The sequence below is a fragment of the Pararhizobium qamdonense genome (assembly GCF_029277445.1).
GTDB lineage: Bacteria > Pseudomonadota > Alphaproteobacteria > Rhizobiales > Rhizobiaceae > Pararhizobium > Pararhizobium qamdonense.
This window is the reverse complement of the sequence record NZ_CP119566.1, coordinates 2,739,045-2,796,715: the sequence shown is the minus strand read 5'-3', so window position 1 is coordinate 2,796,715 and position 57,671 is coordinate 2,739,045. Positions and strand designations below refer to the sequence as shown.

Genomic DNA, 57,671 nt, shown 5'->3' with positions numbered 1-57,671 from the left:
GCGTCCCCATCGCTTTCGTTCTCGAACTGAACGGCGGAACCGTCAATCGCCTTGCCATTGCGCCCGGCGATATCGTCGATAGCGCCCGCATCTCCGGTTTGAAGCCTTAAACCGGCACATATGATTCCTTTCGGCCGCTCTGTGGAATTGTGCAATTTAAGTGTTGCAGGGGCGGGGGTAAGCGTGTATCTCCCGGCCATCGACGGGTCACGGAGTGTAGCGCAGCCTGGTAGCGCATCTGGTTTGGGACCAGAGGGTCGGGAGTTCGAATCTCTCCACTCCGACCATCGATTTTCCCCTTCTTGAAATATCTGCAGCGAACAGCCCTTGGCTGTTTTTGCTGTTGTCCCGTCCCTAGAGCGCCGGCTTTCAGCCGCGAAATGGCGCAGGCTTGAAAATTGGCGGATATATCGCCGCTAGGTCATTCCGTTTTAATCCGTTCTGCGCTATGGCAATGCGCAGTGACCGGCGCAGCCGGCAGCATGAACCATGGTGGAGCCGCTCAAGACATGTCCGCGAAAATCTATCGACCCGCAAAAACCGCCATGCAGTCTGGCAAGGCCAAGACGAATGTGTGGGTTCTTGAGTTCGATCAGGAAACGCCGCGCACCATCGATCCGATCATGGGCTATACGAGCTCTGGCGATACGCGTCAGCAGGTGAAGCTGACCTTCGAGACAGCCGAACAGGCCGTCGCCTATGCCGAGCGCAACGGCATCGATTACCGCGTCATCGCGCCGAAGGAACCAACCCGCAAGAGCGTGTCCTACAGCGATAATTTCCGGTTTAGCCGCACGCAGCCCTGGACGCATTGATCCGGGACTGCCGGTTCTAGGAGGGAAACCTCCAAAAAGCGGCCCCTTAGCTCAGCTGGATAGAGCACCTGCCTTCTAAGCAGGTTGTCGCAGGTTCGAGCCCTGCAGGGGTCGCCAATCTTTTCAAGGGCTTAGCAAGATATCTATCGCTGTTTCACGGGCGTTTGGCTTATCCCTCTCAATGTGCACCTCCTCCTCTTGTAGCGCTGCCGCTTTGCAGATGTGCCCAGTCACAGCACCAAAGCGATGCGCGCGTATTGGCGCATGCAAGGATCAATTGGAAGGTGGATCGCCTCCAAGATGACAGACGGCGGGAACCACCACGAATGAGGGTCTTCCGAGCGCTCCGGCTCTGCAGCTCAACGCATCACAAGGAACTTCTGCCCTTGTGGCTGGTTTCCGCTCCATCACAGGAGAAAGACCATGAGCAAAAACATACCGACAGACGGCGCACCCGGCACAACCGATCAGTCCCCGCGTTGGGAAGGTCCGGAAGAAACCAGGCCAAGGGGCTACCTGCCTGCGACGGATGACCCGGACGTCGATCGGGATGCACTGGGTGAAAACAATCAGGATCCGGAACGTAACAGCCCTTCGGATGCCCTCAAGATCAAGGAGGACGCAGAGGGCCAGTACGCCAAATCGCGTGCGGACGGTGCAAACTCCGGGGTTGCCAGTGCCAAGCCGACAGTGGTCACGGGATCAGAGGACATAACCGGTCATCGCACTCCGCCTGGCAAAAAGGGGCCGGAAAAGGATTGGGATGTCAATTATGACGAAACTGAACCAGACCGTTCCCGCGATTAGCGGATGCCAATGTTGCGCTGGCGTCATATCTTAGCGGCCTACCCCCTAAGTGCACAGGGTTTAGGTGGTTAGGAGCTTGCGGGAGGGTTCGGCAGCGTTGCGTGCAGCGCGGCGTCACGGCGAATGGCGTTATCGCCTCTTGGTCGAGACGAGGCTTATCGATGCCAGCGTAACGTCAACGGCCGGTTTTGATCGATTTTAAAGGACGAAAAAACCAATGACGGCGGCGATGGGGACGGGCACCCCTATGACCCAAATCAGCAATTCCCGCATCATAAAATGCCGATAGTCCGACGTCTCGCGCTGAACCGGTAAGGATGGGTGGACCGTTGGAGCTGCCATCACGGCCTCCGCGATAAAAACGAGATTTTGATATTGGGATTGTGATGAGGACAATCCTCATGAATCAGGAGATCGCAGCGCTGCATTGAAATTTCCTCTATTGAACCGCTCTCGTAACGCGTGGTTGCGCGGTTTCGTTCCTTTCACTGCTGCGATGTACCGGAAGGCATTTTTGCTGCATGATGAGACACATTTCTGCGTGCCCGGAAAACCGCCACGGTGGCAGCGGATGAATGCCCGGCCGCCAATACAAGGCCAAAAAAAACGGGCCGAAGGCATCTCTGCCATTCGACCCGTCCGGTAAAGGTCGGTAGGGGGAATTTCCAGACATCTGCAGGCAAAAGCACCGCGGATGGGAGGTCTTACAGCGGCATCATGCCTGAATGGCTCCATTTCATTTGACAAAAGGCGCAGGAAATTTGACATTTCTCCCATGTCGCCACGTCCTGTTTCCGATCACTTACCTTTGAATTCCGATGGAAATGTGGAGGTCGTGATTGTCGTGCTGCCCGAATCCTCGATCATGTCGCTGGCCTCGGTGCTGGACCCGATGCGCGCCGCCAACCGGGTGGCTGGAAAAACCCTGTTCTCATGGAAAATTCTGTCTCCGGATGGAGAGCCGGTGCTTCTCACCTGTGGCGTCATGATTGCGGTGGATGGGACGTTTTCGGCGAAGGTCCAGGGCGACTGCCTGTTGATCATCGGCGGTTTCAACCTTGATCGCCATGCGCAAAAACCGTTCATCGCCAGCCTACAGGCGGCTGCGCGGCATTTTTCCGTGGTTGCGGGCATCGAATCGGGCTGTTGGCTCCTGGCGCGCTGCGGACTCGTCAACGGCCGCACAGCGACGGCGCATTGGGAGGAACTGGAGGATTTCGCGCTGGCTTTTCCGGATGTGTCCGTCCGGGCCGACCGGTTCGTGACCGACGGCAAATTCTGGACATCCGGTGGCGCATCGCCGACCTTCGACATGATGCTGCATCTGATCCGGCAGCGCTTCGGCTCATCCGTCGCGCTCGATGTCGCCAGCATCTTCGTCTATGACGAAACCCATGCGGCAACGGATGCCCAGCCGCTGGTGTCTCTCGGCCGCATGGAGGCTCTTGATCCCGGCCTTGCCAAGGCGATCCGCCTGATGGAGCGCACGCTTGACCGGCCCTTGTCGATTGCGGCGCTGGCACGCCGCGCCGGGCAGTCGCAGCGCCAGCTGGAAATCCGGTTTGCAAGAGCGCTCAGGATCAGCCCCGGAAGCTACTATCTGCGGCTGCGGCTGCAGGCAGCACAGCGCCTGGTCGGCGACACCCAACTCAGCATCCGCGAAGTCGCCCTTCGCTGCGGCTTCGATAGCCTGTCCTCCTTCTCGCGCGCGTTCAAACGTCAATATGGCGAAAGCCCGCTGAAGCTGCGCCTGGGCCGCCATCCTGGCAAGTGAAGCAGGCATTTGCCGTAGTCGCCCTTCTTTTGCCGTCCTCGATGCCGGCCAATTTGGGGCGATTGTACGAAGAGGCGGGCCGCCATCATCATTGCCCCTTGCCGCAACCCTGCGGCAGCCATATCTCTCTTCGAAATGGAGAGAGAACGACAATGAAAACCCTTATTCTGGCCAGCGCAATCGGCCTTTCGACCCTGATGCTCGCCGGCTGCGTCAGCGAAGGACCGTCCTATCAGGGCGACGGCTACACGATGCGTCCGCGTGATACCTTCGACCGCGACGATCGTTATGATCGCGCACGCGACCGGACCGATTATTCCCGTTATTCCCGCGATCGCGACCCGGGCCGCCGCGACCGCAACGACGACGACCGCCGTACCGATCGGCGCGACGACCGGCGCGGCGACGACCGCCTCTGCAGCAACGATCCCCGCTGCGAAGTCCCCGAATACAACCCGGACCGCCCAGGCTACTACCGCCGCGGCTGACGCGGCAATGGCACGCCGGACCCGTCCCTCCGGAATGTTGAAACCAAAACAGCGTCGCCTTCACGGGCGACGTTGTTTTAGTTTGACAATGGGCGATTCTGCAAAGGCTAGACAAATTCCGTAGGCGTGTGGGTGCGGGCGTCGTCAGGACGGTCAAAACTTCGCACGTTCCGAGGATGTTTCGCGCGATACCTGAAGACGGAGCCGCAAAAACTGCTGGAGCGAAACCGCAAGCCACTGTGATATAATATTTATCTGATTTTTTGGTGAGAGCGCAGGGATTCGAACCCTGGACCTACTGATTAAAAGTCAGTTGCTCTACCGACTGAGCTACGCTCTCCCATGGCGGTCTGGTGTGACCGGCGGAAGTGGGCGGACATATGCACAGCGCGCTTGTTTTGGTCAACCCAAAAAAACGGGCAAAAGTGCAAAAACGATGTTTTCCAAGGAGATCGCCAAAAGGTGATTGGTTTGGGACAGGCTTCGGGGCTAAGACGGCCGGGCTTGTTGCAGGCTGGAGTTTTGACCGAGTGTCCATCGCTGATATTTCCATCTGGACCGCCGTCCTGGCGGGCGCATTGTCTTTCCTGTCCCCGTGCGTCCTGCCGCTCGTGCCGCCCTATCTTTGTTATATGGCTGGCATCTCGGTGGATCAGTTTCGCGGCGGTGAAACGCAGGTTGCCTCGACCGGCACACGGCGCGCGGTGTTCGGGGCAGCTTTCCTGTTCACGCTCGGTTTTGCCACGGTTTTCGTGGCGCTCGGGGCAGGGGCATCCAGCATCGGTCTTGTGCTGCGCCAGCATATCGAAATTCTTTCGCGCATCGGCGGCATTGTCATTATCATCATGGGCCTGCATTTCCTTGGTGTGTTCCGCATCGGCATTCTCGGCCGCGAGGCGCGGTTCCAGGGCGGCGGCAAGCCGGCGACGCTGTCGGGCGCCTATATTATGGGGCTGGCCTTTGCGTTCGGCTGGACGCCCTGTATCGGCCCGGTTCTCGGCACGATCCTGGGCGTTGCCGCAGCCCGCGACACGGTCACCGATGGCGCCCTGCTTCTCGCGGTCTATTCGCTGGGGCTTGCCATTCCGTTTTGGATTGCGGCTGGGTTCTCCGGCGCCTTCATGAAATTCCTGTCCCGCTTCCGCCGTCATCTCGGCCTGGTGGAAAAACTGATGGGCGTGTTCCTGATCCTTGCCGGCCTTGCCTTCGTCTTTGGTTTTATCAGTTCCATGGCCATCTGGTTCCAGGAAACCTTTCCAGTCCTGATGCAAATCGGCTAAGCACGAACCTCAAACAGAGGTCTCGCACGCAATGGCCGAAATTGCCGGTTTGGTACTGCCGTTTTTCGGCCTGATCTTCGTTGGCTACCTGACGGCGAAATTTGCCCGCAATCCGGCAGGCGAGGGTGCCGGCGATGCCATGGGCTGGCTCAATGTCTTCATCATCTACATTGCTCTGCCGGCTTTGTTCTTCAAGCTGGTATCAAAGACGCCGATCGAGCAGCTCACCCGCTTTGATTTCGTTTTTGCCTCGATCGGCGCAACCTACACCGTCTTTGCGCTGGTGTTTAGCGCCGGCTATCTGATCCGCCGCAATTCGCTCGCCGAATCGACGGTGCAGGGATTGGCCGGGGCCTATGGCAATATCGGCTATATGGGGCCGGGTCTGGCGCTTTTGGCGTTGGGCGAACGGGCAGCGGTGCCCGTGGCGCTGATCTTCTGCTTCGAGAATGTCCTGCATTTCATGGTCGCGCCGGCGATGATGGCGCTGGCGGGCGGAGAGAAAAGTTCGCCGGCGCGCCTGGTGTTGGGGATTGCCCGGAAAATCCTGCTGCATCCCTTTATCCTGTCCACGATCGCTGGCGTTATCGCCGCGTCCATGTCGTTCCAGCCGCCGCTGCCGGTTCAGCGGTTGATCGACTATCTGGCGCAGGCAGCGGCCCCCTGTGCGCTGTTTGCCATGGGCGTGACCTTGGCGCTGCGGCCGCTGAAGCGCATCCCCGCCGAGATCGCCTATATCGTTCCGGCCAAGCTGATCCTGCATCCGGTGCTGATGTATCTGGTTCTGAGCTTCGTTGGCAATTTCGATCCGGTCTGGGTGCAGACGGCCGTGCTCCTGGCCGCATTGCCGACGGCCACCAATGTCTTTGTCATCGGCCAGCAATATGGCGTCTGGCAGGAGCGGGCGTCGGCCACGATCCTGATCACCACCGTTCTCTCGGTGGCGACAGTGACGATGCTGCTTTACCTCATCAGTTCAGGCGCTCTTCCGGCTGATCTTTTCCCGTAACGTCGTGCGCAGGGATTGCAGGGCGCTGCCGGGATTGATGCCTTCGCGCATCATCAGATTACGAAATGGGGCGACGCTTGCCAGGGCCTGCAGGCCGGCCGCGCGCAGCATCTGCACCGGCAGGAAGTCCGACAGCAGCGAGCGATTGAGCAGATCGACGCTGACGGTGCGGCTGAGAATATCCGCGCGCCGCTTGCGGTCGTAGCGTGCACCAAAATCCTCTGGAACCGGCGAGGAACCCAGCAGTGAAACCGCCGCCATGATGTCGCGTAGACTGAGATTGAGCCCCTGCGCGCCGATCGGTGGAAAAGCATGGGCGGCTTCGCCGATCAGGATCGCGCGGCCCTTGCCAAAGGATTTCGCAGCCATGCCGGAAAGGGGAAAGGACTGCGGCGTGCCATCGATCGTGACTTTCCCGAGCATCGATTGCATGCGCTGCTCCACCGCCAAGCCCAGGGCATCGGCCGAAAGCGCCAGCGTCTCTCCGTTATCCTCCGGCTTCTGGACCCAGACGAGGCTCGATCGCAATCCACCCGGCAGCGGCACCTGCGTGAACGGTCCATGCGGCGTGTGGAATTCCGTTGAGATCGTCTGATGGGGCACCTGATGGGAGAAATTGAGCACCAGCGCGCTTTGCGGATAGGACCAGTTCCTGACCTCGATCCCGGCGGCGTCGCGCACGCCTGATCTGCGGCCATCGGCACCGATAACGAGGCTGGCGGTGAGGCTGCTGCCATCGTCGAGCGCCAGGATCGCCCGGTCCGTCTCGAATTCGACAGCGGTCAGGCTGGCGGTCATCCGGGTGAGGGATTGCCGTTTTTCTGCTTCCTGCTCAAGCAGGGCAAGGAAGGGGGCATTGGGAATATTGTATCCGAACGCTTCGAGCCCGACTTCGGCGGCATGAAAGGTGACCGTGGGCGCACGCAGCAACCGGTTCGTCCCGTCGATGATTCGCATGCTGGACAGCGGTGCGGCAAGCGGCGCGACTGCCTCCCAGAGGCCAAGCTGGTGGACAAGCGTTAGCGACTGATCCATCAGCGCCGTGGTACGGCCATCGGCTTTGCCAGTGGCCGGCGCAATCAGCGCAACGCTGCGGCCGGTGTCTGCGAATGCCAGCGCAGCCAGCGATCCGGCCAATCCGGCACCGATAACGGCAATTTCAAAATGCTCCATGGCCTGCGCTTCCCGTCCACTCTTCGGTTGAGGCTGCGATCTTAACTGCCGCAGGCTGCGAATGAAATGGGGTGAAATGGCGCAGATGAATGTCGCATCCACAGTTGATTGTTACGGTTTTGCGGCACCTGGTGATTTTTACTGGCAGCCAAACTCAAACGGTGCATATTACCGCCAATACCCGTGCGACAGTACGGGGACGGGAGTGTGGGCCGCTGAAACGGCCGGTTCAGCATGCTTCCAAGGAAAGCGCAGAGTAAGGACAGGGTGCGTCTGCCGATGAAGTTTTTTAACTACAAGCGCGTGCCCTACGCGGAAATTCGCGCATTTTCCGTTCATATTCTCACTGCATCCGGCTCGTTTCTTGCCTTTTTGGGTGTGGTCGCCGCCGCCGAGCACCGCTTCGTCGATATGTTCTGGTGGCTCGGCCTGGCGCTCGCCGTTGATGGGATCGACGGTCCGATCGCGCGCAAGGTCCGGGTCAAGGAAGTGCTGCCCAACTGGTCCGGCGATACGCTCGACAATGTCATCGATTACGTCACCTATGTGCTGCTTCCGGCCTTTGCCCTTTATCAGAGCGGCATGATCGGCGAGCCCTGGTCGTTCTTCGCCGCCGGCGCCATCGTGATGTCGAGCGCGATCTACTATGCCGATATGGGCATGAAGACGGACGAATATTTCTTCTCCGGTTTTCCGGTCGTCTGGAACATGGTGGTGTTCACGCTGTTCGTCATCGATGCCAGCGAACTGGCGGCTTCGATCGTCGTTTTCGTCTCGGTCGTATTGACCTTCATGCCCATCAGCTTCCTGCATCCGGTGCGCGTCAAGCGTCTGCGGCCGCTCAACCTGGCAGTCTTTACCATCTGGTCGGTGCTGAGCGGCTATGCGCTGCTCTTGCATTTCGACACGCCCGCCTGGGTCGTGGCCGGCGTCGTCGGTACCGGGATCTATCTCTATGTCATCGGTTTCGTCTTGCAGATATTTCCCCGGCTTGGACGGGGTTGAGGAGGTTTCATGGCGCAGGCCATCATGGTGCGGACGCTCGGCGGTCCGGATGTTCTCAAGATCGAAGGCATCACGCTTTCCGCGCCCGGTCCCGGCGAAGTGCAGATCCGCCAGGTCGCGGTCGGCGTGAACTTCATCGACGTCTATTTCCGCACCGGTCTCTATAAATCGGCCGAGGGGCTGCCGTTCGTTCCGGGCAAGGAAGGCGCCGGGATCGTGACTGCGGTCGGCGATAATGTCAGCACCTTTGCTGTTGGCGATCGCGTCGCCTATGCATCCTCCGACGGCGCCTATGCGAGCGAGCGCAATATCGAGATTTCGCAGCTGGTGAAGGTTCCAGACGATATCACCCTGGAAACCGCAGCGGCGATGATGCTGAAGGGCATGACGGCGCAGTATCTTTTGAACCAAACCTTCAAGGTCGGGCCGGGAACCACGCTTCTGTTTCACGCAGCTGCCGGCGGCGTGGGCCTGATCGCAGGCCAATGGGCCAAGGCGCTCGGCGCAACCGTGATTGGAACAGCGGGTTCGCAGGACAAGATCGATCTGGCGCTGGCGCATGGCTACGATCATGTCATCAACTACCGCACTGATAATTTTGTGAGCGCCGTCAAGGAGATCACCAACGGCAAGGGCGTCGATGTGGTCTATGATTCGGTTGGCAAGGACACCTATCCGGCCTCGCTCGACTGCATCAAGCCGCGCGGCCTCTGGGTCAGTTTCGGCAATTCGTCGGGTCCGGTCGAAGGCGTCAATATCGGAATTCTGGCGCAGAAGGGCTCGCTGTTTGCCACGCGCCCGACGTTGTTCAGCTATGTTTCGACACGGCCCGCCCTGGAGGCATGTGCAAACTCCCTGTTTGATGTTGTGCAAAGCAGCAAAGTGCGTATCAATATCAACCAGACCTATGCGCTTGCCGATGCAAGCCAGGCGCATGCGGATCTGGAAGCAAGAAAAACGAGCGGAACAACATTGCTGATTCCCTGAGACAAGCCGGAGAGGCAGCCAGGGCAGCGAACCATGAGAAAAGAGGGGCGGCGTGTCGGCTGAGGGACAACCCGCCAACAGTCTATTGCTGGCTGTTGGCCAACTGACAAAACTGTTCGGCACATTCGCTGCCTGCGACGGAATCAATCTCGATATCAGGCCGGGCGAAATTCATGCGCTTCTCGGCGAAAACGGCGCCGGGAAATCGACGCTCGTCAAGATGCTGTTCGGCGTGCTCGCCCCCACCAGCGGCCAGATCGTCTGGCAGGGTCAGCCGGTGCGCATTGCAAGCCCGAGTGCTGCCCGCAAGCTCGGCATCGGCATGGTGTTCCAGCATTTCTCGCTGTTTGAGGCGCTGACGGTGGCCGAAAATATCGCGCTGTCGATGGATCCTGGCGTTTCGCTGGCGCGGATTGCCAAGGAAGCGTCCGATCTGTCGCATGCGTATGGCCTGCCGCTGGATCCGCATGCGCATGTGGCCGACCTGTCTGTCGGCGAGCGCCAGCGGATCGAAATCGTCCGCGCACTTCTGCAAAACCCAAAACTGATCATTCTCGACGAGCCGACCTCGGTGCTGACGCCGCAGGAGGCCGACCGGCTGTTTGAAACGCTGAACAAGCTGAAAGCCGAGGGACGCTCGGTCCTTTACATTAGTCACCGGCTGGAAGAGGTGCAGCGCATCTGCGACCGCGCCACCGTTCTGCGCCACGGCAAGGTGACGGGCGCGTGTGATCCCCGCCGCGAGACCCCGGCTTCGCTGGCGCGCATGATGGTCGGCAGCGATATCGCGCATGTGAGTGCCGAAGGCACGAGCGCGAAAGGCGCGGTGAAACTTGAGGCCCGACATCTGACTGCGGCGGCCAGAACGCCGTTTGCTGTGTCTTTAAAGAATATCTGTCTGAAAGTGCATGCCGGCGAAGTCTTGGCAATCGCCGGCGTTGCGGGCAATGGGCAGGGCGAACTGTTCGATGCGCTGTCTGGAGAATATCCTGTTGCCACCGACGATGTCATTTTGATCTCGGATCGGCCGGTTGGGACGCGCGGCATCAATGCCCGAAGGTTGATGGGCGCGGGTTTCGTGCCCGAGGAGCGCCATGGCCATGCGGCCGTTTCGGCGCTGTCGCTGTCTGACAATCTCATCCTTGCCCGCAGCCAATCCGACCGGCGCGCCTTTCTTGGCGGCGGCGTTTTGGGTCTGATCCGCCAGGATGCGGTGAAAATGGCGGCAAAGCGAATTTCGGCTGCGATGGATGTGCGCAAGAGCGGCGAGAACCCGCCGGCCGGGTCCCTGTCGGGCGGCAATCTGCAGAAATTCATCGTTGGCCGTGAACTCGACCGTCAACCGGCGGTCCTGATCGTCAACCAGCCCACCTGGGGCGTCGATGCCGGGGCGGCGAGCCGCATCCGGCAGGCTTTGGTCGATCTCGCCAAATCCGGTTCGGCCGTTCTGGTCATCAGCCAGGACCTCGACGAGATTTTCGAGGTTGCCACCGAGATCGCCGTGATCAGCGAAGGCAAGCTGTCCGACATCTATCCGGCCTCCGACCTCTCGCGTGAAAAGATCGGCCTGTTGATGGGCGGCATGTATGGCAAGACCGAGACTGCGGAGACGGCGCATGCGCATTGAACTGGAACGGCGTCCCGACGTCTCCAAGCTGTTTTCCATCCTGTCGCCGTTCATCGCGCTCGGCCTGACGCTGTTCTTCGGCGGCATCATGTTCATGATGCTGGGCAAGGACCCGTTCGCAGCGCTCTACAGCTTCTTCATCGAACCCTTGACGGAAGTCTGGTCGCTGCATGAACTGGCGATCAAGGCAGCCCCGCTCATTCTCATCGCGGTTGGCCTGTCGGTCTGCTACCGTTCGAACAACTGGAATATCGGCGCCGAGGGCCAGTTCATCATGGGAGCGATCGCCGGATCGATCTTGCCCGTGGTGTTCTATGAATGGCAATCGCCGCTGGTTCTGCCCCTGATGATGCTGTTCGGCATGCTGGGCGGCGCGCTGTTTGCCGGTATTCCCGCCTTCCTCAAGGCGCATTTGAATACCAATGAAATCCTCACCAGCCTGATGCTGGTCTATGTCGCACAGCTGTTTCTCGACTGGCTGGTGCGCGGACCCTGGCGCAATCCGGGTGGCATGAATTTTCCGGAAACCCGCACCTTCGACGCAACCGCCATCCTGCCGGAAATGATCGCGTCGGGGCGCGCGCATTGGGGCTTCGGCTTTGCGATCATCGCCGCGATCCTGATCTGGTTCATGATGCGCTACACGCTGAAAGGCTTCGAGATCACCGTGCTTGGCCAATCCCAGCGGGCAGGGCGGTTCGCCGGTTTCTCGTCGCGCAAGATGATCTGGTTTTCCATGCTGCTCTCGGGCGCTCTCGCCGGTCTTGCCGGCATTGCCGAAGTCAGCGGCGCAATCCAGCAGCTGCGCCCGGTCATTTCTCCCGGCTACGGTTTCACTGCCATCATCGTCGCCTTTCTCGGCCGGCTCAATCCGCTGGGGATCGTCGTTGCCGGGCTTGTGCTTGCGCTCACCTATCTCGGCGGCGAGGCGGTGCAGGTATCCTTGCAGATTTCCGACAAGCCGATCCGGGTGTTCCAGGGGCTGCTTCTGTTCTTCGTCCTCTCCTGCGATACGCTCATCCATTATAAGATCCGGATGATGTGGTACGATCTGTCCAAAACGACCGGCGAGGGGGTGCGCTGATGGGTATCTTCGAAGCCATGCTGTTGACGGTGATTACCGCAGCCACGCCGCTTGTGCTGGCGGCCATCGGCGAACTGGTCACCGAGCGCTCCGGCGTTCTCAATCTCGGTGTCGAGGGCATGATGGTGATGGGGGCAGCCTGCGCCTTCATCGCCACGCAGGTCACCGGCTCTCCCTATATCGGTATTCTCGCCGGCATTGCGGCCGGAGCGCTGTTTTCGCTGCTGTTCGGCTTTCTGACCCTGACGCTGGTTGCCAATCAGGTGGCGACGGGCCTCGCTTTGACCATTCTTGGGCTTGGCGTATCCAGCATGATCGCCGAACCCTATCTGGGGCAATCCGGCATCAAGCTCCCGCAGATCGTCTTTCCGGTCCTGTCGGATATCCCGTTCCTAGGGCCTCTTCTGTTCAGGCAGGATCTGATTTTCTATCTCTCGATCGCGCTGGTCGCCGGTGTCAACTGGTTCCTGTTCAAGAGCCGTGCCGGGCTGAAACTGCGCTCCGTTGGCGACAGCCATGCTTCGGCGCATGCGCTTGGGATCAACGTCATCCGCACCCGCTATCTGGCCGTGATGTTCGGTGGCGCCTGCGCCGGGCTGGCGGGGGCACAGCTGTCGCTGGTCTACACGCCGCAATGGGCTGAGAACATGTCGGCCGGGCGTGGCTGGATCGCGCTGGCGCTGGTGGTCTTTGCATCCTGGCGGCCCTGGCGGATCATCGCGGGTGGGTACCTCTTTGGCGCCGTGTCGATCAGCCAGCTTTATGTGCAGGCTCGCGGCATCGACATTCCCTCGCAGTTCCTTTCTGCTCTTCCCTACCTGGCGACAATTATCGTACTCATTCTCATCTCGCACAACCGGCGCACGACGTTGATCAATACGCCGGCTTCGCTCGGCAAGTCCTTTGTGCCAGACCGGTGAACAAGAACAACAACGCAAACCAAACCTACAGGGGTCAAAAATGAAAAAACTTCTTTTCGCACTCGCCACGACGGCGGCCGTCATCGGGTTTTCCGCTGGCGCCTATGCCGCCGACAAGGCAAAAGTCTGCTTCGTCTATGTTGGATCGAAGACCGACGGTGGCTGGACACAGGCCCATGATATCGGCCGTTTGGAGCTTGAAAAGGCGCTGGGCGACAAGATCGAAACGCAGTTTCTCGAAAACGTTCCGGAAGGTCCCGATGCCGAGCGCGCCATCGAGCGCCTGGCGCGTTCCGGTTGCGGCCTGATCTACACCACGTCGTTCGGCTTCATGGATGCAACCGTCAAGATTGCCGCGAAATTCCCCGACGTGAAGTTCGAGCACGCCACCGGCTACAAGACCGCCCCGAACCTTGCCACCTATAACAGCCGCTTCTATGAGGGCCGTTATATCCAGGGGCAGATCGCTGCCAAGATTTCGCAAAAGGGTGTGGCCGGCTACATCGCCTCCTTCCCGATCCCGGAAGTGGTGATGGGCATCAATGCCTTCGTCACCGGCGCCCGCTCCGTCAACCCTGATTTCAAGATCAAGGTCGTATGGGCAAACACCTGGTTCGACCCCGGCAAGGAAGCCGATGCCGCCAAGGCATTGATCGACCAGGGCGTTGATGTGTTGACGCAGCATACCGACACGACCGCGCCGATGCAGGTCGCTGCCGAGCGCGGCATCAAGGCCTTCGGCCAGGCGTCCGACATGATCAAGGCAGGTCCCGAAACCCAGCTGACGGCGATCGTCGATACCTGGGGTGCCTATTACATCAAGCGCACCCAGCTGTTTCTGGACGGCAAGTGGGAGACATCGTCGAGCTGGGACGGCCTGAAGGACGGCATCCTGACCATGGCGCCCTATACCAACATGCCCGACGACGTGAAGGCTCTGGCGGAAGAGACCCAGAAGAAGATCGAATCGGGCGAACTGAAGCCCTTCACCGGCCCGCTGAAAAAGCAGGACGGCTCGGAATGGCTGGCCGCTGGCGCGTCTTCGGATGACGGCACGCTTCTGGGCATGAACTTCTACGTCGAAGGCGTTGACGACAAGCTGCCGCAATAATTCCGGCATCACGATTTCGCAATCTGGGGCGGCCGCGAGGCCGCCCCTTTTGATTCCGGCTGTGAAAATTCGAACGGACGGATGCGAAACACTGTTTACATAAATCATATAGTATGATTTTTTGACTGCGCTGCTGAGGAGCAGCTTTTTGGGAGAAAAATCATGAAAATCAAGACTGCACTGAGCTGTGCCACGGTTCTGGCTGCCTGCATGTTTGGCCCGGCTTCGGCCGCCGATCTGACGATCGGCTTTTCGCAGATCGGTTCTGAATCCGGCTGGCGCGCGGCTGAAACGACGCTGACCAAGCAGGAAGCGGAAAAGCGCGGCATCGACCTCAAATTCGCCGACGCTCAGCAAAAACAGGAAAACCAGATCAAGGCCCTGCGATCCTTCATCGCCCAGGGCGTCAATGCGATTCTCATCGCACCGGTCGTCGCAACCGGCTGGGATGAAGTTCTGACGGAAGCCAAGGACGCCGAAATCCCGGTGATCCTTCTCGACCGTACGGTCGATTCGTCCGATGATCTCTACTTGACGGCCGTCACCTCCGACCTCGTTCACGAAGGCAATGTCGCCGGCAAATTCCTGGTCGATACTGTCGGCACCAAGCAGTGCAACGTTGTCGAGCTGCAGGGCACAACAGGTTCTTCGCCGGCTATCGATCGCAAGAAGGGTTTCGAAGAAGCGCTGAAGGGTCATGACAACCTGAAGATCATCCGCAGCCAGACAGGCGATTTCACCCGTACCAAGGGCAAGGAAGTCATGGAAAGCTTCCTGAAGGCGGAAGATGGCGGCAAGAACATCTGCGCGCTCTACGCCCATAATGACGACATGGCCGTCGGCGCCATTCAGGCAATCAAGGAAGCCGGCCTGAAGCCGGGCAAGGATATCCTCGTCGTTTCCATCGACGCCGTTCCGGACATCTTCCAGGCGATGGCAGCCGGTGAGGCCAATGCAACTGTCGAACTGACGCCGAACATGGCAGGTCCTGCATTGGACGCACTCGACGCGTTCCTCAAGGACGGCACCAAGCCTGCCAAGTGGATCCAGACGGAATCGAAGCTCTACACCCAGGCTGACGATCCGCAGAAGGTCTATGAGGAAAAGAAGGGCCTCGGCTACTGATCAACTGCCGGCATCGCGCTCACGTCGCATCCACGGTCTTTCGACCGGAATGTCGATGGGAATACGATGCCGGCAAATCGTCTTGTGCCGTCTCAGTCGCCAAGCCTGCGGATTGCCACGGGATTCACCGCCCGCCACCGACGCGTCCCCGGCAGGCGACTTTCCCGCGCAGCCCGGCCTCGTATCTTTGAAGAATCCGGTTTCATGCCAAGCAGCTCAAACGATATTCTAGTCGCCGCCGGGATGGTAAAAACCTTTCCAGGTGCCATAGCCCTCAACAAGGTGGATTTCTCGCTGCGGCGCGGCGAAGTGCATGCGCTGCTGGGTGAAAACGGTGCTGGAAAATCAACGCTGATCAAATGCATGACCGGCGCGTACCGCCGCGACGCAGGGCAACTGACGCTCGATGGCGAGGAGATCGATCCGCGCGACACGCTCGATGCGCAAAAGCTCGGGATCGGCACCGTCTATCAGGAAGTCAATCTGCTCGGAAATCTGAGCGTAGCCGAAAATCTCTTCCTCGGCCGCCAGCCCCGCCGCTTCGGGCTCATTCAGGCCGGCGAGATGAACCGGCGGGCCAAAGGCCTGCTGGCGCAATATGGCATCGACATCAACGTCTCGGCTGCGCTCGAAAGCTATTCCGTCGCGATCCAGCAGGTGGTGGCGATCGCGCGTGCCGTTGATCTCTCCGGCAAGGTCCTGATCCTCGATGAGCCGACCGCCAGTCTTGATGCCCAGGAAGTGGAAATGCTGTTTGGCATCGTCCGTGATCTCAAGGCGAGGGGGCTCGGCATCGTCTTCATCACCCATTTTCTGGAACAGGTCTACGATCTCTCCGACCGTATCACCGTGCTGCGCAATGGCCAGCTGGTCGGCACGCGCGATACTGCATCGCTGCCGCGCCGCGAACTCGTCACGATGATGCTGGGCCACGAACTCCAGTCGGTCGAAAAGGCGGTTGCCGAAACGGATGCGGCAAGCGGCCCCGTGCATGTCCGGTTTTCGAAATTTGGCAAGGCCGGCAAGATCAAGCCGTTCGATCTCGACGTCCGCAAAGGGGAAGTCGTCGGCATCGCCGGCCTTCTCGGCTCCGGCCGCACCGAGACCGCGGAGCTGATGTTCGGTGTGCACAGGGCCGATAGCGGCAGCGTCGATATCGGCGGAAAGACGGTCAATCTGTCATCGCCGCGCGCTGCCATTGCCGAAGGTTTCGGCTTCTGTCCCGAGGACCGCAAGCTGGACGGTATTATCGGCGAATTGTCCGTGCGCGAAAACATCGCTCTTGCGCTGCAGGCCCGGCGTGGCTGGGCACGGCCATTGTCCGCATCAGAACAAAATGCGCTGGCCGATCGCTATATCAAGGCATTGGACATCCGGACCAGCGACCGGGAAAAGCCGATCCGGCTGCTCTCCGGCGGCAATCAGCAGAAGGCTATCCTGGCGCGTTGGCTTGCGACCAATCCGCAATTTCTCATCCTCGACGAGCCGACGCGCGGCATCGATGTCGGCGCCCACGCGGAAATCATCCGCCTGATCGGGGAACTCTGCGCTGAGGGCATGTCCCTGATCGTCATCTCGTCTGAATTGGAGGAACTCGTGGCGTACAGCTCGCGCATCATCGTGCTGCGGGATCGTGCCCATGTCGCCGAACTCACCGGCAGCGAGATCACCACCGAACATATCGTCAATTCCATTGCGGCGGCAACGGATCAAGGAGGCGCACGATGATCGACACCGCAAAACGCCTTGGCTGGCGCCTTCTGCCGCAATTCGTCGCGCTGGCACTGATCCTGATTCTGATCCGGCTGGTCTTTCCCGATTTCTTTTCCATCCAGATACAGAACGGCCGGCTTTATGGCAGCCTGATCGACATTCTCAATCGCGGTGCCCCGGTCGCACTTCTGGCCGTCGGCATGACGGTGGTGATCGCCACCAAAGGCATCGATCTCTCCGTCGGCGCCGTCATGGCCATCTGTGGCGCTGTTGCCGCCGCATCCAGCGTGCGTGGCGATCCGCTCGCCGTCACGCTGTTGCTGGCGGTGGGAACGGGCCTGATCTGCGGCGTCTGGAACGGCTTTCTGGTGTCTGTCCTGAATATCCAGCCGATCATTGCGACGCTCGTGCTGATGGTGGCCGGGCGCGGCATTGCGCAGCTGGTAACCGAAGGCGCGATCCTCACCTTCAACGATCCCGGCCTGATCTTCATCGGCAGCGGCTCTTTCCTGGGGCTCCCCATGCCCGTGGTCATCTGGCTGATATTTGGCATCGCTGTTGCCGCTCTGGTGCGGCGCACGGCGCTCGGCATGCTGATCGAGGCCGTCGGCATCAACCGCCGCGCCAGCACGCTGTCGGGCATTCAGACGCCGCTGCTGTTGATGGCGGCCTATATGCTGTCTGGCCTGTGTGCTGCTGTTGCCGGGTTGATCGTCACGGCTGATATCAGGGGCGCCGACGCCAACAATGCCGGCCTCTGGCTCGAGCTTGATGCCATTCTCGCCGTCGTCGTCGGCGGAACGTCGCTGCTCGGCGGACGGTTCAGCATCGTTGCCTCGCTGATCGGCGCGATGATCATTCAGGCCGTGAATACCGGCATCCTGTCCTCGGGCTTTCCGCCGGAATTCAACCTGATCATCAAGGCGGCGATCATCGTCATCATCCTCGTCATCCAGTCGCCGCGCGTGCAGTCGGGCTTGACCTTCCTTGGCCGCAAATCGGTCCGTAGAGACAGAGCGGAGCAGTCCGTCAGATGAACCAGAAATATCTCCCGCTGATCGCCACCATCGTCATCTTCGTCGTGTCCTATGCGGCCTGCGCTGCCCAGTATCCGAATCTCCTGTCAACGCGTGTCATCGGCAACCTGTTGACCGACAATGCCTTTTTGGGCATTGCCGCCGTTGGCATGACCTTCGTCATCCTGTCCGGCGGCATTGACCTGTCCATCGGCTCGGTCATCGCTTTCACCGGTATTTTCCTCGCCGTTCTCCTGCAGAATACCAGCATCCATCCGCTAGCCGCCTTCGCGCTTGTGCTTGTGATCACCACGCTGTTCGGCGCGGTCATGGGGGCAATCATCCACTATCTGGAAATGCCCGCCTTCATCGTCACCTTGGCCGGCATGTTTCTCGCCCGCGGCATGGCCTTTGTCCTGTCGGTCGATTCGATCCCGATCAAGCATCCGTTTTATGCCGCGATGAAGACCTTCTACTACAAGCTGCCCGGTGGTGGCCGCATCACGCTGATTGGTGGACTGATGCTCTTGGTTTTCGCCGCCGGTATCCTCATTGCCCAGCGCACTCGCTTCGGCACCAACGTCTATGCGCTGGGCGGCGGCACCCAGACATCCGCTCTGATGGGCGTTCCGGTTGGCCGCACGACGATGATGATCTACGGTCTGTCCGGCTTTCTCGCCGGGCTTTCGGGAATCGTTTATTCCCTCTACACATCGGCAGGCTATTCGCTGGCCACGGTGGGTGTCGAGCTGGATGCGATTGCTGCGGTTGTGATCGGGGGAACGCTTCTGACGGGCGGTGCAGGCTTTGTCGGCGGAACGCTTATCGGCGTCTTGATCCAGGGGCTGATCCAGACCTACATCACCTTTGATGGTTCGCTGTCGAGTTGGTGGACGAAAATTCTGATCGGTGCTTTGCTGTTCGCATTCATCTTGATGCAAAAGGCCATCCTGCTGTTGTCACGCCGGAACAAAACATATTCCTGAGGGGGGAGTTGCTTGCGAAAGGGTCTGCTCGAAACCGTCTTGACCGGTGCGCGAACGCGCACAAGCCACGCGCAGGTGGTGGACGAACTGGGCAAGGCCATCGTGTCGGGCGAATTTCCCGTGGGCTCCATCCTGCCCGGCGATCCGGAACTGGCAATGCGTTTCAAGGTGTCGCGCACGGTGCTGCGCGAGGCGATGAAGACGCTGGCCGCCAAGGGCTTGATCGTGCCGCGTGCCCGCATCGGCACACGGGTGACGGCGAAAAACCAGTGGAACCTGTTCGACAGCGATGTACTGACCTGGCATTTCCATCGTGGCGTCGATGAGGAATTCCTCTATCATCTGAGCGAGATACGCCTGGCCTTCGAACCGCATGCCGCAGCCCTTGCGGCTGTCAATGCGACGGAAGCCGAGATCAGTGGCATGATGCGGCTGGCGGTCGCCATGGGCGATCCGGGACACACGGCCGAAACCCTGGCAATGGCCGATCTGCGCTTTCATCTCGCCGTCGTCGAAGCCTCCGGCAACCCCTTCATGCGCACCGTCGGCAGCCTGATCGAGGCGGCGCTGGTCGGTATCTTCAAGCTGAGCTCACCGGCATCGGGCCGCGAAGGCATTGATGAAGTCTCGCGCTCGCACATCAAGATCGTCGAGCAGATCAGCCGGCGTGATGAGGCGCAGGCGCGCGCGGCAATGGAAAATGTCATCCGCGTCGGGCGCGAACGCGTCCGGGCGGCCCTCAAGGGGCTCGATGAAGTCGAGGCGCTGACCCGGTGATTGCCACCTTTGGTTTTGGGACTTCAGCCAGCTGACTGTTGCCTTTGCCCGCCGATAAATCAGGACGAGACCCAAAAGTACCGGAAATCTTCAGTTGCCGCCTTGCTGCAACTGCGTCTTCCGCCTATTTGATAGGGCTGAACTGACATGCGCCGCCTCCGGCGCGTGTATCTCCATCAACGGTGTCCGAGGGTTATGTCCGAACTGATTGTTATTTTCGTACTTCTTTTGATCAATGCGTTTTTCGCACTTTCGGAAATGGCAATTGTATCGGCAAGCCGGCCACTGCTGCGGCAGATGGCAAAACAGGGCAACAGCCGCGCCGAACTGGCGCTCCGGCTGGCCGAAGATCCCGGAAAATTCCTCTCCACGGTCCAGGTCGGCATTACCCTCGTCGGAACGCTGGCCGGTGCCTATGGTGGCGCCACCATCGCCGACAAGCTGGCGCCGACCCTGAACGAGATCAGCTGGATCAATCCCTATGGCAGCACGGTTGCCGTTGCGTTGGTCGTCACGCTCATCACCTATCTTTCCGTCGTGATCGGCGAGCTTATCCCCAAGCAGCTGGCACTGAAGAATTCCGAAGGCGTGGCGATGTTCGTCGCGACCCCGATGTCGTTCCTGTCGCGTCTCGCCGCTCCCGTCGTCTACCTGTTCGAGATGTCGGCATCGCTGTTCATGCGGATTTTCGGCGTGTCCAGCGATAGCGATCATGTCACGGAAGAAGAGGTCCAGGCGATCATGGCCGAGGGCGTCGAAAGCGGCGCCATCGAGAAGTCGGAACATGAAATGCTGAGACGCATCATCCGTCTGGGCGACCGCAACGTCAAATCGATCATGACGCATCGCACCGAAGTCAGCTTCATCGACGTCAACGATACGCTCGAGACCATCCGTGCCAAGGTCGAGCAGACGGCACATTCCCGCTATCCGGTCATGGATGCGACCGGCGAAGTGCTGGGCGCCGTCCAGGTCAAGGAAATCTTGAATGCTCCGGCCAAATCCGGCTTCCAGATCCGCAATTTCGTCAAGGATATCCACACCTTGCCGGAGACGGCCTCCTGCCTGAAAGCACTCGAGGCCTTCAAGGCATCGCATATCAACATGGCGATGATCGTCGATGAATATGGCAGTATCGAAGGCATCATTACGATCGCCGACATCCTGGAAGCCATCGTCGGCGTCCTGCCGTCAAACTATGACGATATCGAACACGCCCTGATCCGTCAGCGCGACGATGGTTCCTATCTTGTCGATGGCCGCACGCCGATCGACGAAATCCATCTGACCATCGGCATCGACGAAATCGATTCGGACGGCAGCTACGAGACCATTTCCGGCTTTCTGGTGCAGCAGCTGCGCAAGAACCCGGAGGAGGGTGACGTTACGGAAGCCTATGGCTATCGTTTCGAAGTCATCGACATGGATGGCCGCCGTATCGACAAGATCCTCGTCTCGCGCGCGACGCTTTAGCAATCACTTGAAAAACAAAAAGGCCGGGAAACCCCGACCTTTTGTCAATTCGTCTGATGTTTGGCCTGCTAGTACATCCGTAGTCAGGTCAACTGCGGTCTATATTCCGCTGCTTTGGTTAATAAAAGGTTAACGCGCATGACGCTGTACTGCTGGGCGCCGTCATGCGCAATGTTCCGTCAGTTTTCCTCGATCGAGATGCCGCCTTCGCCGATTTTCACTTCGACGCCGTCGGGCTTGGATTCCTTGTCATAGACGTAAATACCCAATCCGACGACAACGACGACGAGGGCTCCGATAAGCATGTAGAGTGCATTGCGGTTCAATGTCATGTCCTTCCGATAACTGCAATTTTGCCGGGGAATAGATAGGCGCGTCTGCGTGTTTGGGAAGGGTGGCTACGGGGCGTCTGCACCGATTCTGCAATCAGCGCAGCACCATGATATCGCACAGCTTTCCCGCATCGAGAGCTGATGCATGCGGCGGCCGGATGATCAGGCAATCGGACTGGGCAAAGACCTGCATCATCGAGGAATCCTGCCGCGAAAATGTCTCGGTCTGCAGCGAGCCGTCGCTGCTGCGCGACAGGCGTGCGCGAACATAGTCCTGCCGCTTGTCATTTTCCGGCAGTGGCGTCAGCGTATACGCCTTGGCGCTGCGGTCACGCGGGGGCAGGGAGCCCAGATGCCGCAGCAACGGTTCCAGAAACAGCAGCGAGCAGACAAGGCTGGAGACCGGGTTGCCGGGCAGGCCGAGCACGATCATGCCGTCGAGCGACCCGACCATCAGGGGCTTGCCGGGCCGCATGGCGATTTGCCAGAAGTCGAGCACCATGCCGTTTTCCACCAGGGTGGATTGAACCAGATCATGATCGCCGACAGAGGCGCCGCCAAGCGTCACCAGAATATCCGCACCGGCCGCCTTGGCTTTCGCAACGGCATTTGAAATCGCCGTCTTGTCATCGCGCGCGATGCCGAGATCAACGATCCCAGCGCCGTTGTCGCGGGCGATGGCGGCCACGCCGTAGGTGTTCGAGGCGATGATCTGGTCGGGACCGGGAATGCTGCCCGGCGGCAGCAGTTCATCGCCGGTCGCCAGGATCGCGACCTTCGGACGGGCGAGCACCGGAAGCTGCGGATGGTTCATTCCGGCCGCAACCGTCAAACGCCCGGCATCAAGCACGTCACCGGCGCGCAGCACGACGTCGCCGGCGGTAAAATCCTGTCCCTTGGGGCGGATATGACGGCCTTTTTCCAGCGCAAACGTGGTGCGGATCCGGTTGTCCGGCAGTTTTTCTGCGTCTTCCTGGATCAGCACGGTGTCCGCACCGGCCGGAACCGGCGCGCCGGTGAAGATGCGCACCACTTCGCCCCGGCCGACGGGGCCGGAAAAGCCGCGTCCTGCCGCCGATTCGCCGATGACGGAAAGCTCCGTGCCGATTTCGGCAAAATCCTCGTGATGCCCGGCATATCCGTCCATCGCCGAATTGTCGAAGGCAGGATGCGTCACGCGGGCGGCGACATCGCTTGCCAGAACACGGCCCATGGCGTCATGCAGATCCACCATTTCGACGCGGGTCAGCGCTGGTGCTTTGAGCAGCCGGTCGAGCGCATCTGATACCGGGAGCAAAGCCATCAGCCCTGTCTATCCTTCCGGCTGTAATCGCCGGACCGGCCACCGGATTTCTGGGCAAGCCGGATGCCGCCGATTTCCATCTCGCGATCGGCTGCCTTCGCCATGTCATAGATCGTCAGGCAGGCGACGCTGGCAGCGGTCAGCGCTTCCATCTCCACACCGGTACGGCCGGTGAGCTTTGCCATTGCTTCCACACGCAGGCCGGGGAGCGTCTCATCGGCGGAAATCTCCACGGAAACCTTCGACAGCATCAGCGGGTGGCACAGCGGAATGAGGTTAGCCGTCTGTTTTGCCGCCATGATGCCGGCAAGGCGGGCCGTCGCGAGCACGTCGCCTTTCTTGGCATTGCCCTTCAAAATGAGATCGAGCGTCTCCGGCCGCATGCGCACAAAGCCCTCGGCAACGGCAATCCGCACCGTCTCCGCCTTATCGCTGACATCGACCATGTTGGCCTGGCCGTCAGCGCCGACATGGGTGAGGGAGGATGTGCCCGTCATTCGGCAGCCAGGCTCGTTGTGGAACCGGTGAGCAGGGTGCGGGTGGCAGCGGTCACGTCGTCCTTACGCATCAGGCTTTCACCGACCAGGAATGTCGAGATGCCGCTCTTTGCCAGCCGCACGCAGTCGTCATGGCTGAAAATACCGCTCTCGCCGACCAGCAACCGGTCTGCCGGAACCTGCGGCGATAGCTTTTCGGACAGAGCGATATCCACCTCGAACGTCTTCAGATTGCGGTTGTTGATCCCCAGCAGCGGCGAGCTGAGCTTCAGCGCCCGCTCCAATTCCTCCGCGTCGTGAACCTCGACCAGAACATCCATACCGAGCGTCAATGCCTCGTCTTCGAGCCTTTGCGCATCGCTGTCATTCAGCGACGCCATGATCAGCAAGATGCAATCCGCACCCCAGGCGCGCGCCTCGTGAACCTGATAGGTCTCGAACATGAAATCCTTGCGCAAGGCCGGAAGCGAACAGGCGTTGCGCGCCGCAGTCAGAAATTCCGGCGCACCTTGGAAGCTTGGGCTATCGGTCAGCACCGACAGGCATGCCGCGCCGCCGGCCTCATAGGCTTTTGCCAGGAGCGGCGGATCGAAATCCGGACGGATCAATCCTTTCGAGGGGCTCGCTTTTTTGATCTCAGCAATGAGACCGAAAAGGCCTTCCGACTGCTTGGCTTTCAGCGCATTGAGAAATCCGCGTGGCGCTTCTTGGCCACCGGCCATCGCCTTGAGATCAGCGAGGCTGACGCGTGATTTTGCAGCCGCGATTTCCGCGCGTTTATAGATTTCGATCTTCTGCAGAATATCGGCCATCGATCGTCTCCTTATGCCGCGTTCGAAACGCGGATGAGCCGCTCCAGCGTCGCATCGGCAGCGCCGCTTGTCAGCGATTGACGGGCAAGCACCATGCCCTCGCGAAGGTCTGCGGCCCGTCCGGCGATCACCAGGGACGCAGCCGCATTGGCAAGCGAGATGTCGCGGTAAGGCGTTGCATCGCCCTGAAGCACGCCCTTCAGCGCCACGGCATTATGGGCGCCATCGCCGCCCTTCAGGTCGGCGAGCAGAACCGTTTCAAGGCCAAAATCGGAGGGCGTCAGCTCGAACGTGCGGATGTTACTGTTCTCAAGTGCTGCGACCTGCGTAACGCCGGTCGTGGTGATCTCGTCCAGCCCTTCGCCATGCACGACCCAGACACTTTTCGAGCCGAGATCGCGCAAGACTTCCGCAACGGGGACAACCCACTGCGGCGCAAACACGCCAACCAACTGCTGGGTCACACCGGCGGGGTTCGACAGGGGCCCGAGCAGGTTGAAAATCGTCCGTGTCCCAAGCTCGACCCGCGTCGGGCCGACATGGCGCATGGCGGAATGATGCTGCTGCGCAAACATGAAGCCGAGACCAGCTTCTGAAATGCAGCGCGCGATCGTATCCGGGCCGATATCGAGCTTGACGCCGAGGCAGGAGAGGGCGTCTGCGGTTCCCGACTTGGAGCTGAGCGCCCGGTTGCCATGCTTGGCCACGGGAACACCGGCGCCGGCAACGATCAAGGCGGCCAGCGTCGAGATGTTATAGGTCCCGGCGCCATCGCCGCCGGTTCCGACGATGTCGATGGCGTCTGCCGGAGCATTCACCGTCAGCATGCGGGCCCGCATCGCGCCGACGGCGCCGACGATCTCATCGACGGTTTCGCCGCGCACGCGCAGCGCCATCAGGAAGCCGCCTATCTGGGAAGGCGTCGCCTCGCCGGACATGATGATTTCGAAGGCGGCGCGTGCATCGTCGCGGTTCAGCGCTTCACCCGCTGCGGCCTTGGCGACGAAAGGCTTCAAGTCCGGCATGCTGATCCCTTTTTGCGTTACCGCTGCTGCGACAGAGCGACGTCGGCGAGCTGCTGGTTGATCGAGACACCGTAACCCTTCTGCAACTCGCTGACCATCTGATCGAGAATGTCGTCGCCGCTGGCCTGGGCGATGGCATTGATCTGGCGATCGTCATTGTCGAGCGCATCGCCCGGATTGTCGTCATCGACTTCGGTGACTTTCAAAAGGATCTGGCCTTCGCCGCCGATCCCGGCTGCGTTGGCGACCAGGCCGTTTGCGCCGCTGAATGCCGCAGCGACGGCTGCGGGGCTGAGCGCTGCATCTTCCGCCGAGCGGCGAAGTCCGGACTTGGTTTCAACCGCAATGCCGAGTTCGGTGGCAATCGCTGCCAATGTCTCGCCCTTTTCGACGCGCGCCTTCAGCGCCACGGCCTTTGCGGCCAGCTCGTTGCGCTGCTGTTCCGCCGTCCAGTCGGCAACGACCCGTTCGCGGGCTTCATCCAGCGTGCGGTCGCGGGCGGGCGTCACTTCATCAACATCGAACCAGACGTAACCGTCGCGGCCGAGATTGACCGGCAGAGTTTCCCCGTCAGGGTCAGCCTTGAAGGCTTCTTCCAGCAAGGTCTTTGCCTCCGGGATCCCGGCAATGGCGTCGCCATTCGTATCGTTGCCGCGGGCATCGACAGCGTTCAGAACAACCAGCTTGAGGTTGGTCTGTTGAGCAGCTTCCTGCATCGGCGCTCCGGAATTGCGGGCGTCCTCGAATTTGTCATGGATGCCCATGATTTCATTGGCGGCGTTGCTCAGCGCCAGTTCGGTGCGCAGTTCTTCCTTGACCTCGTCATAGGAACGGACTGTCTGCGGCTTGATATTGGTGACGCGCAGGATGACCGGGCCGAAGGCGCCGTCGATCACAGGCGATGTCTGGCCGTCTGCAACCACAGCGAAGGCCGCATCGCCAAGCTTGGCATCGGGCATGCGGTCACGGGTGAAATCGCCGAGCAGAACGTCGTTGGAGGTCTTGCCGGAGGCCTTGACGAGATCGTCGAAACTCGTGCCGGTGGAAAGCTTAACGGCGGCTGCGTCAGCCTCCGCCCGCGAGGGGAAGGACAGCTGTTCGACCGTGCGGGTTTCCGCCGAGCTAAAACTGTTCTTGCGCTTCTCATAGTCGGCGCGCAGCTCGTCTTCGGTGACGGAAGCCGGATCGGCGATATCGGTGGGCTCGAGCTTCACATAGCTGATCTTGCGGAATTCCGGAGCGCGATATTCAGCCTTGCGCGTCTCGAACCAGGGCTGGAGCACCTCGTCGGAGGGCGCCTTGACCGGATCGACATTGGCATTCGACAAAAGCAGATAGTCGATCGTGCGTGTCTGGTTGCGATATTGGCGCAGCGCGTCGCCGAGCACCTTCGGCGGCACATAACCATCCGACAGCGCTTCGACGATCTGCGAGCGCACGGCAACCTGGCTGCGATTGTTGATATAATCCTGTTCGCGAAGCCCGGCATTGCGCAGCACGCTCGAGAAGGTCGCGCGGTCGAACTGGCCGTTGACACCCTTGAATGCCGGGTCCTCGCTGATCAGCGAGGCGAGGCGGTCCTGCGACAGGCCGAGATTCATGTTTTCCGACAGCTGATCGAGCGTCGCACCGGCGACGAGCTGCGAGTAGACCTGCGCTTCAACGCCGAAGGCCTTGGCCTGATCGCGGGTCAGCCGCGTCCCGAACTGGCGGGAAAGCTGGGCGAGCTGGCGCTCATAGGCAAGGCGGAAATCGCTGGGAGAGACCTTGACGTCGCCAACGGTTACCACCGCATCAGTGGTCCCCGTCACCAGCGACGTGGATACACCCCAGACACCGAAGGAAAGAACAAGAAGGACCAAAAGTCCTTTGACAACCCAGGTTTGGGCGCCTCTTCTCAGGAATTCAAGCATGGGACTGCATACCTCGTCGCAATTTCATAGCCGCCGGATGGCAACCGGTGTCGTTCCTTAGAGCAATCCGCAGCGGAATTGAAGGGTTCAAACACGCAAAAAGACGAGGAAATCGGCCCGGTGCTGGCGTATGGAGCGGTCATGCGGACATTTGTTCGTGATGCCATGCTGACAGACGCGGGAACCCGGCCAGTCCTGTCCGCCGCCGTGCCGTTCGAAGACCGGAACATGTCGGAAATGTTAGCCGGCAACCGAAAAATATCTGTCACAATCACGCGCAGCGCGGATCATACCGCCCTCGAAAATGCTAGCATTGAACCGAAATAACATGCCGACTCGCTAGATGCGCAGCAATCTTGCGGGAAAGCCGGAGTGCAGACCCGGAGTGCAGACATGGAATCCATCATCGTCATGGTCAACCTGTTCGGAGCAGTGGCACTGCTGCTGTTCGGGTTGTCGCAGGTCAAGGACGGCGCCACGCGCGCCTTCGGCATCCGGTTGCGGACCGGATTGGCGCAAGGCACCAGCGGGCCGGTGCGATCGTTCGTGGGCGGCTTCGTCGCAACGGTTGCGCTTCAAAGTTCGACCGCCACGGCGCTGATGATCGCATCCTTCGTGGAAAAGGGGCTGGTCCGCGCCCGCATGGCGCAGATCGTGCTCTTGGGCGCCAATGTCGGCACCGCCGTCACGGCCTGGATCGTTGCCACAGGCATCGACTGGCTGTCGCCCCTCCTCATTCTTGCCGGCGTCATGCTCAACCGGGCAGGGCGCTCCAGTGCCAAACAGGGTGCGGGCACCGCGCTGGTCGGCATCGGCCTGATGCTGTTATCGCTGCACCTTTTGGGGCTTGCAACGGAGCCGATGCGGCAATCGCCAGCCCTTGGCAGCTTCCTCACCATGCTCGACAGTGCCTGGCCGGTGGCGATGATCTTCGCAGCCGTGCTCGCCTTCGTCTCGTCCTCAAGCCTTGCCGTGGTCGTTCTGATCCTGTCGCTTGCGGCCGCCGGTATCCTGTCGTCTGGGCTGACGATCGCGCTGGTTCTGGGTGCCAATCTTGGGGGTGCAGTTCCGCCGGTCATGGCGACCCTGTCGGCTTCCGCCTCCGCCAAACGGGTGACCACGGGCAATCTCGTTGTCCGCGCTATCGGCTGCCTGCTGGCGCTGTCGGTGGCGGCACCCGCTGCAACCTTTTTGCAGACGCTGCCGTTGTCGCCGGCAAAGTTGCCTGTCGATATCCACCTGATCTTCAACGTCGTGCTGGCCATTCTCGCCTGGCCGTTTTCGTCCATGCTGTCCGGCTTGATGCTGCGGCTTATTCCCGACGAGCCGAAGGCCGAGACCGGGCCGCTCTATCTCGACGACCGCGCACTGACAACGCCGGTTATCGCCCTATCCGGCGCGACCCGGGAAGTGCTGCGCGTGGGCGACCTCATTGAAAAAATGCTGATTGCCGCGATGAATGCGTTCAACAGCAACGACCGCTTGAAGTTGCAGGATATCGGAAAACTGGAAACGCAGGTCGATCTGCTGCAGCAGGAGGTGAAACTCTATTTGTCGCGGCTGGGACGCAGCGGTCTCAGTGACGATAATGGCCGCCGTTCCATCGTCATCATCGATTATGCCATCAATCTCGAACATATCGGCGACATCATCGAAAAGGGGCTGACGGAAGAGGTCAGGAAGAAGATCGACAACGGCCTCAAATTCTCCGAGGACGGCTATCAGGAACTGACGACGCTGTTCAACCTGACCATCGACAATCTGCGCATCGCCCAGACGATTTTCGTGACCCGCGATGCTGATCTCGCCCGCCATCTCATGGAGGTGAAAGTCGATGTGCGCCACATGGAGAAGCGCTCCTCGGAGCGCCATCTGGAGCGCCTGCGCGACGGACGTACCGACAGCCTGCAGACCAGCTCGCTGCATCTCGACATCCTGCGCGACTTGAAGCGCATCAACGCCCATATCGTCTCCGTCGCCCATCCGATCCTGGATGAAAGCGGCCTGTTGACGGAAAGCCGGCTGCGTATGCCGCACTGATCTCAGGGCGAAGCCGTGATCCCGCTGCGGACAAACGCGTCATAGCAGGGTGTCAGGGTGATGCGGTGATGATCCGCCGCAAGTGCCGGCGCATAGAGTTCAAGCAGCTTCAGCCGCGCTGTCGTCGGCGGGCATGTCGGGTAGAGCGCCAGATCGACGCCTGCCACGGCCGCGTTGACACGCTCGCCCGGTGGCGGCACCGCCCGGTAGGGATCGGCCCCGATGGCGATATATTTGGGCGCATGGCGATCCAGAAGCCAGGCAAAGGGATTGGTGAAATCGATCGTCATGACCGTCTCGAACCGCACCTTGTTGGCGGCTTCGAATGTGCGGATGGCTGAGATCACCGCGTCGGCATTCTGCAGCCACAGCGTTTGGAACTCGAAATCGCTGTAGAGCAGGAACGAAGGCAATTCACCGGCTTCGGCCAAGGCCTGATACGCCGGGCGGTAGGCCATGTAGTTGGTCTCAAGGCGCTGCGCGCGCTGGCTTAACATGTCACGCATACCAACCGCGCCCATGGTTTTCAGGTTCTGATGCGCAAGCGGCGTGTTGTTGACGCTGCCGATCCAGGCGCGTGCCGCCTTCTGCGTGACGGTGGCAACCGGAGGAATGGCAGCGCTCAACGCCAGGATTGCAACGGCTGCAAAAGCCACCGAGGCGCCCTTGTTTCGATAGGTCTCGATGAGAATCGCCAGCAGCAACGGCCACAGGAAGATGAAAGCCTGGCTGCCGGTATTCTGGCTTTCAAACAGGAGGCCGGCTGCGATGAAGCTGGCGATCCAGAGGAAAGACTGATCGAACACCTCAGCGGAAGCCTGAAATCCGGGCTTGGCGAAAACGCTGCGGATCGCCGTAGACAATGCCGGGAACCCTTGAATAAACAGCACGAGGCCGAGCAGGCAGCTCGCCAGGACAATACCGAAATTCAGCGAAGCTGCCTGCAGCAGGCGGGGCAGGAGGCTGGTATCGTTGATGACAACCAGCGACAGGATATCGGCGGCATAGGCCGACACCATACCGGATGTCAGTTCGAGCAAACCAATCACCGCAAAGAAGACAGCGCCACCGAGAATGGCCGCGCGAAGCGGCAGGCGTCCTGCTAGAAATGCCATCAGGCAAAGGACAAGACCCGCGACGACACCGGTGACCTTGATAAACAGCAGGGCAAGCATCGCAAGCGCGGTCACTGCGGCGAGTGTCTTCCATCCCCGCACGAAAACCAGCGCGGCAGCCAGAACATAGAGCAATTGGCAGACCTGGCGGTTGTAGATGCCAAACCCGTCGGAGCCCGGATAGGGATAGAAGTCGCCGGTGTTGAACGGCAGCAGCGAAAAGATCAGGAACGGCAAAAGCAGGCCGTAGGCGATCGCTGGCGAGCGCTTCTGTACGTCGAGGATCACGGGCGCCATCAGCGGCGCGGTGACCGTCAGCAGCGACCAGCTGGACAGAAGCAGGGGGTGGCCGTTCGGGAAAAGATAGAGCCATCCGGCAAAGAGATAATAGCCAAGGCCGCCCACCGGCGCGAAGAAGTCGACGGAGGGGATCTGGCCGTCAAAGATGCGGTTGGCCGCGTCGAGATAGATATAGTGGTCCCAATACATCGGACCGATCGGCATGGTCACGGTTATCGATAGCGCCAGGGGTAAACATGCAGCGGCCAAAGCCAGGATGATCAGCGGTTGGCGGGCGAGCGCTGCGGCAATGCCGTTGCGCCCTTGGCCGTTGCGCTCCTGTGAAATCACTGTCTTGGTCGAACCCTGCATCGTCGTCCCCACCCATCGCGGTCACGCCCCGCTTATGACAGGATCGGGTTTTATCCGGGTTAATATGGCGGCTCGCGCGCGTATTATGTTCTATGCAATATCTTCCTGTTATGTAGCGGGCAGAATCGTGCCGGTTTGCAGCCGGTGGCCACAAAAGCTGGAGAACACGAATGAAGCGGACATGCCTGGCGATCGTTTTGGCGGCGGGGGAAAGCACCCGCATGAAGTCGTCCATGTCGAAAGTGCTGCATCCGGTCGCCGGCCGGCCGATGATCGCGCATGTGGTGGAATCGCTGGTGAACGCGTCGATTGCGTCTGTGGCGCTTGTTCTCGGCCGGGATGCGGACGCGGTTCAGTCAGCCGCCGCCCGTAGTGACATCGATATGTCGGCATTTCTCCAGACCGAACGCCTCGGCACCGGCCATGCCGTTCTCGCCGCAAAGGACGCCATCGCCAAGGGTTATGACGATATTCTCGTCGTCTTCGGCGATACGCCGCTGATCACTGCGGCACCGCTTCTGGCCGCACGCCAGGGGCTCGCCGACGGCAACGATGTCGTCGTCATCGGCTTTCATACCGCCGACCCCTCCGGTTACGGCCGGTTGCTCATCGATAACGGCGCGCTTGTGGCGATCCGCGAGCAAAAAGATGCGACCGAGGACGAAAAGAAGATCACCTATTGCAACGGCGGCCTGATGGCGATCAATGGCGCCAAGGCGCTGGAATTGCTCGGCAAGATCGGCAATGCCAATGCCAAGGGTGAATATTACCTGACCGATATCGTCGAGATCGTCCGCGCCGGGGGAGGCAAGGCGATTGCCGTCGAGGCACCGGAAACGGAACTGACCGGCTGCAACAACCGCGCCGAACTGGCGATGATCGAGGCCATCTGGCAAAAGCGCCGCCGTCACGAAATGATGGTGTCCGGTGTGTCGATGATTGCCCCTGAAACCGTGTTCCTCGCTTTTGATACGCAGATTGCCCAGGATGTTCTGATCGAGCCGAATGTGGTCTTCGGTCCGGGCGTCACCATCGAGAGCGGCGCCGTCATCCATGCCTTTTCCCACCTTGAGGGCGCCTATGTCAGTGCCGGTGCGACCGTTGGTCCCTATGCACGCCTGCGGCCGGGCGCCAATCTCGGTCCCGATTCCAAGGTCGGCAATTTCTGCGAGGTGAAGAAGGCCGAGATCGGTGCCGGTGCGAAGGTCAATCACCTCACCTATATCGGCGATGCCTTCGTCGGTGCCAAAACCAATATCGGCGCGGGCACGATCACTTGCAACTATGATGGCGTCAACAAGCACATCACCCGCATCGGCGCCAACGCGTTCATCGGCTCCAACTCCTCGCTGGTCGCACCGGTGTCCATCGGCGATGGCGCGCTGGTGGCGTCCGGCAGCGTGGTGACGGAGGATGTGCCGGATGATGCGGTCGCGTTTGGCCGGGCGCGGCAGGAGGTCAAGCCAGGACGGGCAAAGATCCTGCGCGAGCGCTATCAGGCGGAAAAGGCTGCCCGCAAGAAATAGCATCCTGCGGTCGTCACGGTTAAAGCCTGACATCGAAAGTGAGTTTTGGGCTGATTGCGCATTTTGCGAAATCCGGTACCAAAGCGTGATCAGAAAAAATCTATATTGGCGGGCGGCTGTTTCCTGGCGCGCCGGTCTTTTGAAAAATTGCGGAGAAGAAAAAGATGTGCGGCATCGTCGGTATCGTTGGAAACCAGCCTGTCTCCGAGCGTCTTGTCGATGCGCTGAAGCGGCTCGAATATCGCGGCTATGATTCCGCAGGGGTTGCGACCATCCATGACGGCGTGCTCGAGCGCCGCCGCGCCGAAGGCAAGCTGGTCAATCTGGAAACCAAACTGCGCGGCGAGCCGCTGGCCGGCCAGACCGGCATTGCCCATACCCGCTGGGCAACGCATGGCGCACCCACCGAAAACAACGCCCATCCGCATTTCACCGACGGCGTCGCTGTCGTCCATAACGGCATTATCGAGAATTTTTCCGAGCTGAAGGACGAGTTGTCGGCCTGTGGAGCAACGTTCAAGACCCAGACCGATACCGAAGTCGTCGCCCAATTGCTGGCCAAGCTGATCCGCGACGGAATGAGCCAGAGGGAGGCGATGCAGGCGATGCTGCGCCGTGTCACCGGCGCCTATGCGCTGGCCGTCATCTTTCAGGATGCGCCGGAGACGATCATGGCGGCGCGCAGCGGCCCGCCGCTTGCCGTCGGTTTCGGCAAGGGCGAGATGTTTCTGGGGTCCGACGCGATCGCGCTGTCGCCCTTCACCAACGAAATCACCTATCTGATCGACGGCGATTGGGCCGTGTTGACGGCTGACAGGATCGAAATTCTCGATCACGACGGCAATCCGGTCTCGCGTCCACGCCAGGTCTCGGTGGCCGCCGCCTATATGGTCGATAAGGGCAATCACCGCCACTTCATGGAAAAGGAAATCTACGAACAGCCGGAAGTGATTTCGCGCGCGCTTGGCCATTACGTCGATTTCATCGAAAACAGGGTCAATCCGATCGCGGCGGCCATCGATTTCGCCAAGGTTCCAAGCCTTGCCATCTCCGCCTGCGGTACGGCCTATTTGGCTGGCCTCGTCGGTAAATACTGGTTCGAGCGCTATGCCCGCCTGCCGGTCGAGATCGATGTGGCTTCGGAATTCCGCTATCGCGATATCCCGCTCTCGCCGCAATCGGCCGCCCTGTTCATCTCGCAATCCGGCGAGACCGCCGATACGCTGGCATCGCTGCGCTATTGCAAGGAAAACGGCCTGAAGATCGGCGCCGTCGTCAATGTCAAGGAATCGACGATCGCACGCGAATCCGATGCGATCTTCCCGATCATGGCCGGCCCGGAAATCGGCGTTGCCTCCACTAAGGCATTTACCTGCCAGCTCTCCGTCCTTGCAGCCCTTGCCATTGGCGCCGGTCGTGCGCGCGGCACCGTGTCGGAGGCGGAAGAGAAGGTGCTGGTCCGCAGCCTTGCCGAAATGCCGCGGATCATGGGCAAGGTGCTCAACAGCATCCAGCCGACGATCGAGAGCCTGGCGCGCGAATTGTCGAAATGCAAGGACGTGCTCTATCTCGGCCGAGGCACCAGCTATCCGCTGGCCATGGAAGGCGCGCTGAAGCTGAAGGAAATCTCCTATATCCACGCGGAAGGCTATGCCGCCGGCGAGCTGAAGCATGGTCCGATCGCGCTGATCGACGAGAATATGCCGGTGATCGTGATCGCGCCGCATGACCGGTTCTTCGAAAAGACCGTGTCGAACATGCAGGAAGTGGCAGCCCGCGGCGGCCGGATCATCTTCATCACCGACGAGAAGGGCGCTGCCGCCTCCAAACTCGAGACGATGAGCACGATCGTGCTGCCGAATGTCGATGAGATCATCGCACCGATGATCTTCTCGCTGCCGATCCAGCTGCTCGCCTATCACACGGCGGTGTTCATGGGCACCGACGTCGATCAGCCGCGCAATCTGGCCAAATCGGTCACCGTGGAGTGATCATCCGGCCTGAAAAACCGGAAGATCGTGCGGCGATCCGCGCCGTGACGATCTCGGCCTTCCAGGATCATCCGCACAGCGATCAGACGGAACATCTGATCCTTGATCGTTTGCGAAAGGCGGGTGCGCTGGCTCTGTCGCTGGTGGCGGAGGTGAATGGGGATGTGGCCGGCCATATCGCTTTTTCGCCTGTCACGCTGTCGGACGGTTCGAAAGACTGGTACGGGCTTGGCCCAGTCTCGGTTTTGCCGGCTTTGCAAGGGCAGGGCATCGGCGGCGCGCTGATCCGCCAGGGGCTGGATATGTTGCGGCATCAGGCAGCGGCTGGCTGCGTGGTGATGGGCGATCCTGATCTGTACCGCAAGTTCGGATTTCGAAATGATCCTCAGTTTACCCTCAAAGATTGTGCGCCGCAATATTTTTTGACCCAGCCCTTGTCCTTGCCCGGAGCGTCCGGCATGGTGACCTATAACCCGGCATTTTACCCGGGCGCAGACGAATAGACGGAGCGGCATGACTGACAAACCGGCACGTGGGTTTTTCGCCACGCGGTTGAGGAATTATTTCCTGACCGGCCTGATCATCTGTGCGCCGCTCGCAATCACTGCCTGGATCACCTGGTCGTTCATTCTCTGGGCCGACAGCTGGGTCAAACCCTATCTGCCGTTCGACTACAACCCGGACAATTTCCTGCCCTATCCCGTGCCCGGCTTCGGTCTGTTGACCGCACTGATGCTGATCACGCTGGTCGGCTTCTTCACCGCCAACCTGATCGGCCGCAGCATTGTCGGCTTTGGCGAATCCTTGCTGGTGCGCACGCCGCTGGTGCGCCCGATTTACAAGGGCCTGAAGCAGATTTTCCAGACGGTGCTGCAGGATCAGTCGAATTCGTTCAAGAAGGCCGGGTTGATCGAATATCCGAGCCCAGGCCTCTGGGCTCTGGTCTTCATCGCAACGGATGCCAAGGGCGAGATCGCGGTAAGGTTTAGCGAGCGCGGCCTCGACATGGTCGCCGTCTTCCTGCCGCCGACGCCGGTGCCGACAGCCGGCTTCCTGATCTTCGTGCCGCGCGAAAAGATCGTGCCGCTCGACATGAGCCCGGAAGATGCCGCCAAGCTGCTGTTGTCGGGCGGACTGGTCGCTCCAGATTACCTGCCGAAACCGCTGGCGGTCACGCAGGAGACCGTGCCTGACAAGCGCGGCAAAACGCTTAGCCGGCCCTGAGAAACCGGATCGCCTCGTCCCGGCGATGTAGATAGAGCAGCGTGCGCAAAGCCTCGCCCCGCTCCGTCGTCAGGTCCGGGTCCCGTTCAATCACATAGGCCGCGTCCTTGCGGGCGATCTCCAGGAGATCGCCATGCGCCTCGAGGCTTGCAATGCGGAATCCCGGCGTTCCGGACTGGCGCGTGCCGAGCAATTCGCCTTCGCCGCGCAGCTTCAAATCCTCTTCGGCAATAAGGAAACCATCTTCGGTGTCGCGCAGGATCGACAGACGCGCTCTTCCGTTTTCACTGAGCGGTCCCTTGTAAAGCAGGATACAGGTCGAAGCCTCGTCGCCGCGTCCGACGCGGCCGCGCAGCTGGTGGAGCTGGGCCAGCCCGAAACGTTCCGCATGCTCGATCACCATGATCGTCGCATCCGGCACATCGACGCCGACCTCGACCACGGTGGTCGCGACCAGAAGACGGATGTCGCCATTCTTGAAGGCTAGCATGACGGCGTCTTTTTCCGTACCGGTCATGCGCCCATGCACCAGGCCGACATTCGCGCCGAACTGCTTGTCGAGGCTCTGGAAACGCTCGTCGGCCGACATCAGGTCGGAGGCCTCCGATTCCTCCACCAGCGGGCAGATCCAGTAGGCTTTCTTGCCCTCCGCGAGCGCTGTGCGCAGCCGCGCGATGATCTCGCCGGTGCGTTCGGTCGAGACCGTGACGGTCTGGATCGGCTTTCGCCCGGCGGGTTTTTCGGTCAGTTTCGACACGTCCATATCGCCGAATGCCGCCAGAACCAGCGTGCGGGGGATCGGGGTCGCGGTCATAACAAGCATATGCGGGGAAATGCCCTTGGCCGTCAGCCGCAGGCGCTGGTGGACGCCAAACCGGTGCTGTTCATCCACGACCGCCAGCAGCAGACTGTGGTAGACGACGGTATCCTGGAACAAAGCATGCGTGCCGATGACGATCTGCGTCTCGCCGGACGCGATGCGGTCCTGAATGGCATCACGCTCGCGGCCCTTGGTGCGGCCCGTCAAAACGTCGATGGTCACACCGGCAGGAGCCGCCATCTTCGACAGCGTTGCGAAATGCTGCCGGGCGAGAATTTCCGTCGGCGCCATCAGCACGGCCTGGCCGCCCGCCTCGACGGCAGCCAGCATCGACATCAGCGCCACCGCCGTCTTTCCCGAGCCGACATCGCCTTGCAACAGCCGCAACATGCGCTCGGTACCGGCCATGTCCTTCAACACGTCTTCGATGGCGAGCGTCTGGCTGCCCGTCAGCGAAAACGGCAGGGCTGAGAGAACCGGCTTGCTCAGCTTTCCCGTCGCATGCACCGGCGTTCCCGCCACCTTGCGCAAACGTTGGCGCACCAGTGACAGCGAGAGCTGTCCGGCGAGGAGTTCGTCATAGGCAAGACGCCTGCGGGCCGGTGCCTGCGGATCGAGATCGGTTTCGTCGCGCGGATCGTGCAGCGCAAGAAAGCAGTCGCGGGCCGACTGAAAACCCTGCTTCTGCATCACGGCTTCTTCAATCCATTCCGGAAAATCGGGAATGCGGGGCAGGGCGGCCTCGACCGCCTTGCGCAGGATGCGGGCCGAAAGCCCTGCCGTCAGCGGATAGACCGGCTCGACCAGCGGCAGGTTGGCCGCCTCGCTTTCGCGCACCATATAATCCGGATGCACCATCGACGGGCGCCCATTGAACCAATCGACCTTGCCGCTGACGGTCACGGTCTCATTCACCGGCAGTGCCTTTTCCAGCCAGTTTCCCTTGACCCGGAAGAAGGTCAGCGCCAGTTCGCCCGTCTCGTCATGCAGGAAGACGCGGTAGGGCTGGCTGGTACGCGGCGGTGGCGGCTGGTGCCGGTCCACCCTGCCGGTAATGGTGGCAATGACGCCCTGCGGCGCGCGCGCGATCCCTGGCTGGTGGCGCCGGTCGATCAGCGAATGCGGCGCGTGAAAGACAAGGTCGATCACCCGGCAATCGTCGATGCTTTCGCGGCCAAGCAGTCGGGCATAAAGATCGCCCGCCTTCGGGCCAATGCCGGGAAGCGAGTTGAGCGGAGCAAAAAGCGGATCGAGAAGACTGGGGCGCATGCGGCGCAGACTGAAACGAGGATTAGGTCTTTGGCAAGGCTGACAATACGCTTTTCAGCGTTTATAGAGCCATAGCGAAACGCCGCTTTCAGCGATGCGGCGGCAGGAAGGACTTTTCATGACCGGCATTACGCGTACCAGCGCCGATCTCGATCCGCGCCGCAAACGGATTCTTTTCCGCGCCTGGCATCGCGGTGTGCGCGAAATGGATCTGGTCTTCGGACAGTTCGCCGATAACGAGCTTGCTGATCTGGCCGAGACCGATCTCGACGAGCTCGAGACGATCATGAATGAGGAAGACACCGATCTGCTGAAATGGGTGCTGGGATCGCAGCCAGTTCCGGAGCGCTACCGCACGCCCTTGTTCGATCGGATCGTATCCTATCGTCCCGATTTCGATGTTCTGTTTGAGCACAAGGACAAAAACGCCTGATGATTGCCGGTTTCGATCCCAAGAAAGTCGCGCGCGCCACCCGCGAGCTGACCATCGGCCCCGTTCCTGCTGGCGTCGAGCCGCTGATCCTTGCCGAACTTGCCCGCGCCAACGGTCCCGTTGCCTATATTCTGTCGGATGGCCAGCGGATCGCCGATGTCGAGCAGATGCTGGGTTTTGCAGCACCCGATATTCCCGTCTTGACGCTGCCGGGCTGGGACTGCCTTCCCTATGACCGGGTGTCGCCGAGTGCCGATACATCGGCCCGGCGCCTGGCAACGCTGAGCGGCCTGATCGCGCATTCCAAGAAGCCGCATCCGGCCATCGTGCTCGTGACCGTGAACGCAGCACTTCAGAAGATGGCGCCGCAGGATATCATCGAGAGCCTGGCGTTTTCGGCGAGGCCAGGCGCCAATATCCGCATGGACGATATCGCGGCCCGGCTTGGGCGCAACGGCTTCGAACGCGTCGCCACCGTTCGCGAAGTCGGCGAATATGCGCTGCGCGGCGGTATCCTCGATGTCTTCGTGCCCGGAAGCGACGAACCCGTCCGGCTGGATTTCTTCGGCGATACGCTGGAAAGCATCCGCTCGTTCGATCCGGCGAGCCAGCGCACCACCGGACAGGCCCGCTCACTCGATCTCAACCCGATGAGCGAGGTGTCGCTGACACCCGAAACCATCAGCCATTTCCGCACTCAGTATCTGTCGATGTTCGGCGCGGCGACCCGTGACGACGCGCTCTATCTGGCCGTCTCCGAAGGCCGTCGCTATGCCGGCATGGAGCATTGGCTGCCGCTGTTCTACGACACGCTCGATACTGTGTTCGATTATCTCGCCGGTTTCCATATCGTCACCGATCATGTGGTTCGCGAGGCCGCCGCCGAGCGCTCCAAGCTGGTCCAGGACTATTACGAGGCCCGCCAATCGTCGGTTTCGCCGGGCAAGTCGCAGATTTCGCAGGGCACGCCCTATAAGCCCGTACCGCCGGACATGCTCTATCTGAGCGCCGAAGCCTTCAACGCCGCGCTGGTCTCACGCAATGCCGTGCGCCTGTCGCCGTTCAGTGAGCACGAGGGCGAAGCACGCCAGGTGATCACCGTCGATGCGCGGCTCGGCGTGCGCTGGGCAAAGAACGCGACGGAATCGACCAGCGACGCCGAACGGGTCAACGTCTTCGACCAGGCCGTCAAATATATTGCCGACCGCCGCGCCAAAGGCGCGAAAGTGCTGATCTCCGCCTGGTCGGAAGGCTCGCTCGATCGTCTTTTGCAGGTGCTGGCCGAACACGGCCTTGCCAATATCAGGCCGGTCAAGGCGCTGTCCGAGCTGAACAGCCTGAAATCCGGCGAGGCGGCATCCGCCGTTCTGAGCCTTGAAAGCGGGTTTGAAACCGGCAATCTCGTCGTCATCGGCGAACAGGACATTCTCGGCGACCGCATGGTGCGCCGCTCGAAGCGCCGCAAGCGCGGTGCCGATTTCATCGCCGAAGTGGCCGGTCTCGACGAGGGCAGCATCGTCGTGCATGCCGAACACGGCATCGGCCGGTTCATCGGCCTGCGCACCATCGAGGCCGCCGGTGCGCCGCATGCCTGTCTTGAGCTGGTCTATGCCGATGAGGCAAAACTGTTCCTGCCGGTGGAAAATATCGAGCTTCTCTCCCGCTATGGCTCGGAGGGCAGCGATGCCGTGCTTGACAAGCTCGGCGGCGTTGCCTGGCAGGCGCGCAAGGCGAAGCTCAAGAAGCGCCTGCTCGACATGGCGGGCGGCCTGATCCGTATCGCTGCCGAGCGCCTGACGCGTCATGCGCCGGTTCTGACGACGCCGGAAGGGCTCTATGACGAATTTGCGGCGCGCTTCCCCTATGACGAGACCGAAGACCAGATGACGTCGATCGAGGCTGTTCGCGACGATCTCGGCGCCGGCCGCCCGATGGACCGGCTGGTCTGCGGCGATGTCGGTTTTGGCAAGACCGAAGTGGCGTTGCGCGCCGCCTTCATCGCCGCCATGAACGGTGTCCAGGTGGCCGTGGTGGTGCCGACGACGCTGCTGGCGCGCCAGCATTTCAAGTCGTTCACCGAGCGGTTTCGCGGGCTGCCGGTGCGCATCGCCCAGGCGTCGCGTCTGGTCGGCTCCAAGGAATTGGCGCTGACCAAGAAGGAAGTGGCCGAAGGCAAGACCGATATCGTCGTCGGCACGCATGCGCTGCTCGGCGCGTCCATCAACTTTGCCAATCTCGGCCTCTTGATCATCGACGAAGAGCAGCATTTTGGCGTCAAGCACAAGGAGCGGCTGAAGGAGCTGAAATCCGACGTGCATGTGCTGACGCTATCGGCGACCCCAATCCCGCGCACGCTGCAATTGGCGCTGACCGGCGTCCGCGAGCTGTCGCTGATCACGACCGCACCGGTCGATCGTATGGCTGTGCGCACCTTCATTTCGCCGTTCGACGCGTTGGTGATCCGCGAAACGCTGATGCGCGAGCATTATCGTGGCGGCCAAAGTTTTTACGTCTGCCCGCGTCTGGCCGACCTCTCGGAAATCCACGATTTTTTCAAATCCGACGTTCCGGAACTGAAAGTCGCCGTCGCCCACGGCCAGATGCCGGCGACCGAGCTCGAAGACATCATGAATGCCTTCTATGAGGGCCGTTACGATGTTCTGCTATCGACCACGATCGTCGAATCCGGCCTGGATGTACCGACAGCCAACACGCTGATCGTGCACCGCGCCGATATGTTCGGCCTGGCGCAGCTCTATCAGCTGCGCGGCCGCGTCGGACGTTCCAAGGTGCGCGCCTTTGCGCTGTTCACGCTGCCGGTCAACCGGACGCTCACCGGCATGGCCGAGCGCCGCCTCAAGGTTCTGCAGTCGCTGGACACGCTGGGGGCCGGATTCCAGCTGGCAAGCCATGACCTCGATATCCGTGGCGCCGGCAACCTGCTCGGCGATGAACAGTCGGGCCATATCAAGGAGGTCGGTTTCGAACTCTACCAGCAGATGCTGGAGGAGGCGGTAGCTGAACTCAAGGGCGACGAGGATATTGCCGATAGCGGCTGGTCGCCGCAGATTTCGGTGGGAACGCCTGTGATGATCCCCGACGATTACGTGCCGGATCTGCATCTGCGCCTTGGCCTCTACCGCCGTCTGGGGGAAATCACCGAGCTCAGTGATATCGATGCCTTCGGCGCGGAACTGATCGACCGTTTCGGACCGCTGCCGCTCGAAGTCCAGCATTTGCTGAAGATCGTCTACATCAAGTCGCTCTGCCGCACCGCCAATGTCGAAAAGCTCGATGCGGGGCCAAAGGGTGTCGTGGTGCAGTTCCGTAACCGCGAATTCCCCAATCCCGGCGCGCTGGTCGGCTTTATTGCCAAGCAGGGCATCATGGCCAAGATCCGCCCGGATCACAGCATCTTCTTCCAGCGCGATTTCCCGACGCCTGAAAAGCGGCTCGCGGGCGCCGCCGTGGTGATGACGCAACTGGCCGGACTTGCGAAGAACTAAGAGCAAACGAAAAAGGCCGCGCGAACGATCGCGCGGCCTTTTTGATATCGTCAGTCATCCCCGGCTCAATTGATCTGGGACGTGTCTTTCATATTGGCGATATCACGCAAGGCTCCGGTCAGGACATCGACCGACTGCGCCCCCATGACGGCATATTTGCTGTCGATGATGAAGCAGGGAACGCCGGTGACGCCCATGCCGCGGGCTGTCTCGATTTCGCCGGAAACCGCATCCTTGTCGGCATCGGAGGCCAGCAGCGCGGCAATAACATTGCGCTCGAGCCCGGCCTCTTCAGCAATCTCCAGCAGCACCGCGTGATCGCCGACATTGCGCCCCTGCTCAAAATTCGCTTTGAACAGCAGGGCTGCCACTTCGCTCTGGGCGTCCGGCCCCTCGGTCAGCGCCCATCGCAGCAGCCGGTGCGCATCCAGCGTGTTGGGACTGATTTCGACAGCATCGAAGTTGAAGCTGATGCCATCCTGCAGGCCGAGATCCGTCAGCATCTCATGGGCACGATTAACCGCCTCCTGGCCGCCAAGCTTGGCGGCAAGATGGGCTTTGTGATCGACGCCTTCCGGCGGCAGGTCCGGATTGAGCTGATAGGGCCGCCAGTTGACGGTCACGAGAATGTCACCGGCGACATTGGCGATGGCCTGATCGAGCCTTGCTTTGCCCAGATAGCACCAGGGACAGACAACGTCGGAGACGACATCGATATTGACATGGTTCACGGCGCTTGCTCCTTGCGCTGGCATTTGTTGATCAGCGACATAGGCGCGGCGATCTGCGCTTTCAATGCGTTACCAAAACTATACCGCCGCCATTTCAGCCCTATTGCACGCTTTGATCGAACCAGGCCGGCAACTGGTAGCCATAGAGCGGCACCACGCTTGGACGGCCGATGCGCTTTTCATGCGCAACCCATTGCGAGCCGATATGGTAAAGCGGCACGAGATAGAAATTCGAGACCAGCAATCTGTCATGCGCCCGCACGGCGGCCGTGAAGTCCTCGACGCTGACGGCGCGCAGGATATGTCCGACCAGCGTATCGACGTCCTTGTCGGCAACCCCGGCAAAATTCGAGCTGCCCTGCTGGTCGCGCGATTGCGATCCCCAATAGGAAATCTGCTCGATCCCCGGCGACAGCGAAGAGGGGAACGACTTCATGATGATATCGTAGTCGAAGGACTGGCTGCGCTGCTGGTATTGCGAATCATCGACCGTGCGCACGGATGCGGCGATGCCCAGTGCAGCAAGCGAGCGCTGATAGGTCAGCGCCAGTTTTTCCTGGCCGGCATTCTGGGTCATGATCTCGAAGGCGAGCGGCGCGCCGTTGGCATTGAGCATCCGGCCATCCTTGATGCTGTAGCCCGCTTCGCGCAGCAGCGTCACGGCTTCGCGCAGCACATTCCTGTCTCGCCCCGACGCATCCGTGACGGGCAACCGGTAGGTGCCATCGAGAACGGAAGGATTGATGCGGTTGCGGATATCGCCAAGCAGGCCCAGTTCGCGGTCGTCGGCGGCAACACCGAGATAGGACAGGCCTGAATTTTGCCAAAAACTCTGCGTGCGCGTATAGGCGCCGTCAAACAGGTTCTTGTTGGCCCATTCGAAATCGAAGACCAGCGCCAGGCCCTGGCGCAATTTCGGGTTCTCAAACATGGGCCGGCGGGTGTTGAAGACGAAGCCGAGCATGCCGGACGGCGTCTTCGGCGTAAACGTCTCCTTGATCACCTTGCCGGACTTCACCGCCGGAAAATCGTAGCCGCGCGACCATTTCGTGGCGCTGCCTTCCGGATAGACATCGATCTCACCTTTCTTGAAGGCCTCGAACAGCGAATTTTCCTGCAGGAAATATTCAACGGAAATCTGGTCATAATTGTCCAGTCCGACTTTGACCGGAAGGTCTTTCGCCCAATAATCGGGATTGCGCTTGTAGACGATCCGCTCGCCGGGCTTGACCTCCGCGACGCGATAGGGGCCGGAGCCGAGGGGGAATTTCAGCGAGGTTTGGTCGAATGTCGCCATATCGGTCGCGTGTTTCGGCAGGATGGGGGTCATGGCGATCAGCAGCGGAAATTCACGGTCGGCCTGATCGTTGAAGGTGAAGCGGACGCTGCGCTCGCCCACCTTCTCGATCTTGTCGACCTTGGCGAGACGCGTGCTGAACGGCACGCGGCCCTTGTCGCGAAACAGCTCGAACGTGAAGATGACGTCTTCCGGCGTCACCGGCTGGCCATCGGCCCATTTCGCCTTCGGATTGAGATTGAACTGGATGAAGGTGCGGTCGTCGTCCCATTCGACAGTTTCGGCCAAAAGCCCATAGAGCGAAAAGGCTTCGTCGCGCGAGCGCTGCATCAGCGAATCATAGACGAGATTGCCATATTCCGGATCGAGCATGCCACGCGCCGTGGTGCGCATGCTTTTCAGGATGAATGGATTGAGACTGTCGAAGGTCCCAACCACACCATAGGACACGCGGCCACCCTTCTTGACGTCTGGCTTAACGTAAGGGAAGCTCTTGAAATCGGCGGGCAGGGCGGGTTCGCCATGCATGGCGATGCCGTGAACCGGCTCCGCCTGCGCAGTGACACCGGTGCCAAGCGTTGCCAGCACCGAAAACAAACCCAAAAAAAATGCGCGCAAAGCCCGCCTCCTGCTATCGTGATCTCGTGAATCACGGCAAATTAACACGTTGACCAGTATTTCCAACCAACCGATCCTTTAAAAGCCGATGCGAGCCACTGAACGCAACGCAAAAGAATGATGGGGGGCTGGATATCCGGCGCGGCTCACTGTAACAGGTGTTCCCGGAGACGAGGGTCATGCAATTGCCTCATTTGCCCAACAGGAGAGCGGGCAGCTGACCATTGATCACGAGCGTCTTTAAGACTGCTCAGGCACCGGAATTCAGGAGACGGGTATCATTATGATCTTCAAGTCGAACTTCACCAAAAAGGCTGCTTTGTCGGCATTCGCCGGCGCATTTGCTGTTGCCGCGATGCCGGCCGCGTCTTTTGCGCAGCAGGCTTCCGGCGCCGGCCGCCCGCCGCAGGGCTGGTTCAAGGTCTGCACCAAGCAGGAAGACAACGATGTCTGCATCGTGCAGAACCTGCTGACGGCCAGCAATGGTCAGCTGGTCACCGCCGTTGGCCTGATCAGCGTCCAGGGCAAGGTGAACCGCAAGGTTCTGCAGGTTTCGGTTCCCTCCGCACGCCTCATCCCGGCGGGTATCCAGATGCAGATCGATGGCGGCAAGGGCACAAAGCTCGATTACGCCATCTGCATGCCGGATAAGTGCGTTGCCGAAGCGCCGCTCAGCGATGCAGTCCTGGCCAGCCTGAAGAAGGGCGGCGAGGTCGTGTTCACGTCGGTCAACTTCCAGCGTGCGCCGAACCCGATCAAGATTTCGCTCGGCGGCTTTACCGGCGTGTTTGACGGCGAGCCGATCGAACAGTCCAAGCTCGAAGAGCGCCAGCGCCTGCTGCAGGAAGAAATGCAGAAGAAGGCTGAAGACGCCCGCAAGAAGCTAGAAGACGCCCAGAAGGCTGCAACGGCGAACTGATCGCCAGTTTGATTTACCAAAAAAGCCGCCGCGACAATCTCGCGGCGGCTTTTTTGATTTTAAACACACTGTTCGAAATGTGTGTTCCTAGTGCTGGACCACCGCTTTCGGCTTGTACTGACCGACAGTCTCCGGATCGAAAAATGCGTTCACTTGGGAATGACGCACCGGCATGCCGCTCTCGTCCGAAATCAGGTTTTGCTCGGAGACATAAGCGACATATTCGGTCTCTTCGTTCTCGGCAAGCAGATGGTAAAACGGCTGGTCCCTGGTCGGGCGGACTTCAGCGGGAATTGAATTCCACCATTCCTCGGTATTGGCATATTCCGGATCGACATCAAAAATGACGCCGCGGAATGGAAACACGCGATGGCGAACAACCTGTCCAATCTGAAATTTTGCGTCTCTTTGTTTCATCATGTTAGGTTCCTTTCACCGTAGTATGTGGGGGGTTTTCCTCAAACATCAAGTGTGAAACGCGGTGCGCTCGCCGGTGCGTTCGGCCGCAGCAACACGAGGGCGCGTTGCGATGCACCGTTGCTTGCCTCTCCGGGAAAATCATCGTACCTCAGATGTGAAGAGTTCTTGGATGACGGATATTGCATGAGCAATCAGTGGGGTAGGGACAATCAGGTAACGCGCGGCCGTTCCTCGTCCGGCCTGCTGCTGCCGGTTATCCTGTGTCTGGCGCTGATTGGAGCAGGCGGATATTTCTGGTTTGCCAGGCAGACGATGCAGACGGATATCGCCGCGCTGACGGCGCAAACGGCGTCGCTGCAATCGCAACTGGATCAGGCCAAGGCCGAAAGAGACAAGGCCAGCAGCGATCTCCTGAATGTCAAAAAGAATTCCGGTACCTGGGCAGAGCAACTGGAAAAGGACTATGCCGAGCTGAAGCTGAATGAGGTTCCAAAGCTCACCCGGCTTCTGGACAAGCGCGATGCCGACATCGCAGCGCTCGAAAAACAGATTTCGGCCGAAAAATCTGCTGCGACATCGGCCTCCGTTGATTTCAAGGCAGAGATCGCTGGTTTGACGGCCCAGCTCGATACAGCAAAGACCGGGTCCACCGGACTTCGAGCACAGATTGAGGGGCTTGGCGCTGAAAAGCTTGCCCTCGACGCTCAGATCAAAACGCTGAACGCCGCCCTTGAAAAAGCAAAGGCCGATATGATCACGGCACAAAAAGCGCTAGCGCAAACGGCAATAGATGCCGGCGATACATCCACCGCTAAATCGGCGCTCGATCTGGCGCGTGACGCGCAGATCAAGAATCTGGAGCAAAGCCTAAGCGGCGAACGCCAGACAGTCGCGACATTGCGAAAGCAGCTTGCCGACCAGGCGGATGCCGCTGCCAGGATGGCAGCCGAAATGCCGGCGAGTACCCAGCCTGCAATCGATGCCGGTCCGCCGGTCGAGGGTGAGCGCTTGGTGCCGCGCGACCGTCAGGTGGTGGACACGATCATCGGCACGACACGCGGCGTCGGTTTTCTGGATGACGAAAAGAAACAGCGGCTGAAAGACCAGCTTGTATCCGGCGCCTGCGTCACCGACGCGTTGGAAAGTGTTTTTGATAGAGTACCGCTGGTCCTGATGCGCAATCTGATGCGCGACCTCAAGAGTGATTGCTGACAACCGGTCTCTGCCAACATGGCGGATGCCTTACGGGGAGATACATGATGTTGCGACAGGCTTTTATCGCCGTGACGATGCTGACGGCACTTGCGACCAGTCCTGTATCGGCGGCCGAGTTCGAAAAGAACATCATGACCGGCGGGCCGCAGGGCACCTATATCCAGATCGGCCGCGATGTCGCAACACTGGGCAAGACCTGCGGCCCGACGCTGAACGTCAAGGAATCCGCCGGCTCTCTTGAAAATTTCGTTGGCGTCCGCAACAGCCGGAACACCCAGTTCGGCATCGTCCAAAGCGATGTGCTCGAATATCTGAAGACATTCGAGGCCGATGATCCGGAAGTGCAGCAGGCGGTGCGCGGCGTGCGCATCATGTTTCCGCTCTACAACGAGGAAATCCATGTTCTGGCCCGCGCCGAAATCAAGGATATGGGCGATCTCGCCGGCAAGAAGGTCGCCGTCGGCGTCAAGGACAGCGGCACCTTCCTGACTTCCTCGCTGATCCTTGACATCCTGCAGGTGAAGACCGGCGAGCGGGTGCCTCTCAATCCGGATGCGGCGCTGCCAAAGCTTCTTTCCGGCGAGATCGATGCCTTTTTCTATGTGGCGGGCGCCCCGGCAGCTCTGTTCAAGAACAATCCGATCGACGGCACGAAATTCCATCTCGTGCCGATCACCGAAGCCCCGCTTCTCGCCACCTATACGCCGTCGCGGATTGAAGCGGGAACCTATGAATTCCAGAAGCAGCCGGTCGATTTGATCGCGGTCAAGGCTGTGATGATGACCTATGACTATGACGTCAAGCGCAATGCCTACCAGCGCGACAGCTGCAAGGCGGTCTCGGATTTTTCCAATCTCATCCTCAACAATCTCGACACGCTGCAGGCGACCGGCCATCCGAAGTGGAAGGATGTCGATCTGACGGCCCTGCCACCCGGCTGGCAGGTCGGCGTCTGCGTCAAGGCTGGCATGGCGCTCGATTACAAGCCGGCCTGCACAGCGCCTTCGGCTGTAAGCGCGCAACCGGACGCAAACGAGGAATATCTCAATCTGCTGAAAGAACGGCTGAAAAAGAAATAGGCCGAACGATACACCTCAAACAAAAGGCCGGCTTTCGCGAGAAAGCCGGCCTTTTGTTTGAGACGGACCCGCTTGGTCGCGGGTCCGCAAGCGGCTGTTAGGCCGAGTAGTACATGTCGAATTCGACCGGGTGCGGGGTCATTTCATACTGCATGACCTCGACCATCTTCAGCTCGATATAGGAATCGATCTGGTCGTCGTCGAACACGCCACCGGCGGTCAGGAACTTGCGATCCCTGTCGAGGTTCTCCAGCGCTTCGCGCAGCGAGCCGCAGACGGTCGGGATTTTCTTCAATTCCTTCGGCGGCAGGTCGTAGAGATCCTTGTCCATGGCCTTGCCAGGATGGATCTTGTTCTTGATGCCATCGAGACCGGCCATCAGCATGGCGGCAAAGGCGAGATAGGGGTTGGCCAGCGGGTCGGGGAAGCGGACTTCGACGCGCTTGGACTTCGGACCGGTTCCGAACGGAATACGGCAGGAGGCCGAGCGGTTGCGGGCGGAATAGGCCAGAAGAACCGGCGCTTCGTAACCCGGTACGAGACGCTTGTAGGAGTTCGTCGTCGGATTGGAAAAAGCGTTGATCGACTTGGCATGCTTGATGATGCCGCCGATGAAGAACAGGCAGCTTTCCGACAGGCCGGCATATTCGTCGCCTGCGAAGGTCGGCTTGGAGTCCTTCCAGATCGACAGGTGGACGTGCATGCCCGAGCCGTTATCGCCGAAAATCGGCTTCGGCATGAAGGTCGCCGTCTTGCCATAGGCGTTGGCGACCTGGTGCACGACATATTTGTAGATCTGCACCTTGTCGGCATTGCGCACCAGGGTGTCGAACCGGACACCCAGTTCGTGCTGGGCTGCGGCGACTTCATGGTGCTGCTTTTCGACGGTGACGCCCATTTCGGTCAGAACCGTCAGCATTTCGGAGCGCATGTCCTGGCAGCTGTCGATCGGCGGGACCGGGAAATAGCCGCCCTTGACGCGCGGACGGTGACCGAGGTTGCCGGTCTCGTAATCGGTGTCGTCATTGGAGGGCAGTTCGGAGGAATCGAGCTTGAAGCCGGTATTGTAGGGATCGGCCTTGTACTTGACGTCGTCGAACACGAAGAATTCCGGCTCAGGGCCAACGAAAACCGTGTCGCCGATGCCCGACGCCTTGAGATAGGCCTCGGCCTTCTTGGCGATACCGCGCGGGTCGCGGTTGTAGGCTTCGCCGGAGACCGGGTCGAGAATATCGCAGACGATCACCATCGTGGACTGCGCAAAGAAAGGATCCATGTGCACGGTGGCCGGATCGGGCATCAGAACCATGTCGGATTCGTTGATAGCCTTCCAGCCGCCGATCGACGAGCCGTCGAACATGACGCCATCGGCGAACATGTCTTCGTCGACACAGCCAACGTCCATCGTCAGGTGATGCAGCTTGCCCTTGGGGTCGGTGAAGCGCAGATCAACGAACTTGACGTCGTTATCCTTGATTTGCTTGAGGATATCATTTGCAGTCGTCATTTTTTATCAGTCCCTCTTTTGAGATGACGAGGTAGTGCCCGAACCCTGTGGTCAGGCGGATTAGATGGCGTCGATGCCGGTCTCACCGGTACGGATGCGGATAACCTCCTCGATATTGGAAACGAAGATCTTTCCGTCGCCAATACGCCCGGTCTGGGCGGCATTCCGTATGGCCTCGATCACGGCCTCCGCATTTTCGTCAGCCAGTACGACTTCGACTTTCACCTTCGGGAGAAAATCAACAACGTATTCCGCCCCACGATACAGTTCCGTGTGGCCCTTCTGGCGTCCAAAGCCCTTGGCTTCGGTGACGGTGATCCCCTGCAGGCCAACTTCCTGAAGGGCTTCCTTCACTTCGTCCAGCTTGAAAGGCTTTATGATCGCTTCGATCTTTTTCATGAGAAAATGTCTCTCCGCTTCTCCCGTTATGGCAGGCTTATGCCCGCTCGCCCTCAATATGCATTTTACATGCCAGATATGGCAAATGCGATGCCGTTTTGGGTGAAAACACCCGCAGCTGCGATGATCATATCGCTTTCTGCGGAATAAACAGCGTCATTTGCCTATTTTTTATGAATTTTTCTGCCAGGCGGCGGTTTGTCCTCAACGCAGGCCAGTTGTTGCCGCCGTGGGCGCCGCAAGTCAGCATAAATTCTATGCAAATGCCTAAAAAGAATACAAAATAAGCTGATGTTTTAAGCTTGTCGGCTGCGCCGCTTGCGGGCATTTTGAGGCATGCACCAAATCACCATCACCCCCGTCGAAATGTCCGCGATCGACCGCGAGGCCGCGCAATCGGGCATAGACAGTTTTTCGCTGATGACATCGGCGGGGATGGCCGTGTCGGCGGCAGCGCTCAGGCTCTATCCACAGGCGCTGCGGTTTGCCGTGTTGTGCGGACCCGGCAACAATGGCGGCGACGGCTATATCGCGGCGGCCGCCCTGCTTGGAAGCGGTGCGGAGGTCGTGGTTCATGCGCTCGGGGACAGCGCGCATCTTAAGGGCGACGCGGCCCTTGCATATGCGCAATGGGGCCGCAGCGTCGAGCCGCTTCAGGCCTACCTGCCAAAAGCCGGGGATGTCGTCATCGATGCCCTGTTTGGCGCCGGCCTGTCGCGTGCTGTTCCCGGCGATGTTGCGCTGGTGATGCAGGCTGTCACGCAGGCGCTGCTTCCCGTGATCGCCGTTGATCTGCCCTCCGGCCTTGATGGGCGCACCGGCCAGGTTCTGGGCGAGAGTTTTCGCGCCAGCCACACGGTGACCTTCATGGCGCGAAAGCCCGGCCATCTGCTGATGCCCGGCCGCAGCCTCTGCGGCAGAATGGAGGTCTGCGATATCGGCATACCCCAGCGTATTTTGCTGAGCCATGCCAGTGGGCTTTGCGAAAACGGGCCGCATCTCTGGGCGGGAGTGACGCAGACGCTTGATCCCTCCGCCCATAAATACAAGCGCGGTCATCTCGCCATCTTCTCGGGCGGGCCGCTCTCGACGGGTGCTGCACGGCTTTCAGCGATGGCGGGGCTGAAAGCCGGGGCCGGGCTGGTAACGCTTGCCTCCACATCCGCAGCGCTGGATACCAACGCAGCCCATCTGACGGCCATCATGCTGAAAGAGATCGAGGACGCCGCAGTTCTCTCGCACTGGATTGCCGACAAGCGGATCAACACCTTCGTGCTCGGGCCTGGATTTGGCGATCTGGAGAAAGCGCGGCGTTACGCCCTGATGCTGTGCGAGCGGTCGCTTGTGCTCGATGCCGACGGAATCACCGCTTTCAAGGATGACCCGGCGTTGCTTTTCAACGCGTTTGCGGGAGGCGGCACCCGGCTGGTCATGACCCCGCACGAGGGCGAGTTTGCGAGACTGTTTGCGGATATCGCTGCTGATCCCGCCCTGTCAAAAGTCGATCGCGCTGTTATGGCTGCCAAACGCAGTCATGCCGTCATTGTCTACAAGGGGGCGGATACGGTGATCGCATCGCCCGATGGCCGTGCTGCGATCAATACCAATGCGCCGCCTTGGCTGGCGACCGCCGGATCGGGCGATACCCTCTCCGGTATCATCGGCGCACATCTTGCCCAGGGCATGCCTGCCTTCGAGGCGGCCGCTTCGGGCGTCTGGCGTCACGGCCGGGCGGGGATGAAGGCCGGCGAGGGATTGACCGCAGACGATCTTGCCGCCGCGATAGAACCGCTCCCGACCGCCAGCGGTTGATCAGTCCACCCGTTTCTGCAGTGCGCGTGCGCCGTTCGGCGCATTGACCTTGCCCTCGGAGATGAAAAACGCAAAGACGTCGCGCGGCTTCTTGTCCGGCTTGTGACCGGGATCGGCATGGGCGAGGTCAGCAATATCACCGCCCGCCGCCCAGATTTTCACCCGGTCCGCCCAGAGATCGAGACGCTTGTCATCGTAACAGGTCTCGACATCATCGCTGCCGGTCTGAAGCCGCGTATAGACAAAATCGCCGGTGACATCGGCAATCATCGGATAGTCGAAATGATCGGCGCAGACGACCGCCACCTTGTGCTTGGCAAGCAGGGCGGTGAATTCCGGCGTGCGGAAGGAATCATGCCTGACCTCGACCACATGACGCAACGTCAGGCCATCCTGCTTTTCCGGCAGGAGCGCCAGAAACGCCCCGAAATCATCAGCATCGAACTTCTTAGTCGGCATGAACTGCCAGAGAATGGGGCCGAGGTGGCTCCCCAGCTCCGTCAGTCCTTGGCTCAAGAATTTTCCAATCGATTCACCGGCTTCCGCCAGAACCTTCTTATTGGTGGTAAAGCGGCTGGCCTTCAGCGAGAAGATAAAATCCTCCGGCACTTCCGACGCCCATTTGGCGAAAGTCTCCGGCTTTTGCGAGCCGTAATAGGTGCCGTTGACCTCGATCGCCTTCAATTGGCTGCTGGCATATTCCAGCTGCCGCTTCTTGGCCAGCGTCTCGGGATAAAAGGTCCCCTCCCACGGATCGAAGGTCCAGCCGCCAATGCCGCAACGGATCGTGCCTGATTTTGTCATGTGCAACTCTCTCCCGCTCTTCGCCTTATTCCGCTGCAGCCATCTTGCGGATCGGACGCCGCTCCAAAAGCTCCTTCAGGAAGGCGCCGGTATGCGAGCGCTTTTCCTTGACGATGTCTTCCGGTGTTCCAGCGGCAATCACTTCGCCGCCACCATCGCCGCCCTCCGGGCCGAAATCGATCACCCAGTCGGCCGTCTTGATGACTTCGAGATTGTGCTCGATGACCACAACGGAATTTCCCTGGTTGACCAGTTCGTGCAACACTTCCAGCAGCTTGGCGACATCGTGAAAATGCAGGCCTGTGGTCGGCTCGTCGAGAATGTAGAGGGTGCGGCCGGTCGAGCGTTTCGACAGTTCCTTGGCGAGCTTGACGCGCTGCGCCTCGCCACCCGAGAGCGTGTTGGCCTGCTGGCCGACCTTAATATAGCCGAGGCCGACGCCCTGCAGCGCCTGCAGCTTGTCGCGCACGGCCGGAACGGCAGCAAAGAACTCGACGCCTTCCTCGACGGTCATGTCGAGCACGTCGGCGATCGACTTGCCCTTGAAATGCACATCCAGCGTTTCGCGGTTGTAGCGCTTGCCGTGGCAGACGTCGCAGGTGACATAGACATCGGGCAGGAAGTGCATCTCGATCTTGATGACGCCGTCGCCCTGGCAGGCCTCGCAACGGCCGCCCTTGACGTTGAACGAGAATCGGCCGGGCTGATAGCCGCGCGTCTTTGCCTCCGGCAGGCCGGCAAACCAGTCGCGGATCGGCGTAAACGCGCCGGTATAGGTGGCCGGGTTGGAGCGCGGCGTGCGGCCGATCGGCGACTGATCGATGTCGATGACCTTGTCGATATGTTCGAAACCGTCGATCCGGTCATGCTCTGCCGGATTTTCGCGTGCGCCCATGATACGCCGTGCCGCCGCCTTGTAGAGCGTCTCGATCAGGAAGGTGGATTTGCCGCCGCCTGATACGCCGGTCACCGCGGTGAAAATCCCCAACGGGATCGAGGCCGTGACATTTTTCAGATTGTTGGCGCGGGCGCCAACAACGGTGATTTCCTTTTTCTTCTTCGGCTTGCGCCGCTCGGCGGGAACCGCAACCGCCATTTCACCGGACAGATATTTGCCGGTCAGCGAATTCGGATTGGCAAGCACTTCGGCCGGCGTGCCCTGCGCCACGACTTCGCCGCCGTGAATGCCGGCCGCCGGGCCGATATCGACGACATAATCAGCCGTCATGATCGCGTCTTCGTCATGCTCGACGACGATAACCGTGTTTCCGATGTCGCGCAGATGCCGCAGCGTATCGAGCAGGCGGGCGTTGTCGCGCTGGTGCAGGCCGATCGACGGTTCGTCGAGAACGTAGAGCACGCCGGTCAAGCCGGAGCCGATCTGCGAGGCGAGCCGGATGCGCTGGCTCTCGCCGCCCGACAGCGTGCCGGAATTGCGTGACAGGCTCAGATATTCAAGCCCGACATCGTTGAGGAAGCGCAGCCGTTCGCGGATTTCCTTGAGGATACGTACTGCGATCTCGTTCTGCTTGGCATTCATGTGGTCCGGCAGGACGTCGAACCAGTCGCGCGCAACTCGGATCGACATCTGCGTGACTTCGCCGATATGCAGCTTGTTGATCTTGACGGCGAGCGCCTCTGGCTTCAGGCGAAAACCGTTGCAGGCCGGGCAGGGGGCTGCCGACATGTAGCGCTCGATTTCCTCGCGCGCCCAGGCACTGTCGGTCTCCTTCCAGCGCCGCTCCAGATTGGGCACGATGCCCTCGAAATTCTTGGTGGTATTGTAGGAGCGGGCGCCGTCCTCGTAATGGAAGCTGATCTTTTCCTCGGTCCCCTGCAGGATCGCATGCCGCGCCTGGTCGGAAAGATCGGTCCATTTGCTTGACAGCTTGAACCCGAAGGCTTTTCCGAGCGCTTCGAGCGTCTGGTTATAATAGGGTGAGGATGATTTGGCCCAGGGGGCGATGGCGCCGTTCTTCAGCGTCCGGTCGGGTTCCGGAACGATCAGCGCCTCATCGATCTTCTGCTGACTGCCCAGACCATCGCAGGTCGGGCAGGCGCCAAACGGGTTGTTGAACGAGAACAGCCGCGGTTCGATTTCCGAAATTGTGAAGCCGGATACCGGGCAGGCGAATTTTTCCGAAAACAGCACGCGCTCATGCGTTTCGTTCAGCGATTTATTGGCGGACCCGCCGGCTGCCGTTTCTTCCGGCGGCAGCGGTTTGTCGGCAAATTCCGCAATGGCAAGGCCATCGGCAAGCGTCAGGCAGGTCTCCAGGCTGTCGGCCAGACGTGCCGTCAGGTCCGGGCGCACGACGACGCGATCGACGACGACGTCGATGTCATGCTTGTATTTCTTGTCGAGCACCGGCGCCTCGGCAATCTCGTAGAACTGCCCGTCGATCTTGACGCGCTGAAACCCCTTCTTCATCAGCTCGGCGAGCTCTTTCTTATACTCGCCCTTCCGGCCGCGCACGATCGGCGCGAGGATATAAAGACGGGTACCTTCGCCGAAGTCGACGACCCGGTCGACCATCTGGCTGACCGTCTGGCTTTCGATCGGCAGGCCGGTCGCCGGCGAATAGGGCACGCCAACGCGGGCAAAAAGCAGACGCATATAGTCGTAGATCTCGGTCACTGTACCGACGGTCGAGCGCGGATTGCGCGAGGTGGTCTTCTGCTCGATCGAGATTGCCGGCGACAGCCCGTCGATCTGATCGACATCAGGCTTCTGCATCATCTCGAGGAATTGGCGGGCATAGGCCGACAGGCTCTCGACATAACGCCGCTGTCCCTCGGCATAGATCGTATCGAAGGCAAGCGAGGATTTTCCCGAGCCGGAAAGGCCGGTCATGACGATCAGCTTGTTGCGCGGCAGGTCAAGGTCGATGCCTTTGAGATTGTGTTCGCGCGCGCCGCGGATGGAAATGGTCTCAAGTTTGCTCATCGTGCCCAGCTTTGTACATGCGTTTGAAAGCTCTTATTTAAGGACGCCAGCGCCCATGTCGAGGCGCAAGGTGAAAAACAGCAGGCTTTCCGAGTCGGTTGACAGGATATTACAAATTTATTAGAACAAAGAAAGAACATAATTTGAAATCTGTTGTGGATGACACAATGCAAAGGGGCGTATGCTTGGCCGTCAGCCGCTAAGATGTGCGCTCTGAATTTGGTAGCCGGGCGGAAATGCCGGGCGAGATAGCGGGAAAAGCAAGATGGCAGGCAGTGTCAACAAGGTGATTTTGATCGGTAACCTCGGGGCAGACCCGGAAATCCGGCGCACGCAGGACGGCAAGCCGATCGCCAACCTGAACATTGCGACCTCGGAAAGCTGGCGCGACCGCAATTCCGGTGAGCGCAAGGAAAAGACCGAATGGCATCGTGTGGTGATCTTTAACGAAGGTCTCTGCAAGGTTGCCGAGCAGTATCTGAAAAAGGGCGCGACGGTTTACATCGAAGGCCAGCTGCAGACCCGCAAATGGCAGGACAAGGACGGCCAGGACCGCTACTCGACGGAAGTCGTGCTGCAGGGCTTCAACTCGACGCTGACTATGCTTGGTGGCCGGGGTGACGGGCAGGGCGGTGGCCGTGGCAGCTCGGACTATGGCGGCGGCAATGCGGGCGGCGGCTCGGACAATTACGGCGGCGATTACGATCGTCCCTCCTCGGCCCCCGCAGGCCGTTCCGGCGGTGGCGCCAGCAGCGGCGGAAACTTTTCGCGCGACATGGACGACGACATTCCGTTCTGATTGTCGACAAACACCGAAAGTCGCGGGGGCAGTGTCTCACTCTCCGTCATCCTCGCCCTTGTGGCGGGGATCCAGCGACCCGGCGTCTGCTGGGTCAAAAGACTCTTTCAGCTCAAGGACTTGAGCTGACTGGATTCCTGTGACAGGCACAGGAATGACGGAGAATTTGACAATATTCTAATTTCCGAACTTCCCTGCAGGACTGTTTAAATATCCTAGGCAAAAGGCTGAATATCCAGAAAACCAGGCTTTTTCATAAGCCTCAATCAATCATCCGGGCTCACAGAGCCATGGTCGATTTGATGCCATCGACGACGAATTGCACGGCCAGAGCCGCGAGGATGACGCCAAGCAGCCGGGTCAGGATGGCGCGGCCGGTGACGCCGAGAAACCGGTCGATGCGCTCGGCGATCACCAGGGCGGCAAACAGGATGGCAAGGCAAAAGGCGATGACAAGGATCAGCTGAGCCCGGTCGATGGTGGATGAGAAGGATCCGGAAAGCAGGATCGTCGCCGAAATCGCGCCGGGTCCGGCAATCAGCGGCAGTGCCAGCGGAAACACCGCTATATTGTGGATGTGGTCGCGCGTAATCGCTGCTTCGCCGGTCTTTTCCTTGCGTTCATTGCGCTTCTCGAAGATCATTTCGAAGGCGATCCAGAACAGCAGCAGACCGCCGGCGATCCGGAAGGCGCCGATGGAAATGCCAAGCAGTCCCAGAATGCCGTTTCCAAACAGCGCGAAGGCCGACAGGATGAAGAAGGCGATCAGCGTCCCGCGCCGCGCCACCAGAAACCGCTCGTGACGGCTCATGCCGACGGTCAGGCTGAGGAAGATCGGCGCAAGGCCGGGTGGATCGATGGTGACCAGGATCGTGGTCAGCGCATTGATCAGAAGGTCGATGTGAGACATCCCGTTCCCCTCGCGGCCTTGTTTATGATGACCGTCTGATGAATTGTTAGGGGAGGGTAGCGCCGAAGGAAAGGCCTGTCTTTCACTGTTTGGCCGCTTTTGCCTTGCAAATGCCTGCGAGAGCGCCGATGAGCCTAAAAGGCTGTTCAAAACCCAGCCCCGAAATTGGCGCTCGCCAATGCATTCGGCTATAAAAATCTGTCTGATTCTGAACAAAGATCGTGATCGAAATTGACTGAACAAAGCACACCCGGCGGCGGCAAGAATCCACCAGGCATCGAGCCCATTTCCATCATGGAGGAAATGCAGCGCTCGTATCTCGATTACGCCATGAGCGTTATCGTCAGCCGTGCGCTTCCCGATGTCCGCGATGGTCTGAAGCCCGTGCACCGGCGCATCCTGTTCGGGATGAGTGAGCTGGGCATCGACTGGAACAAGAAATACGTCAAATGCGCCCGCGTCACCGGCGACGTGATGGGTAAATTCCATCCGCACGGCAACTCGGCGATCTATGACGCGCTCGCCCGCATGGCGCAGCCCTGGTCGCTGCGCTTGCCGCTGATCGACGGTCAGGGCAATTTCGGCTC

General features: G+C 60.2%; 51 protein-coding genes, 3 tRNA genes and 1 pseudogene (2 of these 55 cut by a window edge). 36 read left to right on the top strand and 19 right to left on the bottom strand.

Annotated features, from left to right (window positions below):
• From PYR65_RS13530 to PYR65_RS13495, 8 genes and pseudogenes are all read left to right on the top strand, one after another.
• Positions 1–110: the 3' portion of a DUF192 domain-containing protein gene (locus tag PYR65_RS13530; protein ID WP_276118371.1), read on the top strand. It extends 376 nt beyond the left edge of the window; only the last 110 of its 486 coding nucleotides appear in the window; its start codon lies beyond the left edge, outside the window; its stop codon occupies positions 108–110.
• Positions 111–210: 100 nt separating this feature from the next.
• Positions 211–287, top strand: a tRNA-Pro gene (locus tag PYR65_RS13525).
• Between the two features lie 222 nt (positions 288–509).
• Positions 510–815, top strand: coding sequence for an ETC complex I subunit (locus PYR65_RS13520; protein ID WP_276118370.1), 306 nt, complete (start codon positions 510–512; stop codon positions 813–815).
• A gap of 40 nt (positions 816–855) precedes the next feature.
• Positions 856–932 (top strand) — tRNA-Arg (locus PYR65_RS13515).
• A 306-nt stretch (positions 933–1,238) separates the two neighbouring features.
• Positions 1,239–1,436 (top strand): annotated as a pseudogene (locus PYR65_RS13510) (hypothetical protein); the annotation flags it as partial.
• Entirely contained in the window at positions 1,425–1,622 is a 198-nt protein-coding gene (locus tag PYR65_RS13505; RefSeq protein ID WP_276121059.1) for a hypothetical protein, read from the top strand. The pseudogene PYR65_RS13510 and the gene PYR65_RS13505, both read left to right, overlap by 12 nt.
• Before the next feature lie 775 nt (positions 1,623–2,397).
• A complete protein-coding gene (locus tag PYR65_RS13500; RefSeq protein WP_276118369.1) occupies positions 2,398–3,396 on the top strand; it encodes a GlxA family transcriptional regulator in 999 nt (332 codons plus the stop codon).
• 152 nt (positions 3,397–3,548) lie between these two features.
• Positions 3,549–3,884: a hypothetical protein gene (locus tag PYR65_RS13495; protein ID WP_276118368.1), complete on the top strand. Its 336-nt coding sequence runs from the start codon at positions 3,549–3,551 to the stop codon at positions 3,882–3,884.
• 264 nt (positions 3,885–4,148) lie between these two features.
• Here the strand turns inward: PYR65_RS13495 and PYR65_RS13490 are convergent.
• Positions 4,149–4,224: transfer RNA gene (locus PYR65_RS13490), tRNA-Lys, on the bottom strand.
• A 190-nt stretch (positions 4,225–4,414) separates the two neighbouring features.
• On the opposite strand from PYR65_RS13490, the gene PYR65_RS13485 reads away from it, so the two are divergent.
• Both PYR65_RS13485 and PYR65_RS13480 read left to right on the top strand, forming a co-directional pair.
• A complete protein-coding gene (locus tag PYR65_RS13485; protein ID WP_276118367.1) occupies positions 4,415–5,164 on the top strand; it encodes a cytochrome c biogenesis CcdA family protein in 750 nt (249 codons plus the stop codon).
• A gap of 31 nt (positions 5,165–5,195) precedes the next feature.
• Positions 5,196–6,173, top strand: a complete 978-nt coding sequence (locus PYR65_RS13480; protein WP_276118366.1) for an AEC family transporter — start codon at positions 5,196–5,198, stop codon at positions 6,171–6,173.
• On the opposite strand, the gene PYR65_RS13475 is transcribed toward PYR65_RS13480, so the two are convergent.
• Positions 6,141–7,346 carry a UbiH/UbiF family hydroxylase gene (locus PYR65_RS13475; RefSeq protein ID WP_276118365.1) on the bottom strand — a complete coding sequence of 402 codons (1,206 nt, stop codon included), beginning with the start codon at positions 7,344–7,346 and terminating at the stop codon, positions 6,141–6,143. The two genes, PYR65_RS13480 and PYR65_RS13475, sit on opposite strands and share 33 nt — an antisense overlap.
• A gap of 279 nt (positions 7,347–7,625) precedes the next feature.
• Here PYR65_RS13475 and pcsA point away from each other — a divergent pair, with 279 nt between their 5' ends.
• The 12 genes from pcsA (at position 7,626) to PYR65_RS13415 (ending at position 21,170) form a co-directional block, all read left to right on the top strand.
• Entirely contained in the window at positions 7,626–8,351 is a 726-nt protein-coding gene (gene pcsA / locus PYR65_RS13470; RefSeq protein ID WP_060641090.1) for a phosphatidylcholine synthase, read from the top strand.
• A 9-nt stretch (positions 8,352–8,360) separates the two neighbouring features.
• Positions 8,361–9,338 (top strand): quinone oxidoreductase family protein, encoded by a 978-nt coding sequence (locus PYR65_RS13465; protein ID WP_276118364.1) that lies wholly within the window; start codon positions 8,361–8,363, stop codon positions 9,336–9,338.
• Positions 9,339–9,390: 52 nt separating this feature from the next.
• Complete coding sequence (locus PYR65_RS13460) at positions 9,391–10,965, top strand: ABC transporter ATP-binding protein (protein ID WP_276118363.1); 1,575 nt, start codon at positions 9,391–9,393, stop codon at positions 10,963–10,965.
• Positions 10,955–12,049 carry an ABC transporter permease gene (locus tag PYR65_RS13455; RefSeq protein ID WP_276118362.1) on the top strand — a complete coding sequence of 365 codons (1,095 nt, stop codon included), beginning with the start codon at positions 10,955–10,957 and terminating at the stop codon, positions 12,047–12,049. Before PYR65_RS13460 ends, PYR65_RS13455 begins: the two co-directional genes overlap by 11 nt.
• The gene (locus PYR65_RS13450) at positions 12,049–12,969 is read left to right on the top strand and encodes an ABC transporter permease (protein ID WP_060641086.1); all 921 of its coding nucleotides are present in this window, start codon (positions 12,049–12,051) and stop codon (positions 12,967–12,969) included. Before PYR65_RS13455 ends, PYR65_RS13450 begins: the two co-directional genes overlap by 1 nt.
• 40 nt (positions 12,970–13,009) lie before the next feature.
• Positions 13,010–14,080: a BMP family ABC transporter substrate-binding protein gene (locus tag PYR65_RS13445; RefSeq protein ID WP_276118361.1), complete on the top strand. Its 1,071-nt coding sequence runs from the start codon at positions 13,010–13,012 to the stop codon at positions 14,078–14,080.
• Between the two features lie 162 nt (positions 14,081–14,242).
• The gene (gene ytfQ, locus PYR65_RS13440) at positions 14,243–15,205 is read left to right on the top strand and encodes a galactofuranose ABC transporter, galactofuranose-binding protein YtfQ (protein WP_060641084.1); all 963 of its coding nucleotides are present in this window, start codon (positions 14,243–14,245) and stop codon (positions 15,203–15,205) included.
• Between the two features lie 204 nt (positions 15,206–15,409).
• Entirely contained in the window at positions 15,410–16,933 is a 1,524-nt protein-coding gene (gene ytfR / locus PYR65_RS13435; RefSeq protein WP_276118360.1) for a galactofuranose ABC transporter, ATP-binding protein YtfR, read from the top strand.
• A complete protein-coding gene (locus PYR65_RS13430; RefSeq protein WP_276118359.1) occupies positions 16,930–17,955 on the top strand; it encodes an ABC transporter permease in 1,026 nt (341 codons plus the stop codon). The genes ytfR and PYR65_RS13430 overlap by 4 nt, the downstream gene beginning before the upstream one ends.
• Entirely contained in the window at positions 17,952–18,920 is a 969-nt protein-coding gene (yjfF, locus tag PYR65_RS13425) for a galactofuranose ABC transporter, permease protein YjfF (protein ID WP_276118358.1), read from the top strand. Before PYR65_RS13430 ends, yjfF begins: the two co-directional genes overlap by 4 nt.
• Positions 18,921–18,932: 12 nt before the next feature.
• Positions 18,933–19,697 carry a FadR/GntR family transcriptional regulator gene (locus PYR65_RS13420; RefSeq protein ID WP_060641080.1) on the top strand — a complete coding sequence of 255 codons (765 nt, stop codon included), beginning with the start codon at positions 18,933–18,935 and terminating at the stop codon, positions 19,695–19,697.
• Between the two features lie 195 nt (positions 19,698–19,892).
• Positions 19,893–21,170, top strand: coding sequence for a hemolysin family protein (locus PYR65_RS13415; protein WP_060641079.1), 1,278 nt, complete (start codon positions 19,893–19,895; stop codon positions 21,168–21,170).
• A 179-nt stretch (positions 21,171–21,349) separates the two neighbouring features.
• Here PYR65_RS13415 and PYR65_RS13410 read toward each other — a convergent pair whose 3' ends face one another.
• From PYR65_RS13410 to PYR65_RS13385, 6 genes are all read right to left on the bottom strand, one after another.
• Positions 21,350–21,496 carry a hypothetical protein gene (locus tag PYR65_RS13410; RefSeq protein ID WP_200953654.1) on the bottom strand — a complete coding sequence of 49 codons (147 nt, stop codon included), beginning with the start codon at positions 21,494–21,496 and terminating at the stop codon, positions 21,350–21,352.
• 100 nt (positions 21,497–21,596) lie between these two features.
• Positions 21,597–22,805, bottom strand: coding sequence for a molybdopterin molybdotransferase MoeA (locus PYR65_RS13405; RefSeq protein ID WP_276118357.1), 1,209 nt, complete (start codon positions 22,803–22,805; stop codon positions 21,597–21,599).
• Positions 22,805–23,302, bottom strand: a complete 498-nt coding sequence (gene moaC, locus PYR65_RS13400) for a cyclic pyranopterin monophosphate synthase MoaC (protein ID WP_276118356.1) — start codon at positions 23,300–23,302, stop codon at positions 22,805–22,807. The genes PYR65_RS13405 and moaC overlap by 1 nt, the downstream gene beginning before the upstream one ends.
• On the bottom strand, positions 23,299–24,114 hold the full coding sequence (gene trpC, locus PYR65_RS13395) for an indole-3-glycerol phosphate synthase TrpC (protein WP_276118355.1): 816 nt from the start codon (positions 24,112–24,114) through the stop codon (positions 23,299–23,301). The genes moaC and trpC overlap by 4 nt, the downstream gene beginning before the upstream one ends.
• Positions 24,115–24,125: 11 nt before the next feature.
• Positions 24,126–25,139, bottom strand: coding sequence for an anthranilate phosphoribosyltransferase (gene trpD / locus PYR65_RS13390; RefSeq protein ID WP_276118354.1), 1,014 nt, complete (start codon positions 25,137–25,139; stop codon positions 24,126–24,128).
• 17 nt (positions 25,140–25,156) lie between these two features.
• Positions 25,157–27,052 carry a peptidylprolyl isomerase gene (locus PYR65_RS13385; protein ID WP_276118353.1) on the bottom strand — a complete coding sequence of 632 codons (1,896 nt, stop codon included), beginning with the start codon at positions 27,050–27,052 and terminating at the stop codon, positions 25,157–25,159.
• 78 nt (positions 27,053–27,130) lie between these two features.
• On the opposite strand from PYR65_RS13385, the gene PYR65_RS13380 reads away from it, so the two are divergent.
• On the top strand, positions 27,131–27,379 hold the full coding sequence (locus PYR65_RS13380) for a hypothetical protein (RefSeq protein WP_276118352.1): 249 nt from the start codon (positions 27,131–27,133) through the stop codon (positions 27,377–27,379).
• A gap of 66 nt (positions 27,380–27,445) precedes the next feature.
• A complete protein-coding gene (locus PYR65_RS13375) occupies positions 27,446–29,092 on the top strand; it encodes a Na/Pi cotransporter family protein (protein ID WP_276118351.1) in 1,647 nt (548 codons plus the stop codon).
• Positions 29,093–29,094: 2 nt separating this feature from the next.
• Here the strand turns inward: PYR65_RS13375 and PYR65_RS13370 are convergent, their stop codons facing one another.
• Entirely contained in the window at positions 29,095–30,858 is a 1,764-nt protein-coding gene (locus PYR65_RS13370) for a hypothetical protein (RefSeq protein ID WP_276118350.1), read from the bottom strand.
• 170 nt (positions 30,859–31,028) lie between these two features.
• On the opposite strand from PYR65_RS13370, the gene glmU reads away from it, so the two are divergent.
• The 4 genes from glmU (at position 31,029) to PYR65_RS13350 (ending at position 35,599) form a co-directional block, all read left to right on the top strand.
• Positions 31,029–32,384, top strand: a complete 1,356-nt coding sequence (gene glmU / locus PYR65_RS13365; RefSeq protein ID WP_276118349.1) for a bifunctional UDP-N-acetylglucosamine diphosphorylase/glucosamine-1-phosphate N-acetyltransferase GlmU — start codon at positions 31,029–31,031, stop codon at positions 32,382–32,384.
• Positions 32,385–32,548: 164 nt separating this feature from the next.
• Complete coding sequence (glmS, locus tag PYR65_RS13360) at positions 32,549–34,375, top strand: glutamine--fructose-6-phosphate transaminase (isomerizing) (RefSeq protein ID WP_276118348.1); 1,827 nt, start codon at positions 32,549–32,551, stop codon at positions 34,373–34,375.
• Complete coding sequence (locus PYR65_RS13355) at positions 34,372–34,878, top strand: GNAT family N-acetyltransferase (protein WP_276118347.1); 507 nt, start codon at positions 34,372–34,374, stop codon at positions 34,876–34,878. Before glmS ends, PYR65_RS13355 begins: the two co-directional genes overlap by 4 nt.
• 10 nt (positions 34,879–34,888) lie before the next feature.
• Positions 34,889–35,599, top strand: coding sequence for a DUF502 domain-containing protein (locus PYR65_RS13350; protein ID WP_276118346.1), 711 nt, complete (start codon positions 34,889–34,891; stop codon positions 35,597–35,599).
• On the opposite strand, the gene recG is transcribed toward PYR65_RS13350, so the two are convergent.
• Positions 35,586–37,688: an ATP-dependent DNA helicase RecG gene (gene recG / locus PYR65_RS13345; RefSeq protein WP_276118345.1), complete on the bottom strand. Its 2,103-nt coding sequence runs from the start codon at positions 37,686–37,688 to the stop codon at positions 35,586–35,588. The genes PYR65_RS13350 and recG overlap by 14 nt on opposite strands.
• Before the next feature lie 118 nt (positions 37,689–37,806).
• Here recG and PYR65_RS13340 point away from each other — a divergent pair, with 118 nt between their 5' ends.
• Positions 37,807–38,121, top strand: a complete 315-nt coding sequence (locus tag PYR65_RS13340; RefSeq protein WP_060641158.1) for an FAD assembly factor SdhE — start codon at positions 37,807–37,809, stop codon at positions 38,119–38,121.
• The gene (mfd, locus tag PYR65_RS13335) at positions 38,121–41,627 is read left to right on the top strand and encodes a transcription-repair coupling factor (protein WP_276118344.1); all 3,507 of its coding nucleotides are present in this window, start codon (positions 38,121–38,123) and stop codon (positions 41,625–41,627) included. Before PYR65_RS13340 ends, mfd begins: the two co-directional genes overlap by 1 nt.
• Positions 41,628–41,692: 65 nt before the next feature.
• On the opposite strand, the gene PYR65_RS13330 is transcribed toward mfd, so the two are convergent.
• Together PYR65_RS13330 and PYR65_RS13325 are read right to left on the bottom strand one after the other, a co-directional pair.
• The gene (locus PYR65_RS13330) at positions 41,693–42,358 is read right to left on the bottom strand and encodes a DsbA family oxidoreductase (RefSeq protein ID WP_276118343.1); all 666 of its coding nucleotides are present in this window, start codon (positions 42,356–42,358) and stop codon (positions 41,693–41,695) included.
• Between the two features lie 100 nt (positions 42,359–42,458).
• Positions 42,459–44,252, bottom strand: coding sequence for an extracellular solute-binding protein (locus PYR65_RS13325; RefSeq protein WP_276121058.1), 1,794 nt, complete (start codon positions 44,250–44,252; stop codon positions 42,459–42,461).
• Positions 44,253–44,556: 304 nt separating this feature from the next.
• On the opposite strand from PYR65_RS13325, the gene PYR65_RS13320 reads away from it, so the two are divergent.
• Positions 44,557–45,192, top strand: coding sequence for an invasion associated locus B family protein (locus PYR65_RS13320; RefSeq protein WP_060641064.1), 636 nt, complete (start codon positions 44,557–44,559; stop codon positions 45,190–45,192).
• Positions 45,193–45,279: 87 nt separating this feature from the next.
• Here PYR65_RS13320 and hspQ read toward each other — a convergent pair whose 3' ends face one another.
• Positions 45,280–45,609: a heat shock protein HspQ gene (gene hspQ / locus PYR65_RS13315; protein ID WP_060641156.1), complete on the bottom strand. Its 330-nt coding sequence runs from the start codon at positions 45,607–45,609 to the stop codon at positions 45,280–45,282.
• Positions 45,610–45,795: 186 nt separating this feature from the next.
• On the opposite strand from hspQ, the gene PYR65_RS13310 reads away from it, so the two are divergent.
• Positions 45,796–46,824: a hypothetical protein gene (locus PYR65_RS13310; protein ID WP_276118342.1), complete on the top strand. Its 1,029-nt coding sequence runs from the start codon at positions 45,796–45,798 to the stop codon at positions 46,822–46,824.
• Positions 46,825–46,868: 44 nt separating this feature from the next.
• Positions 46,869–47,906, top strand: coding sequence for a TAXI family TRAP transporter solute-binding subunit (locus tag PYR65_RS13305; RefSeq protein WP_276118341.1), 1,038 nt, complete (start codon positions 46,869–46,871; stop codon positions 47,904–47,906).
• A gap of 97 nt (positions 47,907–48,003) precedes the next feature.
• Here PYR65_RS13305 and glnA read toward each other — a convergent pair whose 3' ends face one another.
• The 3 genes from glnA to PYR65_RS13290 form a co-directional block, all read right to left on the bottom strand.
• Positions 48,004–49,413 carry a type I glutamate--ammonia ligase gene (glnA, locus tag PYR65_RS13300; protein WP_276118340.1) on the bottom strand — a complete coding sequence of 470 codons (1,410 nt, stop codon included), beginning with the start codon at positions 49,411–49,413 and terminating at the stop codon, positions 48,004–48,006.
• A gap of 60 nt (positions 49,414–49,473) precedes the next feature.
• A complete protein-coding gene (locus PYR65_RS13295) occupies positions 49,474–49,812 on the bottom strand; it encodes a P-II family nitrogen regulator (RefSeq protein ID WP_018324798.1) in 339 nt (112 codons plus the stop codon).
• Between the two features lie 127 nt (positions 49,813–49,939).
• Positions 49,940–50,140 carry a hypothetical protein gene (locus PYR65_RS13290; RefSeq protein ID WP_276118339.1) on the bottom strand — a complete coding sequence of 67 codons (201 nt, stop codon included), beginning with the start codon at positions 50,138–50,140 and terminating at the stop codon, positions 49,940–49,942.
• Between the two features lie 8 nt (positions 50,141–50,148).
• On the opposite strand from PYR65_RS13290, the gene PYR65_RS13285 reads away from it, so the two are divergent.
• Positions 50,149–51,624: an NAD(P)H-hydrate dehydratase gene (locus tag PYR65_RS13285; RefSeq protein ID WP_276118338.1), complete on the top strand. Its 1,476-nt coding sequence runs from the start codon at positions 50,149–50,151 to the stop codon at positions 51,622–51,624.
• Here the strand turns inward: PYR65_RS13285 and PYR65_RS13280 are convergent, their stop codons facing one another.
• Positions 51,625–52,428 carry a DUF72 domain-containing protein gene (locus tag PYR65_RS13280; RefSeq protein ID WP_276118337.1) on the bottom strand — a complete coding sequence of 268 codons (804 nt, stop codon included), beginning with the start codon at positions 52,426–52,428 and terminating at the stop codon, positions 51,625–51,627.
• Between the two features lie 25 nt (positions 52,429–52,453).
• Positions 52,454–55,375, bottom strand: a complete 2,922-nt coding sequence (gene uvrA / locus PYR65_RS13275; RefSeq protein WP_276118336.1) for an excinuclease ABC subunit UvrA — start codon at positions 55,373–55,375, stop codon at positions 52,454–52,456.
• Between the two features lie 265 nt (positions 55,376–55,640).
• On the opposite strand from uvrA, the gene PYR65_RS13270 reads away from it, so the two are divergent.
• On the top strand, positions 55,641–56,174 hold the full coding sequence (locus tag PYR65_RS13270; RefSeq protein WP_276118335.1) for a single-stranded DNA-binding protein: 534 nt from the start codon (positions 55,641–55,643) through the stop codon (positions 56,172–56,174).
• Between the two features lie 280 nt (positions 56,175–56,454).
• Here the strand turns inward: PYR65_RS13270 and PYR65_RS13265 are convergent, their stop codons facing one another.
• Positions 56,455–57,084 (bottom strand): MarC family protein, encoded by a 630-nt coding sequence (locus PYR65_RS13265; protein ID WP_060641056.1) that lies wholly within the window; start codon positions 57,082–57,084, stop codon positions 56,455–56,457.
• Between the two features lie 231 nt (positions 57,085–57,315).
• Here PYR65_RS13265 and gyrA point away from each other — a divergent pair, with 231 nt between their 5' ends.
• On the top strand, positions 57,316–57,671 hold the beginning of the coding sequence (gene gyrA / locus PYR65_RS13260) for a DNA gyrase subunit A (protein WP_276118334.1). 2,440 nt of this gene lie beyond the right edge of the window; the window shows 356 of its 2,796 coding nt (coding positions 1–356); it begins with the start codon at positions 57,316–57,318; its stop codon lies beyond the right edge, outside the window.

Coding starts and splice junctions, on each gene's coding strand:
- PYR65_RS13520 (WP_276118370.1), top strand. CDS start 510: ATGTCCGCGAAAATCTATCGACCCGCAAAAACCGCCATGCAGTCTGGC.
- PYR65_RS13455 (WP_276118362.1), top strand. CDS start 10,955: ATGCGCATTGAACTGGAACGGCGTCCCGACGTCTCCAAGCTGTTTTCC.
- PYR65_RS13270 (WP_276118335.1), top strand. CDS start 55,641: ATGGCAGGCAGTGTCAACAAGGTGATTTTGATCGGTAACCTCGGGGCA.
- PYR65_RS13285 (WP_276118338.1), top strand. CDS start 50,149: ATGCACCAAATCACCATCACCCCCGTCGAAATGTCCGCGATCGACCGC.
- PYR65_RS13340 (WP_060641158.1), top strand. CDS start 37,807: ATGACCGGCATTACGCGTACCAGCGCCGATCTCGATCCGCGCCGCAAA.
- glmS (WP_276118348.1), top strand. CDS start 32,549: ATGTGCGGCATCGTCGGTATCGTTGGAAACCAGCCTGTCTCCGAGCGT.
- PYR65_RS13310 (WP_276118342.1), top strand. CDS start 45,796: ATGAGCAATCAGTGGGGTAGGGACAATCAGGTAACGCGCGGCCGTTCC.
- uvrA (WP_276118336.1), bottom strand. CDS start 55,375: ATGAGCAAACTTGAGACCATTTCCATCCGCGGCGCGCGCGAACACAAT.
- PYR65_RS13450 (WP_060641086.1), top strand. CDS start 12,049: ATGGGTATCTTCGAAGCCATGCTGTTGACGGTGATTACCGCAGCCACG.
- PYR65_RS13465 (WP_276118364.1), top strand. CDS start 8,361: ATGGCGCAGGCCATCATGGTGCGGACGCTCGGCGGTCCGGATGTTCTC.
- mfd (WP_276118344.1), top strand. CDS start 38,121: ATGATTGCCGGTTTCGATCCCAAGAAAGTCGCGCGCGCCACCCGCGAG.
- PYR65_RS13480 (WP_276118366.1), top strand. CDS start 5,196: ATGGCCGAAATTGCCGGTTTGGTACTGCCGTTTTTCGGCCTGATCTTC.
- PYR65_RS13445 (WP_276118361.1), top strand. CDS start 13,010: ATGAAAAAACTTCTTTTCGCACTCGCCACGACGGCGGCCGTCATCGGG.
- PYR65_RS13350 (WP_276118346.1), top strand. CDS start 34,889: ATGACTGACAAACCGGCACGTGGGTTTTTCGCCACGCGGTTGAGGAAT.
- PYR65_RS13475 (WP_276118365.1), bottom strand. CDS start 7,346: ATGGAGCATTTTGAAATTGCCGTTATCGGTGCCGGATTGGCCGGATCG.
- ytfR (WP_276118360.1), top strand. CDS start 15,410: ATGCCAAGCAGCTCAAACGATATTCTAGTCGCCGCCGGGATGGTAAAA.
- trpC (WP_276118355.1), bottom strand. CDS start 24,114: ATGGCCGATATTCTGCAGAAGATCGAAATCTATAAACGCGCGGAAATC.
- PYR65_RS13305 (WP_276118341.1), top strand. CDS start 46,869: ATGATGTTGCGACAGGCTTTTATCGCCGTGACGATGCTGACGGCACTT.
- ytfQ (WP_060641084.1), top strand. CDS start 14,243: ATGAAAATCAAGACTGCACTGAGCTGTGCCACGGTTCTGGCTGCCTGC.
- trpD (WP_276118354.1), bottom strand. CDS start 25,139: ATGCCGGACTTGAAGCCTTTCGTCGCCAAGGCCGCAGCGGGTGAAGCG.
- PYR65_RS13280 (WP_276118337.1), bottom strand. CDS start 52,428: ATGACAAAATCAGGCACGATCCGTTGCGGCATTGGCGGCTGGACCTTC.
- PYR65_RS13265 (WP_060641056.1), bottom strand. CDS start 57,084: ATGTCTCACATCGACCTTCTGATCAATGCGCTGACCACGATCCTGGTC.
- PYR65_RS13375 (WP_276118351.1), top strand. CDS start 27,446: ATGGAATCCATCATCGTCATGGTCAACCTGTTCGGAGCAGTGGCACTG.
- pcsA (WP_060641090.1), top strand. CDS start 7,626: ATGAAGTTTTTTAACTACAAGCGCGTGCCCTACGCGGAAATTCGCGCA.
- PYR65_RS13500 (WP_276118369.1), top strand. CDS start 2,398: ATGTCGCCACGTCCTGTTTCCGATCACTTACCTTTGAATTCCGATGGA.
- PYR65_RS13415 (WP_060641079.1), top strand. CDS start 19,893: ATGTCCGAACTGATTGTTATTTTCGTACTTCTTTTGATCAATGCGTTT.
- PYR65_RS13405 (WP_276118357.1), bottom strand. CDS start 22,805: ATGGCTTTGCTCCCGGTATCAGATGCGCTCGACCGGCTGCTCAAAGCA.
- PYR65_RS13430 (WP_276118359.1), top strand. CDS start 16,930: ATGATCGACACCGCAAAACGCCTTGGCTGGCGCCTTCTGCCGCAATTC.
- glmU (WP_276118349.1), top strand. CDS start 31,029: ATGAAGCGGACATGCCTGGCGATCGTTTTGGCGGCGGGGGAAAGCACC.
- hspQ (WP_060641156.1), bottom strand. CDS start 45,609: ATGAAACAAAGAGACGCAAAATTTCAGATTGGACAGGTTGTTCGCCAT.
- PYR65_RS13320 (WP_060641064.1), top strand. CDS start 44,557: ATGATCTTCAAGTCGAACTTCACCAAAAAGGCTGCTTTGTCGGCATTC.
- moaC (WP_276118356.1), bottom strand. CDS start 23,302: ATGACGGGCACATCCTCCCTCACCCATGTCGGCGCTGACGGCCAGGCC.
- PYR65_RS13370 (WP_276118350.1), bottom strand. CDS start 30,858: ATGCAGGGTTCGACCAAGACAGTGATTTCACAGGAGCGCAACGGCCAA.
- glnA (WP_276118340.1), bottom strand. CDS start 49,413: ATGACGACTGCAAATGATATCCTCAAGCAAATCAAGGATAACGACGTC.
- PYR65_RS13295 (WP_018324798.1), bottom strand. CDS start 49,812: ATGAAAAAGATCGAAGCGATCATAAAGCCTTTCAAGCTGGACGAAGTG.
- PYR65_RS13495 (WP_276118368.1), top strand. CDS start 3,549: ATGAAAACCCTTATTCTGGCCAGCGCAATCGGCCTTTCGACCCTGATG.
- PYR65_RS13290 (WP_276118339.1), bottom strand. CDS start 50,140: ATGCCCGCAAGCGGCGCAGCCGACAAGCTTAAAACATCAGCTTATTTT.
- yjfF (WP_276118358.1), top strand. CDS start 17,952: ATGAACCAGAAATATCTCCCGCTGATCGCCACCATCGTCATCTTCGTC.
- PYR65_RS13385 (WP_276118353.1), bottom strand. CDS start 27,052: ATGCTTGAATTCCTGAGAAGAGGCGCCCAAACCTGGGTTGTCAAAGGA.
- recG (WP_276118345.1), bottom strand. CDS start 37,688: ATGCGCCCCAGTCTTCTCGATCCGCTTTTTGCTCCGCTCAACTCGCTT.